Genomic DNA, 56,493 nt, shown 5'->3' on the forward strand with positions numbered 1-56,493 from the left:
CGGCCTCCTTGACGGCGGCGAGCGCGTCGATCAGGTGCGGATAGGCGGAGATCCGGGTGCCGGTGATGGGGAAGTTCTCCGTGGCGCGCAGCGTGTGAACACCCCAGTAGGCGTCTACGGGAACGTCCCGGTGGCCAAGCAGATCGTGTTCACTGCGGGTGACGGCGGTCATTCCGGAGCGGGCCTTCCTCGATGCGGTCCAGGCGTGGACGTGAGTGGGTGCGGCAACGGGCCGCGAGACCGGAAAACCGCGGGGACGTCCCAGGACCCTTGCTGGGGAAGTCCCCGCGGTTTCGACGCCGTCGGCATCGGCATCGCCATCGGCTCAGAGCAGCTTGTCCTTGGCCTTGTAGTAGGCGCCGCCGAACGGCAGGAACCAGGGGGTGCCGTTGTAGAAGGGAACGGGCACCTTCGGGAAGCCGAGGCCGCGCAAGGGGTTGGCCTCCGGCTTGCCGTCCATCATCTCGGCGATGGCGCGGCCCATGTAGGTGGCCATCTGGACGCCGTGACCGCAGTAACCCATGGAGTAGTACAGGCCGTTGACGTCGCCCGCGTGCGGGATACGGTCCCAGGAGAAGCCGACCATGCCGCCCCAGACGTAGTCGATCCGCGTCCCGGCCAGCTGCGGGAAGATCTCAGTCATCTCCCGCTTGAGGATGTCGCCGCTCTTGATGTCAGAGGCCGGATTGGAGGGGGCGAAGCGGGCCCGGCCGCCGAAGGCGAGGCGGTTGTCGGGGGTGAGGCGGACGTAGTGGCCGACGTTCTTGTGGGCGACCAGCAGGCGGCCGTTGGGGATGAGCTCCTTGGCGCGCTGCTCCCCCAGCGGCTCGGTGACGATGATGAAGCTGCCGACGTTGATCAGCCGCTTGCGGAACCACGGCATCGACTTGTCGGTGTAGGCGTCCGTCGCCGCCATGACCTGCTTGGCACGGATGGTGCCGTTCATGGTCTCCACCAGAAAGCCGCCGCCGGGGAGGCGGGTGAGGCCGGTGGCGGCGTTGCGCTCGTGGATCTCGGCGCCGGCACGCTCGGCGGCGTCTGCCAGGCCGCCGACGAACTTGCCCACGTGCAGGCCCGCGCTGAGCGGGTCGAGCAGGGCGCCGTGGTAGTAGTCCGTGCCGAGCTCAGCCCGCAGTTCGCTCTTGCTCAGGACGATCGTCTCGTGGCCGAAGTTGTCGGCCAGATCGCGCTGCTTGGCCCGCAGGCCATCGAAGTGCCCGGGCTTGCAGACCGCGCCGAGGCGCCCGGAGCGGTTGAAGTCGCAGTCGATGTTCTCGGTGCGGGTGAGCTCCTCGACGACGTCGACCGCCTCGCGGAAGGAGTCGTACAGCTCACGGGCCCGCTCCTGCCCGAAACGCTTGCGCGCCTCGGCGGGGCTGATGGTGATGCCCTGGGTGCACATGCTGCCGTTGCGCCCGGAGGCGCCCGAGCCCACCTTGTCCTTCTCGACCAGGACGACCCGGGCGCCCTTACGGGCGGCGTGGTAGGCGGTGGACAGGCCGGTGAGACCGCCGCCGATCACCACCACGTCCGCCGCGTCGGGCAGGTCCTTTCCGGAACGGTCGGGGAAGGCGGGGGCTGTGTCCAGCCAGTAGGGGATCTGCTTCATGGCATGCGTCCTCTGTGTTCTCGGTCTGTTACCGGTTGCGCCGTCGGTCAGCAGCCGAGCAGCTTCGGCAGGCCCGACAGGTCGGGCAGCTCGTCGTAGGGCTGGTAGTCGGCGCTGCCGGGGCGGCCGTAGCGGTTGATCCACACCCGGCGCTTCAGGCCGAGGTCGCGCGTCGGGATGTGGTCGTACTCCCAGCCCTGGGCGGTGTGGATGACCTGGGACGGCTTGACGCCCATGGTCGTGAAGGCGTGTTCGAAGGTCTGGCGGTCCGGCTTGTAGGCGCCGGCCTGCTGGGCGGTGATGACGTAGTCGAACTCGACGCCGATGTTCTCCACGTTACGCGCGATCAGGTTGTCGTCCGTGTTGGAGATGATCGCGATCTCGTACTTGGTCTTCAGGGCGCGCAGCGCGTCCGGGACTTCGGGGAAGGGGCCGAAGGTGGGCACGGCCTCGACGAGTGCGTCACCGTCGGACTCGCGGTACTCCAGGCCGTGCAGGCGCATGGCGTTGCGCAGGCTGGAGTGCAGGATCTCGTGGTACGGGCGGTAGGCCTCCAGGACGGCCTGGAAGCGCATGACGCGGAAGTCGTCGAGGAACTCGTCGACGTCCAGGTTGTCCAGGTCCAGCCGGTCTTCGAGGACCTTCAGGGTCGTGGGGCCGAGCTCGAAGTTGATCAGGGTCGCATAGGCGTCGAAGGTGACGATCTCTCGCATGGTGTTCAGCCTCAATTCGGATGACGAAGGGGATTCGGTGGCTTCAGACGACACGTTCGCCGGGGGTGACGATCGCGTCGAGTGCGGCCAGGTCGGCCGGGTCGGGGATCCAGTCGGCCGCCGCCGCGTTGGCGGTGACCTGTTCGGGGGTCATGGCGCCGCAGATGACCGAGCCGACGGCGGGGAGCGCGGCGAGTGCGCCCACGGCGACCTGGAGGAGGGTGAGTCCTCGTTCGGCGCCGTACGCGGTGAGCGCCTCGGCCCTGTCGAGGGCCGCGTCGGTGAGCCAGCCCTGCCGCCAGGACAACCGGCTGCCGGCCGGGGGCTGCTCACCGCGCCGGTACTTTCCGCTGAGCAGGCCGTTGGCCAGCGGGTAGTACGGCAGCAGGCCGACGCCGTTGTGCAGGCAGGCCGGGATCAGGTCCTGCTCCACGCCGCGGTCGAGCAGGTGGTAGCGGGCCTGGATCGACACGAAGGCGCCGGTGAGCTGCTCGGCCGGCAGGTTGGAGCAGCCGATGTGGCCGATCTTGCCCTCGTCGACCAGTTCACGGAGCGCGGCGACGGTCTCCTCCAGCGGAGTGACGCCGTCCGGCTCGTGGTACTGGTACAGATCGATCCGTTCGGTGCCCAGGCGGCGCAGCGACGCCTCGACGGCGTACCGGATGTAGGGGCGGGCTCCCCGCCGGCCGTAGAGGTCGGCCTCCTGACCCATCTGCATGCCGAACTTGGTGGCCAGGACGACCTCGTCGCGGTGCCCCTTGAGGGCGGCACCGAGGAGCCGTTCGCCGTCGCCGCGCCCACTGTCGCTCTCGCCGAACCCGCCGTACATGTCGGCGGTATCGAACAGGGTGATGCCCGCGTCGATGGCCGCGTGGACGACCGCCTTCGTGCCGTCCTCGTCCAGACGGGAGCCGAAGTTGTTGCCGCCGACACCGACCACGGAGACGGTCGGGCCGCGCTCGCCCAGCGTGCGATATCTCATGCCCGCCCCCCGAAGCCGATGCAGACGTTCTTGGTCTGCGTGTAGCTGTCGAGGGCCGCGAGACCCTTCTCCCGCCCCCAGCCGCTGTGCTTGTAGCCACCGAAGGGGAGTTCCACGCCGGTGCCGACGCCGGTGGCGTTGACGTAGACCTGGCCGGCCCGGATGCCCTCGGCCAGACGCATCGCCTTGTCGATGTCGCGGGTCCAGACGTAGGAAGCCAGGCCGTACGGGCTGTCGTTGGCGATGTCCAGTGCCTCGTCGGCGTCGTCGAACTCGATGACGGTGACGACGGGGCCGAAGATCTCCTCGCGGGCGCAACGGGCGTCGTTGGTCAGGCCGGTCAGGACGGTCGGCTCGATGTAGTAGCCGTCGGCCAGGGCCGGATCGGACGGCGCACCGCCGCCGGCCCGCGCCACCGCGCCCTCCTGCCGGGCCACTTCGAGGTAGCCCAGCACCCGGTCGCGCTGCCGGGCGGCGACCAGCGGACCGATGTCCGGGTCGGTGAGCCCCGGGCCGATGCGCAGCGAGGCGGCGTGGGCGACCAGCTTGTCGAGGAACTTCTCGGCGCCCCGCTGGAGCAGCAGCCGGGTGCCGGCCGAGCAGGTCTGGCCTGCGTTGCCGAAGGCAGAGGCCGCGACGGCTGTCAGCGCCAGGTCGAAGTCGGCGTCGGCGAAGACGACGACCGGGGACTTGCCACCCAGCTCGGTGACGGAGGGCACCACGTTGGCTGCGGCGGCCTGGGCGACCTTGATGCCCGTCGGCACCGAGCCGGTGAAGGTGACCTGGTCGATCCCGGGGTGCCCGGCGAGAGCCGCACCCGTCTCCCCGTCACCGGGGACGACGTTCAGAACGCCCGGCGGCAGACCGCACTCCAGCGCGATCCTGCCGATCTCCAGCGGCGTGAGCGGCGCCTCCGGCGACGGCTTGAGCACCACGGTGCAGCCGGCCGCCAGCGCCGGAGCGGAGCCCCTCGCGGTGTTCTGCAGCGGGTAGTTGAACGGGATGATCTGGCCGGAGACGCCGATCGGCTCGCGCACGGTGTAGTCGATCAGGCCGGGGCCGAGGGGGATCGTCGTGCCGCCGAGCTTGTCGGCGACGCCCGCGTAGAACTCGAAGTACCGGGCGGCGGCCTCGACATCGGCCTTGGCCTGGCGGAGCGGCTTGCCGACGTCCTGGCTCTCCAGGCGGGCCAGCCGTTCGCCCTGGTAGCGGATGGCCTCCGCGATCCGGTACAGGACCCGGCCTCGGTCGGCGGCCCGCATACGGGCCCATTCGGGAGAGGTGAGGGCCGAGCGTGCCGCTGCCACCGCCTGGTCCACGTCCGCCTTGCCGGCCAGCGCCACCGGGGCGATGACCGCACCGTCGGACGGGTCGAGGACCGTGAAGAAGCGTCCGTCGGCGGCGGGCACCTGCTTGCCGTCGATCAGCAGCTCGGTCAACCGCAGTTCGCCGGTCATGGCCGGATCTCTCCCTGCACCTCGCCGAAGATGACGACCTCGTCGCCGGGGCGGACGGTACGGATCCGGCGGACCCAGAGCACGATGCCGTCCTGCGGGGCGAGGACCTCCTCCAGCGTGTTGCCGTAGTGGTCGACGATGTGGGCGATCAGGTCGCCTTCCTTGCAGGTGTCCCCCGGCTCGGCGTGGCCGACGAAGAAGCCGCCGGCGTCGGAGCGGGCGAAAGTGCCGGAGACAGCGGTGTAGGTGTCCCGCAACTCCGCCGCACCGTCGATCATGCCGAGTTGCCGGAGGATGTTGCGGATGGAGTGCATGTGCAGGGCGACGTTCTCCTCGCGGTAGGTGCCGCCGCCGACCTCGATGGTGATGGCGGGCTTGCCCGCCGCGAGGGTGGGATGGCGCACCGTGCCGCCCCACTTGCCGCCCTTCCAGACCAGCTCGTGGCCGGCCGCGAGGGCCATCTCCGTCGCCAGTTCCTCGTAGCCGCCCTGAAGGATGACCAGCGGGGCGATCTCACCGAACGTGCCGCCGGTGTGCAGGTCGACCAGGGCGTCGATGGCGGGGACGACCTGTTCGACGAAGGTGGCGGCCAGGCGCAGCGAGTACGAGCCGTCCGCGTCACCGGGGAAGATGCGGTTGAGGTTGAGGTGGTCCAGGCCGCTGGTGCGGGCCGCCGCCTCGAAGGCCGGAGTGTTCATGCAGGGGATGGCGACGAGCGTGCCGCGCAGGGTGGCCGGGTCGATCTCGGCGACGACGCGGCGGACGGCCTCCTGGCCGTCGTACTCGTCGCCGTGCACGCCGGCGTCCACACACAGGACCGGGCCGTCCTGCGCGCCGTTGAGGACGATCAGTGGGATGCCGAGTTCCACACCGTAGCTGCTGGTGCCGACCGGGATGAGGCCCTGGGCGCGCTCGCCGGGGGCGACGGTCAGTGGACCGATGGAGTACATGTCGTTCCTTTCCGAAACATGGATCAGATGCGGGCGGACGCCTCGGCGAGGGTCTCCGCGAGGATGTCGGCGATACGGTCGAGAAGGGCCCGGTCGCTGATCAGCGGGGGCGCGATCTGGACCAGTGGCGCGGACCGGTTGTAGACGCGGGCGAGGAGGCCGGCCTCGCGCAGCCGGCGCGGGATCAGGTCGACGATCAGGTCGGCGCGGGCGGTGTCGCCGAAGCCGCCGTCCTCGTGGTCGCCGACGAGTTCGCAGGCGTAGAAGAACCCGGCGCCCCGGACGTCACCGACGATCGGCAGGTCCGCTAGGGATGCCATGCGGCCCGCCAAGTGGCCTTGGAGGTCACGGACGTTCTCCAGGATCCGGTCCCGCTCCATGATCTCCAGGTTGCGCAGGGCGATGGCCGCGCTCAGCGGGTGCCCGGCGAAGGTGTAGCCGTGGTTGAGGACCGCGCCGGGCCGGTTGATGACCTCGACGACACCCTGGCTGACCAGAGTTGCCCCCATGGGGGCGTAACCGGCGGTGATGCCCTTGGCGACGGTGACCATGTCCGGGCGGGCGCCGTAGCGGTCCCCGCCGAACCACTCCCCGAGCCGGCCGAATGCCGTGATCACCTCGTCGGCGACGAGCAGGAGGCCGTACCGGTCGGCCAGCGCCCGCAGACCCTGCCAGTAACCCTGGGGCGGGGTGATGCAGCCGCCCCGGTTCTGCACCGGCTCGGCGATGAGCATGGCGACGGTCTCCGGGCCCTCGGCCAGAATCGCGTCCTCCAGCTCGGCGAGCAGACGGGCCGTGTACAGGCCGTCGTCCGCGTATTCCGGTGCGAGACCGAAGCGGTTGGTGTTGGCCACGAACCGGGTGTCGATCGCCGGCGGGCCGTACGGCTCCGTCAGGCCGGGGTCGTCGGTCAGAGACAGGGTGCCGATGGTCAGCCCGTGGTAGGCGCCGCGCCGAGCGATGGCCTTGGTGCGGCCCGGTTCGCCGCGCAGCGCGTGGTAGCGGCGGGCGATCTTCCAGGCGGTCTCGACGGCTTCGGCGCCGCCGCTGGAGAAGAAGGTGTGCTCGATGTCCACGGGGGCGATCCGGGACAGCCGCTCGGCGAGTTCGATCGCCGTCGGGTGCGCGGAGGAGGTCCACAGCGGGCTGTAGCACAGCTCGCGCAGTTGCTTCTCCGCCGCCTCGGCGAACTCGGGGCCGTAGGAGTAGCCGAGCTGGCAGCAGTACAGCCCGGACAGGCCGTCGATGTAGCGCCTGCCGTCGGCGTCGTCGACGTACGGGCCCTCGCCCCGCCGGATGACGAGGAGGTTCTCGCCTTCCGGGCCGAGCGAGCCGTTGGGGGTCATGTTGAGCAGCAGGTGTCTGGCCGCGGTGGCGGACAGTTCACCGGCCGGGGTGCGGGTGCTGGTGGTCATGAGGTCTCACTCCCGGTGGACAGGCCCACCGCGGGCTCCGTCGGCAGCAGACCGTCCTGCTTTCCGCCACCGCCGAGTCGGCGCACGGCGGCGACCAGGACGAGGGCCAGGACGGCGATCGCGATGAGCACCGCGCTGATGGCCGTCACGGACGGGTCGACATCGAACTGAAGGACGTTGAACACCTGCACGGGCAGGGTCGTGGTGTCCACCGAGGACAGGAACTGCGAGATGAAGAACTCGTCGAAGCTGGTGATGAAGGAGAAGACCGCGGCGGCGATCATGCCGGGCATCGCCAGTGGGAGTGTGATGCGCCGGGCGACGGTGAGCCGGTTCGCGCCCATGCTGGCCGCCGCGTCCTCCAGCCGTTCGTCGATGCCCTTCAGTGTGGCCATGAGGATCATCACGGCGATCGGTGAGGCGAGCACGGTGTGGCCGAGGGCGATGGCGATCGGACTGCCGAGCATGGCGGCCGGCTCGAAGAGCAGGAACAGCCCGAGGGCGATGACCACTTGGGGGATCACCAGCGGGGCGAGGACCAGTCCGTACACCGCCGAGCGCAGCGGCAGGTTGCTGCGGACCAGTGCCGTGGCCGCCGTGATGCCCAGGAGGAGCGAGAACACGGTGGTCAGCGAGGCGATCAGGGCGCTCAGCGAGAGCGCGGCCGGCCACTTGCTGCCGTCGGCGAACAGCACCTTGTACCAGCCCAGCGTCCAGGAGTCCGGCGGGAAGGCGCCGAAGGCGTCCTTGCCGAAGGAGGTGACGACGATGAGGACGATGGGCAGGGCGAGGAACAGCAGGATCACCGTGGAGGCGACGGTCAGGAAGATCCGCCCGGCCAGTGTCGAGCGCAGCGCGATCATGAGATACCCCGATTCTTCGCGGCCTCGCTCACGGCCTTGACCAGCCGCAGCAGGAGCAGACCTCCGAAGGTGAGGAGGAGCAGGATGATGCCGAGCGCGGCAGCGCCGTTCCACTGGTTCTGCTTCATCACCTGCTCACTGATGAGCGAGGCGACCATGGTCTGCTTCGGACCACCCATGAGGGCGGGGGTCAGGTAGTAGCCGAGGCAGAGGATGAAGCACAGGATGCCCGCGTTGACCAGGCCGGGAGCGACCATCGGCAGGTAGACCCGGCGGAAGATCGTCAGCCGTCCCGCGCCCATGCTGGCCGCGGCGGCCGGGAGCCGGCGGTCGATGCCGCGCATCACCGCGTACAGCAGCAGCACGGTGTACGGCAGCATCACGGAGGTGGTGCCGATGACCACGCCTATCTCGTTGTAGAGCATCTGGAAGGGAGCGCCGGGGACCTTCAGGTCCGTCAGGGCGTTGTTCACCACGCCGTGTTCACCGAGCAGGATGATCCAGCCGTAGGTGCGCACCAGCGCGCTGATGAAGTGCGGCACGACGACGATGATCATCACCAGGCCGGCCCACAGTGGCTTGAGCCGGGAGACGGCGGCGGCCAGCAGGAACCCGATGACCAGGCTGAGCAGCGAGGTCTCGGCGGAGATCCGCAGGGTGGTGAAGAGGACCTCCAGGTTGGAGCCCCGGAGTGCGTCCGCGTACCAGTGCAGCGTCCATCCCCCCTCCTCCCCCTTGAGGCTGAGGAGCAGGGTGCTGAAGATGGGGTAGACGAACAGCACCAGCAGGTAGATGACGACGGGTGCGGCGTTCAGCAGCCCGAAGCGGGTGCGGCGCTCGGACAGCGCGCGGCGCAGCCGGTGCAGCCGTCCCGTGCGGGCGGCGGTGGTCGCGGGGCCCGGAGCCGGGGGCGCGGGGGCGAGGACGGATCCGGCCATGCTCACCCGCCCCCTTCCACCGCGAAGACGCTGACGTCGTCGGGGTGGGCCGTCAGGCTGACCTGCTCGCCGACGACCGGGGCCTTGCCGGCCGGGAGTTCCAGCCGTACGAGGCCGGTGTCGGCGTCGCCCGCCGGGCGAACGGTGACACGGACGAGCGTGCCGACGTAGGTGACTGTCTCGACGGTCCCGGTACAGAACCCGTCGCCCGGCGTACACAGCCCGAGCCGGCCGGGCTGGACCGCGGCCCGTACCCGTGCTCCCTCCACTCCCGACTGCGGGCGGGCCTTGAGCAGGCCTCCCGTGTCGAGCCGTACGAGGGTCTGTTCAGAGGTCTGCTGGTGGACGGTGCCGGGAAGGAAGTTGGCCGCCCCGAGAAAGTCGGCGACGAACGGGGTGCGCGGGCGCTCGAAGAGTTCACGCGGGGTGTCGAACTGGTCGATCCGCCCATCGCGCATCACCGCGATCCGGTCGGACAGAACGAGCGCCTCCTCCTGGTCGTGCGTCACATAGATGACGGTCAGGCCGAGTTCCTGCTGGATGCGCTTGATCTCGGTCTGGAGCTGGTCGCGCAGCTTCTTGTCGAGGGCGCCGAGGGGCTCGTCCATGAGGATCACCGGCGGCCGGTAGACCAGCGCCCGGCACAGCGCGACACGCTGCTGCTGCCCGCCGGACAGCTCGCGCGGCCGGCGGCGGGCCAAGGCGGAGAGTCCGGCGATCTCCAGGGTCTCGCCGACCCGGCGGCGCAGCTCCGCCTTGGGCACGCCCCGCAGTTGGAGCGGGAAGGCGACGTTCTCCCACACCGTCATGTGCGGGAAGAGCAGGTACTGCTGGAAGACGAAGCCGAGGCCGCGCTTCTGTGGGGCGAGGCGGGTCACGTCACGGCCGCCGACGACGATGCTGCCTGAGTCGGGCTCGCAGAACCCGGCGATCATCATCAGGGTGGTGGTCTTGCCGGAACCGGAGGACCCCAGGAAGGTGACGAACTCGCCGCCCGCGATCTCCATGGAGACCGTGTCGACAGCGGTCACGCCGCTGTACGTCTTGCGCAGTCCCGTGACAGAGAGGGGTTTTCCGGTGCCGGTCCCCGGCGACGGAGAGACCGAAGGGGACGCCGGAGACTGGGACTTCAGGTTCAGCTCAGGCATTGACCCACTCCTGCCAGCGCTTGGACACGGCGGCCTCGTTCTTGATCCACCACTCGACGTCGAGGTCGAAACCGGACTTCAGGTGATCGGGCGAGCTGGCCAGGTTGTCGGCGGCGGCCGGGGAGAGCTTCTTGTAGGCGGCGGGCACCACCGGGGCCATCGGGTAGACCTCGGCGTAGGCGGCCTGGATGTCGGGACGCAGCGCGAAGTCGACGAGTTGGTAGGCGGCGTCGGGGTTCGCCGCGCCCTTGGGGATGCAGAAGCCGTTGCTCTGCCGGCGGGCGCCGTTCCACTGATACGCCATCGGTGAGCCGCCCTTGATCAGGGCGTCGAGACGGCCGTGCCAGACGCTGGTGGCGACGACCTCCTCGCGGCCGAGCAGCAGGCCGGGGAGGGCACCGGTGTCCCAGTACTTGCGGACGGACCCCCGGATGTTGTCGAGGGACTTGAAGGCTCGTTCCACGTCGAGGGGGTACAGCTTGTCCAGGGGCACGCCGTCGGCGAGGAGGGCGAACTCCAACTCGGGCAGGTCGGCGTCCCGGGCCTGGAGAGCGCGACTGCCGGGGAACGCCTTGGTGTCCCAGAAGTCCGCCCAGCTCTCGGGCTTCTTGCCGTCGAAGGCGTCGGTGCGGTAGGCCATGACGCTGGCCCAGTAGTTCTTGCCGACGCCGTGGGTCATCATCAGGGAGTCGGCGATGCCCGTGTTCTTGGTGTTCTTCAGGCGGCCGTAGTCGAGTTCCTCGGTGGCGTCCTCGTCCTTGAAGCGCACGATGTCGGCCATGGAGGTGTCGATCAGGTCGAACTGCGGACGGCCCTGCTTGATCTGGGCGAGCAGCTGGGCGTACGCGATGTTCACCACCTTGATCTGGATGCCGGTCTCCTTGGTGAACGCGTCGTAGACCGCCGCCTGGTTGGCGTCACCGTACGTGCCACCGCTGTTGCGGACGACGAGCGTCTTGGAGCTCTTGCCACCGCTACCGGCGACGGACCGGCTGGTGCCGGTGCCGCAGGCGCTGAGGGCGGACGCGGCGGCGAGGCCCGCCGTGACTCCGCCGACTCCGCGCAGGAAGAGCCGGCGGTCTATCCGGGCGCCACGCGGCAGAGCCGCATATCGATTCGTCATCGTGTGCCTCCTGGGTGGTGCTGGACGTGGGAAGGGGGGCGGCTGGGGTGGGGTTCTACGGGCGGGGATCCGCCTCGTCGGGTGCGACGCCGACGCCGGGGGTCCGGAGGGTTTCAGTTCGCGTGGCCTGGTCGGGGTCCCAGGGGACGGCTATGGCGGCCAGTTCGTCGCCGTGGGCGACGGTGAGGCCGTGCATGCCGTAGAAGATCCGCCCGCCGGCGGGGGCGTGGACGGTGTGCTCCCGGCCGTCGGCCGGGTCGACGATGCGGCCGAGGACATCGCCTTCTGCCACTTCGCCGATGACGTCGCCGTCGAAGGAGAACTCCGGGTACCACAGGCCCGCGGCCTCGGCCGTGACACCGGCGGACCAGACCCATTCGCGGATCGGGGCCGGGGCGGAGCCGTCCTGGTCGAGGACGCCCAGGTGGCGCAGTGCTCCCAGCAGACCGTCGACGCGGCGGAGCGCCGTGGCCTCGTCCCGCTGCCCGAGTTCGCCCACCTCGACGAGTACCGCCGAGATGCCCCGGCGGGCGGCGGCCGCGTGGCTGTTGCCGCCGTCGGACTTCAGCCCGAGGATGACGTCCTCGATGCCGAAGGAGCCTGACAGTTCGGCCGTGGCCTTGTCGAGGTCCGGGTCACCGGTGAGTCGGTAGCCGACGAAGTCCCGCAGGACCTGGTCGATGCCGCCGCAGTGCAGGTCGACGTAGACGTCGGCGCCGTCGACGAGGTGGGTGAAGAGCCAGGCGGCCAGCCGCTCGGTGGGGCCGCCGTCCGGGTCGCCGGGGAAGACGCGGTTGATGTTCACGCCGTCGACCGGGGAGACGTTGAGCCGGCCCTCGTACACGGCGTTGGGGTTGGCGACGGGGCAGATGATCACCTGCCCGTGCACCTCGCGGGGGTCCAGCCTGTCCGCCAGTCGTACGGCGGCGTCGATGGGCGTGAACTCGCCGCCGTGCACGCCCGCCGTGATGACGACTCGGGGTCCGGGGCGGGAACCGTTGACCAGGGTCAGCGGGATGTCCGCGGTGAGGGTGCCGAGGTCGGCCTGGACGGTGCCGCGGGCCTTGGTGCCGGGCTGGGCCTCGAGGGAGCCGACGGTGAGGGTGGCGTCGTTCATGGTCATGCCTCCGTACGGCCGACGGTGGAGATGAAGTCGATGGGCTGGGGCGAGGTGCCGTCCAGCGCCAGGTCGGCGGCGATGTCGCCGAAGGCGGGCGAGAGCTTGAAGCCGTGGCCGGAGAAGCCGGCGAGCAGGATCACGTTCTCGGCGCCGGGCAGGGGGCCGACCAGGGGGCGGCTGCTCTCGGTGTAGCCCTCCATGTAGACGGAGAGCCGGGTGGGGTCCGGGTGCAGGTCCGGCATGTGACGCTCGATCAGCTCGGAGAAGATCTCCAGCTCTTCCGGCTGCACCGTCCTGTCCAGCTGGTTCGGGTCGCCCGCGGGCTGGTGCAGGGCGCGGGAGAGGCCGAGCTTGACGGAGATGCCGTCCGGGGAGGGCAGGCCGTAGCAGTGGGTGGGGGCCGTGCGGATGAACGCCGGGCGCTCCTCCCCGAACCAGGCCTCGGGGGTGGTGGGCACGTACCAGGCGCTGACCAGGCGGCGGACGTCCACCTCCCACGGCAGGTCGGGCAGCAGGTCGTTGACCCAGGGGCCGGGGGTGACGACGGCGGTGTCGAAGCGCTCGCTGCCGGAGTCGGTGCGGATCTCGACGCCGCCCGCGACGGGGACGATCTCGCGGACCGTGCTGTAGCGGTGGATCACCGCGCCCAGCTGCTCGGCGCGGCGGGCGGCGCTCTGGATGGTCAGCTCCGGGCGGATGAAACCGGCGCGGCGGTCGAGCACGGCCGCGTCGCCGTCCTCGATGCGGTACTGGGAGAAACGTTTCGCCAGAAGCTCGGCATCGAGCACCTCGTGGTCGAGGCCGTGCTCCTCGATGGACTGCAGGACGGTGGCCATCTGCTGGTGATCGGTCGGCCCCATCAGCAGGCAGCCGGTCAGCCGGCGCAGCTCACGGCCGGTCTCCTGCTGGAGCTGTTCCCACAGGGCGTCGGCGTGCTGGAGCAGCGGAACGTAGCGGGAGTCCTCGAAGTGCGCGCTGCGGAAGATCCGGGTCTCACCGCCGGCGGCACTGCGGTCGTGGCCGGGGGCGAACCGGTCGTAGCCGACGACCTCGGCGCCGCGGGCCGCCAGCCGCCAGGCGGCCTGGCTGCCCATCGTTCCGACGCCGACGACGGCGACGCGCTTCCTGGCAGCTGACACTGGGCTTTCCTTTCGTATCGCCGAGGCGCATGCTGAGCGCCCGGCGTGAGGCTGGTTGGTTCAAGGTGGTTTGGGCGGGGGCCAGGCCCTTTCCTCGGGTCCTCGGCTCACAGCCGCCGCGTCTCGCGGCGCCGGCCCACTTCTTCGGAATCTCCTCCGTTGGACCGTGCCACATTGTGGAACGCCGTGCTAGAATCTGGCACGAGAATGACAGCGGCTCGGAGGGGAGTCAAGAGGTGTCCAGCAGAAATTCCGCGGATTAACGGGGGGAAACCGGATGGAAATGAAGAGCGTCACCAGATCGCTGCGAGTCCTGGAAGCGGTCGCCCAGCATCAGCCGGTCTCCGTCGGAGAGTTGACGAAACTCTTCGGCCTCCCGAAGTCGACCGTGCAGCGCACCCTGGTCACCCTGGCCGAGGCGGGCTGGCTGCGCGCGAACCGCAAAGACACGACACGCTGGGAGATCGGCGCGCGGGTACTGGCCGTACGACCCGCCGCACTGCAGGGCTCCAGCCTGTTCGCCGCCGCCCGCGAACCCATGATCCGCCTCCGCGACACGGTGAACGAGACCATCCACCTGTCCGTGCCCGACGCACTGCACAGCATGGTCGTCGTCGACCGCGTCGACTGCGACCACCCCGTACGGACCTTCCACAACATCGGCGACACCTCACCACTGCACGCCACCGCCGTGGGGCGGGCGATCCTCGCCCGGCTTCCGAAGCAGGACGTCGAGGAACTCATCGCCCAGGGCCTGGAGCGCTTCAGCGACACGACCCCCGCCGACCCCCACGAGCTGCGCGCCGAACTGGACCGGATCCGCACCGACGGCTACGCGGTCAACCGGAACCAGTACCGGCCGGGCGTCTGCGCCCTCGCCGCACCCGTGCTCGACGAGAACGGGACACCGCTGGCCGCCGTGGCCATCTCGATGCCCGACTCCCGGTACGACGTGACTCGGGAGTCCGAATGGGGTGGCCTCGTCGCCGGCGCGGCAGAGGAAATCAGCGGACGCCTGCTGGGCGGCTGACGGAAGGCGGTGGACCGAGAGGCCCCCCGACCGGCGAGGGCCGGCTTGCACGCGTCGCAGCGTGCAAGCCGGCCCTCGCCGCATGTCAGGGCAGCCGTCACCCCGGGCCCGACGGGGGGGTGTCGGGCCCAGGACGGCCGCCGCGCGCGGCAAGGCGTGACGGGGGCAGGGGCGCTCCCGCCGCTCATCGCCGGGAAGGCCATGGGGCCCCATTCCCCTTCATGCCGTATTGTGGAACGCCATGCTAGAATGCGGCATGAATCGTGCCCGCGGCTCCGGGGAGGGAGTCAAAGGTGAGCGACCAAGCCACACGACTGACGGGGGCCCCGGATGGAAATGAAGAGCGTCACCAGGTCACTGCGCATCCTGGAGGCGGTCGCCAGGCATCAGCCGGTTACCGTCGGAGAGTTGACGAAACTCTTCGGCCTACCGAAGTCGACCGTGCAGCGCACCCTGGTCACCCTGGCCGAGGCGGGCTGGCTCCGGGCCAACCGCAGGGACACCACGCGCTGGGAGATCGGCGCCCGGGTACTGGCCGTACGACCCGCCGCCCTGCAGGGCTCCAGCCTGTTCGCCGCCGCCCGCGAACCCATGATCCGCCTGCGGGACACGGTGAACGAGACCATCCATCTCTCGGTGCCGGACGCGCTGCACAGCATGGTCGTCGTGGACCGCGTCGACTGCGACCATCCCGTACGGACCTTCCACACCATCGGCGACACGTCACCGCTGCACGCCACGGCCACCGGGCACGCGATCCTCGCCCATCTCCCGCGTCCCGAGGTCGACGAGTTCGCGACGGGCACGTTCGAGGGATACGGCGAGGAGACCATCACCGACGCCGGGGAGCTGCGCACGGAGCTCCGGCGGGTCAGGGAGCGTGGCTACGCCGTCAACCACAACCAGTACCTGCAGGGGGTCTGCGCCATCGCGGCGCCCGTCCTGGACGGTGACGGCGTCCCGCTGGCCGCCGTGGCCGTCTCCCTGCCGGACTCACGCTTCGAGCCCGGTCGGCTAGCGGAGCTGGGGCGACTGGTGACCGAGACGGCGGCGGAGATCACCGCGCGCCACCTGCGCTGAGGGCGCCTTCGGCCCGGCCCGCCCGCGGCGAGGCAGGGCCCTCCCCGTGCCCGGCCAGGAGGACAGAGCGGCCGGGCACGGCGTGGCCCGCGCGGTGCGCGAGGAGGCGTATGTCAGGGCAGGACCGCCGTCATCGCACAGGCACCGCGAGGTACTGGTACTCCAGGAACTCGTCGAGCCCTACCCGGCCGCCCTCGCGGCCGAGACCGGACTGCTTGACGCCGCCGAAGGGGGCGGCCGGGTTGGAGACGAGGCCGGTGTTGAGGCCGACCATGCCGACCTCCAGGCGTTCGCTGACCCGCAGGGCGCGGTCCAGGCCCTCGGTGAAGACGTAGCCGACGAGGCCCCAGGGGGTGTCGTTGGCCCGGCGGATCACCTCGTCCTCGTCGTCGAAGGTGAGGATCGCCGCGACCGGGCCGAAGATCTCCGTGTCCATCAGGCGGCTGTCGGAGGCGACGTCCGTGAGCACGGTCGGCGGGTAGAAGCAACCCGGCCCCTCGGGCGTCCGGCCGCCTACGAGCACCCGGGCGCCGCGCTCCACCGCGTCGGCCACCAGTTCCTCGACCTTGGCCCGTCCGACCCTGTCGATCAGCGGTCCGACGTCCACCCCGTCCCGGGTGCCGGGGCCCACGACCAGCGCGCCCATGCGCTCGGCCAGGCGCCGCCCGAACTCCTCCGCCTGGGAGCTGTGGACGAAGAAACGGTTGGCGGCGGTGCAGGCCTCGCCCATGTTGCGCATCTTGGCGACCATCGCAGCGTCGACGGCCTTGTCCAGGTCGGCGTCCTCGAAGACGATGAACGGCGCGTTCCCGCCCAGCTCCATCGAGGTCCGCACGACCGCTTCCGCGCTCTGGGCGAGCAGCAGGCGTCCGACGTTGGTGGAGCCGGTGAAGGAGAGCTTGCGGATCCGCCCGCCGCGCAGGAGCGGTTCGCACACCTCCCCCGCACGGGAGGTGGTGACGACGTTGAGCACGCCGTCCGGCAGCCCGGCCTCCTTGAGGATCGCGGCGAGAGCCAGACTGGACAGAGGGGTCTGCGGGGCAGGCTTGAGGATCATCGTGCAGCCGGCGGCGATCGCCGGTCCGATCTTGCGGGTGCCCATGGCCAGCGGGAAGTTCCACGGGGTGATCAGCAGACAGGGGCCGACCGGGCGGCGGGAGAGCAGCATGCGGTTGCGGCCGTCGGGCAGGACGCCGTGACCGCCCTCGATACGCACGGCCTCCTCGGAGAACCAGCGGAAGAACTCGGCCGCGTACGCCACCTCTCCCCTGGCCTCGGCCAGCGGCTTGCCCATCTCGGCCGTCATCAGGTGGGCCAGCTCGTCGGTGCGCTCGACGACGATCTCGTACGCCCGGCGCAGGATCTCGCTGCGGACCCGGGGCGCCGTACGGGCCCACTCCTCCTGCGCCTGGACGGCGGCCTCCTCGGCGCGCTGGGCGTCCTTGGCGCCGGCGTCGGCGACGTGCGCGATGATCTCGCCGGTCGCGGGGTCGTCGACGGGCATGGTGGCGCCGTCCACGGCGTCCGCCCAGGTCCCGCCGATGAACAACTGCGTGGGTGTGTCGGTCATGACGTCTCTCCTGGTTGAACGGCTTGATCGGCGGCAGGGTCGAGGAGTTCCGCGAGGTGCAGGGCGCGGATGCCCCGGTCACCTGCGAGGTGGTCGATCTGGGTGGCGCAGCTGAAACCGTCGGCCACCACGACCGTCGGCATGGCCCCGTCGATGGCGTCGAGGCGTGGCTTCAGAGCCAGGTCGGCGACGGCCATCGAGGTGTCGTAGTGCTGGGCCTCGAAGCCGAAGTTCCCGGCGAGTCCACAGCAGCCCTCGGCCTCGTCGACCTTCCGTACGCCGAGGCGGGCGAGCAGGTCGCGGGGGCGGCTGCCCTTGAAGGTGGCGTACTCGTGGCAGTGGGTCTGCAGGACGACGTCGGCCGGCAGCTCGGGGGGCGTCCAGTCGGGGGCGGCCAGGTCGGTCAGGGCGCCGGTGAAGGTGTGGACGCGGGCCGCGACGCGCTGGGCGGCGTCGGTGCCGAGGAGCTCGGGGACGTCGCGTTTGAGTGCGGCGGCGCAGCTGGGTTCGGCCACGATGATGGGCCGCTCGTCGCCGTTGTCGAGGTGGGCGACCGTACGGGCCATGATGCGGCGGGCGGTGGACAGCTGGCCGGTGCTGACCCAGGTCAGGCCGCAGCACAGGCCGTCCTCCGCCGTGCAGGGGATGCCCGCGTCGGCGAGCACGCGGCTCGCGGCGCCCGCCACCTCCGGACGAAACGCACGCGTGAAGCTGTCGATGAAGAGCACAGCCCTCGCTGATTCGCCGGCCTTCGCACCGCGCAGGACCCCGCGCAGTGCGCGCCGGGAGGCGAAGGCCGGGATCCGGCGTTTCGTGGTCACCCCTCCCAGCCGGGCGAGCAGCTTGCCGACCGGTCCGCGCAGCAGCGCGTTGACCGGGCGGGCGGCGAATCCGGCGAGGGCCGAGGTCAGCGGCAGCCAGCCCAGCGAGTAGTGGGAGCGGGGCCGGATCCTGCCCTTGTAGTGCTGGTGCAGGAACTCCGCCTTGTACGTGGCCATGTCGACGCCGACCGGGCAGTCACTGGAGCACGCCTTGCAGGACAGACACAGATCGAGGGCGTCCTTGACCTCGGTCGAGCGCCAGCCGTCCTGGATCGTCTCGCCGCGCAGCATCTCCTGGAGCATTCGCGCCCGGCCCCGGGTGGAGTCGTTCTCGTCTCCGGTGGCCCGGTAGCTGGGACACATCACCCCGCCCGCCGACGCGTCCGAGCGGCAGCGGCCGACACCCACGCAGCGGCGGGCGGCACCCGCGAAGCCGTCCTCGTCGTGCGGGAAGGAGAAGAGGCTCTCGACGGGCAGCACGTCGGAGGGTGTGTGCAGCGCCAGATCGGCGTCGAGCCGGGCCGGCGCCACGATGACGCCGGGATTCAGCAGCCCTTCGGGGTCGAATACATCCTTGAAGGCGGTGAAGGCCCGGATCATGCGGTGGCTGTACATGACCTCCAGCAGCTCACCGCGCGCCCGCCCGTCGCCGTGCTCGCCGGACAGGGTCCCGCCGTGCGCGACGACCAGGGCGGCCGCCTCGTGCAGGAAGCGGCGGGCGGCAGTGCGGCCCACGTCCGTCGCGAGGTCGAAGTCGATGCGCACATGGACGCACCCCGCGCCGAAGTGCCCGTACATCACGCCGGTGAGTACATGGGAGGCGAGCAGCTTGCGGAAGTCCCGCAAATAGCCGGCGAGGTTCTCGGGCGCGACCGCCGAGTCCTCCCATCCGGGCCAGGACTCCCCACCGTCGACGAGGCGGGCGGCCAGGCCGGCCCCGTCTTCGCGGACTCGCCACAAGGAGCGCCGTTCGGCCGCGCTCTCCACGACCCGCCCGCCGGTCATCCGGCCCTGTGCCTTGAGCTCGTCGAGGAGCTGGGCCGCGCGGGTGTTGACCGTGGCCTCGTCGTCGCCGTCGAGTTCGACGTACAGCCAGGCCCGCCCTTCGGGCAGTCCGGTCACGGAGTCCGGGCCGCGGCGGGCACGCATGGTGGCGACGATCGCCTCGTCCATGCCCTCCACGGCGGTGGGATTCCAGCGCAGGATCTCCGGCACGTCCTCGGCCGCGTCGACGACATCGTCGTAGCCGAGAGTGAGGAGCGTGGAAGCCTGTGCGGTCGCCACCAAGCGGACCGTCGCGGCGGTGACGACCGCACAGGAGCCCTCGGTGCCGACCAGGGCGCGGGCCATGTCGAAGCCGTGCTCGGGCAGCAGGTGGTGCAGTTGGTAGCCGGAGACCTGACGGGGAACGCGGCCCAGCTCGGTACGGATCGGCGCCAGGTTGTCCGCGATCAGACGGCGTACGTCCGCCTCGAGACGGGCGACGAGTCCGGCGTCCTGCGGGTCCGCCGCGTGCAGTCCGGTGCGCCCGGCGACGGCGCGCACGCCGTCGGCCGTCACGATCTCCAGCGCCTCGATGTGCGAGCTGGTACGCCCGTGCCGCACGGACCGGTTGCCGCACGCGTCGTTGCCGATCATGCCGCCGAGCGTGCAGCGGCTGTGCGAGGACGGGTCGGGGCCGAAGGAGAGCCCGTGCGGGGCGGTCGCGCTCTGCAGCGTGTCGAGGACGACCCCGGCTTCGACACGCGCGGTCCCGCCGGCCGGGTCGATGTCCAGGATCCGGTTCATGTACCGGGAGAAGTCCAGGACAACGCCCGGCCCGACCGCGTTGCCGGCCATGCTGGTGCCGCCGCCGCGCGCGGTGACCGGGATGCCCGTCTCCTTGCAGGCCCGCAGCACCGCGACCACGTCGTCGGCGCTGCGGGGGAAGACCACAGCCCGTGGGGGGACCCGGTAGTTGGAGGCGTCGTAGGCGTAGGGACCGGTGGAGCCCGGTCCGGTCTCCACCCGCAGGCCGGGAGCGGTCTCGGTGAGCCGCGCGACCAGTGGTTCCAGCGATTCCAGGGCCGTGGTGGTGTCCGTCATCGCCCTGCCGCTCCCGATGTGCCGGCCTCGACCGCGGTTTCCCACGCCTGAAGGCCCTCGTCCACCGCCGTCTCGTCGATGACCAGCGCCGGGATCATCCGTACGACCTGGTTCCAGGCGCCGCACAGCAGCAGGAGCAGGCCCTCGTCGATCGCGGCGCGCTGCACGCGGGCGGCGGTGTCGGGGTCGGGGCTGCCGTCCTCGGTGACGAACTCGGTGGCCAGCATCAGCCCCAGGCCGCGAACGTCACCGATGCCCGGCGTGCGGTCGGCCACCGCCTCAAGGCCGTGACGCAGCCGCTTGCCCATCGCGTCGGCGTTCTCGACGAGCTTCTCGTCGCGTACGACGTCGAGGGTGGCGACGGCCGCCGCGCAGGCCACGGCGTTCGCGCCGTACGTGCCGCCCTGCGAGCCCGGCCACGCCTTGGCCATCAGCTCCTCGGAAGCCGCGATGCCCGACAGCGGGAAGCCGCTGGCGAGGCCCTTGGCGGTGACGAGGATGTCCGGGGTGACACCGAAGTGGTCGTGGCCCCAGAAACGGCCGGTGCGGCCGACGCCGGTCTGCACCTCGTCGAGGATGAGGAGGAAGCCGTGCCGGTCGGCCCGCTCCCGCAGACCTTCCATGAACGCACGGGTGGCGGGGACGTAGCCGCCCTCACCGAGCACCGGCTCGACGATGATCGCGGCCGTGTCGGCGGGCGAGGAGATCGTCTGGAGCGTGTAGTCGAGCTCCTTCAGGGCGAAGCGGGTCGCGGTCTCCTCGTCCCAGCCGTAGCGGTAGGCCGAGGGGAAGGGGGTGACGACCACGCCGCTCATCAGCGGGGAGAACCCGGACCGGAAGCGGGTGCCGGACGTCGTCATGGAGGCGGCGGCCACCGTACGGCCGTGGAAGCCGCCGTGGCAGACGATGACGTTGGGGCGGCCGGTGGCCTGACGGGCCAGCCGCAGCGCGGACTCGACGGCCTCACTGCCGGAGTTGGTGAAGAACAGGCTGTCCAGCCCGGCCGGCAGCACTTCGCCCAGCTTCTCGACGAGCTGCCGCAGCGGCCGGTGCATGACGGTCGTGTACTGGCCGTGCACCAGCGTGCCCACCTGCTCCTGCGCCGCCGCCACGACCTTCGGGTGGCAGTGCCCGGTGCTGGTGACGCCGATACCGGCGGTGAAGTCGAGGTAGCGGCGGCCGTCCTCGCCGTAGAGGTGGACGCCCTCGCCCCGGACCGCCACCACGGGCGTGGCCTGGCGAAGGTGCGGCGACAGTGCGGTCATGTTCGTCTCCCGGCCTCGATGTTCGGACTGCTGCGGTATCCCGAGCATCTCCGCGGACCAGGGGTGCGCCAACGTGCGATCTGTCCGGCGGGGCCGCGACATCCGGACGTTATGTCAACCACCCCGGGCGTCTCGCTCGCACGGAAGCTCCGGACCGACCACCGAACAGCTCTTGCGCAGGTCAGTGCCGCTTGTCACAGTGTCCGGGCACGTAGGGAGGCACCATGAGCGAGAACGCCGGAACGTCCCCGCCGCCGGTCACCGAGGGCCTGGACACCCATACGACAGGCCGCCCGGTCACCGTGGCCGACGTCCTGGCCCTCCCCGTGCTGGCAACGGGGCAGCCTCAGGTCGTCACAGGCGCGGCCCATCTCGACCGGCTGGTCCGCTGGGTCCACATCACCGAACTGACGGACCCCGCCTCCTTCCTCAAGGGCGGCGAACTCGTCCTGACCACCGGCATGCCCCTGCCGGACGACGCCGCGGGCGTGCGCCGCTATGTGGACGAGCTCGCCGACATCGGAGCCGCGGCCCTGGTCATCGAGCTCGTACGGCGCTACCACCGCCCACCCGAGCCGCTCGTCCAAGCGTGTCGAACTCGCGGCCTCCCCCTGATCACCCTGGCCAGGGACGTCAACTTCCTGGAGGTCACCCAGGTCGTCCACGCCCTCATCCTCGGCAACCAAGCCGACGCCATGCGCCGGACCCAGCGCATCCATGAAGCGTTCACCGCCCTGACCCTGCGCGGCGCCGGTCCCGAGGATGTCGTGCGTTCGGCGGCGGAGATGAGCGGCCGCACGGTCGTCCTGGAGAACCTGGTGCACCAGGCATTGATCTGCGAGCCCTCCGGCACGACGGTGCAAGACGTGCTCACCGACTGGGAGCGTCGCTCCAGGGTGACCCCGTCGGGTGACCACTCCGAGGCACTCGGACCCGAGGCTTGGCTCGTGGTCCCCGTCGCATACCAGGGGGAACGCTGGGGCCGGGTCGTGATGCTCTCGGCGCCGCCCGGCGTGGGCTTCGGCCCCGAGGACGTCACGGTGCTGGAGAGAACGGCGATGGCTCTGACCATCGCGCGCCTCACCCATCCCACGACCTGGGAACGCACCGCCCACCGAAGCGCCCTGCGCGACCTCGCCGAACAGCGCCACCACTCCCCCGAGGACGCCCGGGCCCGGTTCACCGCGCTCGGCCTGCCCGCCGAGGACAGCCGCTTCCTCGCCGTCCTGGTGGCCGGCCGCACAGAAGAAGGCGCCGAGGCGGAGGGCTGGTTGTCCCACGAACTGCGAATTGCAGGGGTTACGGCACTCGTCGGCGAACTGGCTTCCGCCCGCCTCGGCGCCCTCTTGGTCCTGCGCCCTTCCCAGCCCTGGCGGCCCACCGTCGAGCGGCTGGCCCGCAGCCTCCTGGATCAATCCCCAGATGCCGTCGTCAGCGTCGGTTCGGAGGTCACGGATATCGCCGACACCGCTCGCTCCTTCCGTGAGGCAGCACGCGCGGCTGAGGCGGCCGTGCCCGGTGAACACCTCCCCGAGGGCAGATCATTCCACGAGCTCTCCGACATCGGCCTGCGTCAACTCCTGTACGCGCTCCGCGAAGACACCCGCGTCCAGGACTACGTGGAACGACAACTTGGCCGCCTCATCGACCACGACACCCGGCATTTCACCAACCTGCTGACAACCCTGCGCCATTACCTGGACGCAGCCGGCAACAAGACCACCGCCGCCCGCCGCGGCAATCTGTCTCGGGAGACCATCTACCAACGCCTGCGCACCATCGAGCGCCTGCTCGACTGTGACCTCGAATCCGGAGAACGACGAACAGAACTCCACGTCGCTCTCACGGCGCTTGACGTCCTGCGCACCCACTGAGGAGCTCTGCCGACCTGCACATCAACCCGCCTTGTCTGCCATCAGGCCAAGCGTTGGCAATTGGAACCAAGATCAATCTGTGCTCGCTTTCGAGAGTGCGGAATGTGGCGCTCTGTCGGCATTGCCATCGTTCGATGGCGTGACGTTGGGACATCGTCGCCGGTCAGGCGTTCGGGGTTCGCTTGAGTTGTGGCATGAGCATGCACAACAGTCTTGCGTGTGGGGGTAGTCGTCAGCCCAAGGCAGTCACTGACAGGTGGTCCCGGGATGCCCATACGACCAGAGGATCACTATCCCCCTCACCATCACCATCACCATCACCATCACCATCACCAGCGGGATGCTGTGTGATGCGTGGGGTTGCTCGTCCGGTTCCCCAGTGCCGACCGGCCCGAAGAACCGGCCGTCGGCGGTGAGGCGCTCGGCGCGGACCCGGTCGAGGATTCAGGCGAGGGAAATGACGACCGACTTGGTCCTCGTGTACGCCTGCAGCGCCTCCGGCCCGGATTCGCGTCCGTAGCCGGACTGCTTGACGCCGCCGAAGGGCATGGCGGGATCGAGCATGGCCCAGTCGTTGACCCAGACGATGCCGGCGTCCAGTCGCGCGGCGACCCGATGGGCGCGCGCCAGGTCGGAGGTCTGCAGACCGGCGGCGAGTCCGTACGGCGTGCTGTTCGCCAGCGCGATCGCCTCTTCCTCGGTGTCGAAGGGCTGAACCGTCAGCACCGGGCCGAAGATCTCCTCCTGGACGATGCGGGCGTCGTTGTCCAGGCCGGCGATGACGGTGGGCTTGTAGTAGTAACCGCCGTTGAGTTCCATGCGCTCACCGCCGACGACGATGCGGCCGCCGTCCTCGACGGCCGCTTTCACGAAGCGCTCGACGTTCTCCACGTGCCGCTCGCCGGCCATCGGCCCGACGACGGTGGCCGGGTCGAAGGGGTCGCCGACGGGGACGGCCGGAACCGCGTCGGCGAGGATGCCCAGCGTGGTGTCGTACAGGGACCGGTGGACCAGCAGCCGGGGTCCGCCCATGCAGAACTGTCCGGTGTTGAAGACGAAGGCCTTGATGATCGCGCCGATCGCCTTCCCGACGTCGGCGTCCTCGAAGACGATGTGCGGCGCGTTGCCACCCAACTCCATGGTGACCGGCTTGAGTTGCTCGCCGGCCGTGCTCGCCGCCAGGCGGCCGACCCTCGTCGACCCGGTGAAGGCGATCTTGTCGACGCCTGGGTGACGCACCAGTGCCTCTCCCAGGACGGGGCCGCTTCCGGTGACGACGTTCACCACTCCCGCGGGAACGCCGGCGTCGGCGAGGATCTCCGCCATCAGCAGCGCGCTGAGGGGGGTCTCGTCGGCCGGTTTGTGGACGATGGTGTTGCCCGCCGCCAGGGCGGGGGCGAACTTCGACGTGCTCAGGATCAACGGGAAGTTGAACGGGGTGATCGCTCCCACCACGCCGATGGGCTCCCTGCGGGTGTAGGCGTGGGCGGGTATGGGGAGCTGCCGCGTGGCCCCGTCGAGACTCCGCGCCAGCGCCGAGTAGTACTCGTACGTCTCGGCCACGGTCTCCACGTCCACCCCCCGGCTGAGCGAGATGGGCTTGCCGACGTCGAGGCCCTCCACGGCGGCGATCTCGTCCGCCCGTTCGCGCACCAGGTCGGCCACCCGATGCAGCACGCGGGCGCGCTCGCGGGCCGGTGTCCGGGGCCAGGGCCCCGTGTCGAAGGCCTCGCGGGCGGCGGCCACCGCGGCGGCGGCATCCGCCCCGTCGGCCTCCGCGACCGTGGTGACGACTCTGCCGGTGGACGGGTCGACGACGTCGCGCCGCTCCTTGGACTCCGCGTCCCGCCACTCTCCGCCGATGAACAGCCTGCCCGGTTCGATGTGCGGTCGCTGCACGCTCATGCCCGCTCGCCCTCCCGGTGCGGCGCGAAGCCGTCACCGTACTCACGCCGGTCGCGCCATTGCGGCCGGCAGGTTTTCGGATGATGGCCCAGCGGTGACGGCCTGGACAGAGAGCCGGGAGGCGAGTGCCGAAAGTAAGGACGGATGACGTATCCAGGGCGCGACGTTCGGCCTTGCCAGGTCGGCCTGTTGCCGAGTGGCCCGCCTCGACGGTCCGCGCTCGTGCTGCCCCGGCGGCTTTCGTCCGATGGACCGAGGAGAGTCAGGACATTCGTCGCTGGACCCAAATACTTGAACTATCAAGAATTAACCCAGGCGCCCAGCCGAACCGGCGGCCCGTCTTGGTTTCACAGGAAGGACGATCGATGACAAGTTCTCTCGCACGCAGGCAGGTTCTCGGCGCGGGCCTCGCTCTGGGGGCGACGGCCCTGATCAGTGGTACGGCACAGGCTGCCCCGGGCACCGCCAGATCTTGGCCCGGAGAATTCTCGCTGCCCAACGGCTGGGGGCCGGAGGGAGTCGCGATCGGTTCCGCGCCGTACGCGTACTTCGGATCGATCGCCACCGGCGGCGTGTACCGAGTGAACCTCACGAATGGCAAGGGCAAGGTGGTCCACCGCGGCCTGGGACGCATGACGGTCGGGCTGAAGGCTGACTCCTGGGGGCGGCTGTTCCTGGCGGGCGGCAGCAGTGGTGAACTGCGGGTCGTCGACGCCCACAGTGGTGCGCTGCTCGCCAACCACGTCGTCGCCGGAGAGAACAGTTTCGTCAACGACGTCCTGCTCACCCGCGACGCCGCCTGGTTCACCGAGTCGTTCAGCGCACAGCTCTTCAAGCTGCCGCTGGGCGGGAAGGGCCGCATCGGCGCCCCGGAGAGCCTCGCACTGAGCGGTGACTGGGTGCAGTCCGGTTTCACGTCCAACGGCATCTCGCTCACCCCCGACGGCAGCGCCCTGCTCGTCACCAACGCGGCCGCGGACGGCGGCTCACTGATGCGCGTCAACCCCCGCACCGGCGTAGCCCGCAAGGTCGACCTGGGTGACACCACACTGCCCAGCGGCGACGGGCTCGTACTCGTCGGCCGCACCCTCTACGTCGTCCAGCCCAACCCCAACCAGGTGGACGTGATCCGGCTCAACCGGTCGGGTACGCGGGGCACCGCGGTCGGGGTGATCAGGGATGACCGCTTCGACCTGCCCACTACGGCCGCCGCCTACCAGGGGCGGCTGTACCTTCCCAACTCCCGCTTCACCACCCCGGACCGGGATGAGAACACCCCTTACAACGCGGTGTCCGTGCCGCTGGTGTGACGTACGGCCGGAAAAGGGCTGGACCCCGCCCGCTTGAAGCGGGCGGGGTTCAGCCGTACGTGCCGTTTCTATCCGTGCGTCGTGATGGTGTGCGCTTCGGTGAAGGAGAGCAGGCCCTCGGGGCCCATCTCGCGTCCGATGCCGCTCTGGCGGAAGCCGCCGAAGGGAGCCCGGTCGTCGCACGCTACGGCGTTGGCGTGGTTGATCCAGGTGGTACCGGTACGCAGGCGTTCCGCGAAAGCGGCCGCGCGGGCGGGATCGCCGCTCCAGACCGAGGAGCACAGCCCCGACCAGTCGTTGTTGACCTGGTGCAGTACGGAGTCGACGTCGTCGAAGGGGAGGATCGGCAGGGCGGGGCCGAACTGTTCCTCGGTGACGATCCTCAGGCCCAGGGCCGGGTCGAGGACGAGCGTGGGGCGCAGGAAGTGGCCCTTGGAGGTGGCCGCACCGGGGGCCAGGGCACCCAGTTCGCGCACCTCGGCTCCGGCGCCGGCCGCCTCGGCAAGCATGGCGGCCACCTTGTCGCGCTGGGCAGCGCTGTTGAGGGGGCCCATGGTCGAGGCAGGATCGTCTCCGGGCCCCACCCGCTGGGTGTCGAGGGCGGAGGAGAGCGCGTCGACGAGTTCGTCGTAGCGGGAGCGGTGGACGTACACCCGCTTGACCGCCATGCAGACCTGGCCGCTCGTCAGGAACGCTCCCTGGAGCAGTCGCCCGATGTGCTCCTGGTCGAGGACGGCGTCGTCCAGGACGATCGCGGGGTCGTTGCCGCCGAGTTCGAGCGTCACCGAAGCGAGGTTCTGTGCGGCGGCGGCCATGACGTGCTTGCCGGCGGCCGTGCTGCCGGTGAAGACGATCTTCCGGACGCGGGGATCGGTGAGCAGCGGGGCGACCGCGTCGTTACTGCCCGTCACGACGTTCAGCACCCCGGCCGGGAGCCCTGCGGCGAACAGCTCCAGGGTGCGCACCATGGCCAGCGGCACAGTGGGCGGGGGCTTGACCACGGCCGTGTTCCCGGCGAGCAGCGCGTACGGCAGGCTCGCGCCGAGGATGGCGATCGGCCAGTTGAACGGCACGATGACGGTGACCACACCCATGGGGAGGCGGTGGATGTGCGAGGTCAGCGGCGGGCCGTCGAGGCGCCGTACCTGGTCGAGGGAGTCGACCAGGTCGATCGCCGCACGGGTGCGCGCGACGAAGACACCCATCTCCACCTGGCTCTCGAAGGAGATCTTGCCGTTCTCGCGGGTCATCAGGGCCGCCCGCTCGGCCTCGCTTCCGTCGAGCAGGGTGAGCGCCTCACTGATGATCTCCGCTCGCCGGCGGGCGGGCATCGCGGCCCAGGCGGGGAACGCCGCGTCCGCGGCCGCGACCGCCGCGCGGGCTTGCTCGGGGGTCGCCGCGGCTGCGTGGCCGACGACCAGGTCGGGAGCCGCGGGGTTGTGGACGGCGGTCCACTCCTCGGTCTCGACGGTCTTGCCGTCGATGAGCAGTCCGGTCCGGACCGGCGCCGCCCCGGTCCCCGCCGATGCTGAATGGATTCTTTCGGCCATGCGACTCTCCAGGAAAGATCAAGAAGCGCGGAAAGGAAGGACTGCGACGCCTGGCGGACAACCATCCGCATGACGGACAAGTCGGGGTCAGGGTCACTTTGGACGCTTGGCGGTGTCAACCCCTCGGCTGCGGAAGCCTCGCAGACACCGCTGTCCGCATCACGGACACGCGTTAGGCTGACCGGTCAGAGAGCCACCCGCACCGCAGCCGAGGAGTCACGTGCCACGCCAGGGAGCAGGACCGGATTTCATCGAGGCGCTGGCCCGGGGGCTGGAGGTCATCGCCGCATTCCGGCCGGGGCAGCCGCGGATGTCGCTGGCTCAAGTCGCCGGCGCCACCGGGCTCGCCCGGCCGACCGCCCGCAGGATTCTGCTGACTCTGGAGGAACTCGGCTATGTCCGCTCGAGCGAGACAGGGTTCGCGCTGACCCCCAGGGTGCTCGAACTCGGGGTCGCCTACGTACGCTCCATGGGCCTGTGGGATATCGCGCGGCCCCACATGGAGCGGCTGGTGGAGCGGACGAACGAGTCGTGTTCCGTGGCTCAGCTGGATGGATCGGACATCATCTACGTCTCCCGGGTGGCCGTACCGAAGCTGGTGACGTTGTCGGTGCAGATCGGAACGCGGTTCCCGGCACTGCAGACCTCCCTGGGAAAGGTACTGCTGGCGGCACTGCCGGCCGATGAGCTGGAAAAGGTGCTCGACGAACCCTCCCGCTCGGGGCTGACGCCGTGCTGGCATCCCGACCCCGGCGAACGCGACGCGGTCCTGCGCGAGGTGCGGGCTCGTGGGTGGGCGCTGACGGACCAGCAGCTGGCGCCCGGCATTCGGTCGGTCGCGGCCCCGTTGCGTGACGGCTCCGGCCAGGTCATCGCGGCGCTCAACGTCAACTGCCACGCGGCCGAGACATCGGTCGAGCGGCTTGTCGAGGAACATCTGCCGCTGCTGTTGCAGACGGCGGGAGACATCAGCGCGGATTTCGCCCGCGTCGCCGCCGTGCCGCAGACCTGAGCGGCCACTGCCCCCGGTACGGACCTGAGGGCCGTAAGAGAGGGGCCGCGTGCGCGTCATGCCTCCTCAAGGGCTTCCAGATCGAGGGGTGTGGGCCTGAAGTCCTGGAGCCGGTCCGCATAGGCGCCGGAGAACAGTTCTGCGACCGATCCGGCGGTCCAGCCGCCGGGCCGGAACCGCTCCTCGACCTCGCCGGGGTGCGTCCACAGGGCGATCCGGTCGCCTCCCGCGGCGACGGCCTGTCCGGTGACGTGGGCCGACTCCTTCGACGCCAGATACACGATCACCGGGGCGACGTCGTCCGGCGATCCCAGACCCTGCCGCCGCACGGCGTCGGGGACGGGCTCCCCCGCGTCGACCTTCGCCACGAGGTCACCGACCCGGGGCATGGTCGCCACCATGCGGGTCAGCGCGGTCGGCACGATGGCGTTGACGGTGACATCGATCTTCGCCAGCTCGACCGCCCAGGTGCGCGTCATCGCGACGATCGCGCCCTTGGACGCCGAGTACGCGGTCTGGCCGAAGCTGGCGCGCTGCCCAGCCGGTGATCCCACCAGGATGAGCCGGCCGCCCTCGCCCTGTTCGCGGAAGCGGGCCGCCGCCGCGCGACCGCAGGTGAACGTACCGCGCAGATGGCTGGTGACCACGAGGTCGAAGTCGTCGTCGGTGGTGTTGCGCAGGGTCCTGTCGCGCAGCGCGCCGGCGTTGGTGATCATCACGTCGAGCCGGCCGAACTCGTCGACCGCGCGCCGCACCAGCGCGTCTGCGAACTCGGCGCTGCCGACCGCCCCGACATGGGCGACGGCCGTTCCGCCCGCGGCCGTGATCAGGTCGACCGTCTCCGTGGCCACGTCGGCGTCCAGGTCGTTCACCACGACGGCGGCACCCGCCGCCGCCATGGCCCGGGCGTAGGCACGTCCCAGGCCTCGGCCCGCGCCTGTGACAATGGCGGCTTTGCCGTCGAGCATGCTGTCCTCCAGAACTGGGGCGGTAGGGCGACTCCCCTGAGCGTAGGAACGCCTGGGCCCGTGAGGATCCCGCTGATGACGGCACCCGCGGCCGACCTGTGTCCCGGCCCGTCCGGGACATCCGTCGCGGTCGGCAGGGCGGTCAGCCCTTCGGGGACACCAGTCCTTGCCGCACCGCGAGCAACGCGGCCTGGGTCCGGGAGGTGAGCCGGAGTTTGCGCAGGACGTTGCTCACGTGGGTGCGGGCGGTGCGCTCGCTGATCACCAACTCGTCGGCGATCTGCTGGTTCGACCGTCCTTCGGCGACCAGGACAAGGACGTCGCGTTCCCGACTGGTGAGCGAGGCGAGCCCGGTCGGCGGCGAAACGATCTCCTGGGTGAGTCCCCTGGCCACCGCGGGGTCGAGGAAGACCTCGCCCCGGGCGGCCGCGCGGATCGCGGCGACCACTTCGCCCGCTTCGGCGTCCTTGAGCAGGTAGCCGGAGGCACCCTGGGCGAGTGCCGCGTGGACGCGTTCCATCTCTCCGAAGCTGGTGAGCACCACGAGTCGGAGACCGGGGTGGCGCTGCTTGATCGCTCCGATCGCGGTCACCCCGTCCATCTTCGGCATGAGCAGGTCAATCAAGACCACGTCCGGCAGTTCCCGGTGGGCGGCCATCGCGTCGAGCCGGGTGAGTGCCTCCTGGCCGTCGGCGGCCTCCGCGGCGACTTCCATGTCGTCCAGGACCTCGAGGTAGGCGCGGATTCCGCGGCGTACGACGGCGTGGTCGTCGACGATCAGGACCCGGACCGGGCGGGGTTCTCCGCTTCTGGGAGCGAAACCGCCGATGGGATGCTCCGTGCTCCCTCCGCGTCCGGGGGCGACTCCGGCACTCGTACCGGAAGGGGTATGACGACCCGTACGGTCGTGCCACTCCTCTCGTCGGATCTGATCCTCATGGTGCCGCCCCATCGCTCTGTCCTTTCCCGCATGGTCGTCAGTCCGTAGCCGTGGTGTCCGGTGGCACCGGTCGCCTCGCCGTCCTCGTTCTCCGGTGCGGCCCGTCGCCCGCCGGATTCCGCGATTCCGCGTCCGTCGTCGCGGATGGCGGCGGTCAGTGTGTGGTCGTGTACGGCGAGGCGGATGGTGACGGTGGTGGCTTCCGCGTGCTTGACCACGTTGTGGATGGCTTCCGCGACGATCCGGTACATGTCCTCGGCCAGTTCCGGTTCGACCGTGCCCACTTGTGGTCCGAACTCCAGCCGGATGCTGAGGCCCGTCCGGTTCTCGGTGCTTTCGACAAGCGTGGTCACCGCGTCCTCAAGGCCGAGCCGGAGGGAGGAGGAGGCCGGACGCAGTTCGTGCACCATGGCCCGGAGGTCGGCGAGGACGGTTCGCGAGAGAGTCCCGACTTCGTCCGCGAAGGCGCGGACCACTTCCGCCGGCACCGCTTCGCCCCGCGCGCCCAGCACCCCGGCGGCGTTGGCCTGCATACCGATGGAGAACACCTGCTGGACGATCGAGTCGTGCAGGTCGCGGGCGAGGCGCTGACGCTCGTTGCGGCGGGCACCCTCGCGCTCACGCTGGAGCAGCGTGGCGTAGTCGACGGCGAGGGCAGCGTGTTCCGCCATGGCGGCGAGGAACTCCAGTGTCCGGCTACCGATCTCCTGCCCGGGGGCGAAGTAGGCGTTCAGTACCCCTTCGGGACGACCGCGCGCCATCAACGGCACGCTGACGAAGGAGTCCCAGTTCAGCTCGCCGAGATAGCCGTGCAGCGGTTCCCAGGCCGGGTCCTCGCGGATCTGGGCCCACCGGTGCGGGACGACGATCGGCTTGCGTTCCTTCAGGGCGTCCAGCATGGACAGCCGGGCGCCCCGGTCACGGCACTCCAGCAGACGGTCGAGGAACCCGTCCCAGTGGCGCAGCCCCGCGGAGCCCATCAGCCGCAGTTCCCGGCCGGTGCTGTCGAGGGTGAGGATCTGCACGCCGGCCAGGCCGTCCGCCTGGACGATCTGCTGGGCCACGGCGTCCAGGGTCGAGCCGAGCGAACCCTCCGAGGCCAGTGCGATCGACGTCCGGGCGATCGCCGCGATCCTGCGCTGCCGGTGCCATTCGTCGGTGACGTCGCGGAACGACACCACGGTGAACTTCGGGTCGGCCGGCAGACTGCGCGCCCGGTAGGCGAATTCACGTCGGGGTCCGCGGGCGGGCTCCCAGTGGGCCACCTGCTCGTCCGACCGGATCTCCAGCAGCCCCGCCCGGCACTCGGCGGCTCCCTCCACCAGGGTGAACGGGGACGGCGCCCCGAGCAGATCAGCCTCCGTGTCCACCTGGAGCAGCGCGGCCGCCGCCGGATTCAGCTGTACGAACCGGCCCACGCAGTCCAGAACGGCGAGGCCGTCCGGCGCGGCGGCGGCGATGTCGTCCCACCCTACGAGCGGCGACGCGGACATGACCGATCTCCTCAACATCGACGAGGAACCCGCCCCGTAGACCTGCTGTGCGATGCGGACGCGTTCGAAAACCGCGGCCCTGCGTCGTACGCGTCGGCCGACTGGGGGACGAAGGCGGATCGCGCCCGGCCACAGCATCGTAGCCCGGCGTGTTCGAGGTGGTCCTACGTCATTCGACCTGTTCATCGGCAGGTCGAAGCGCCGAGCCGGTTCAGTCATTGCTCGCGTTCCCCGCGGTGAGGGCGCCTGTCTAGGTTGAGGGGGAGCCCCGTGGATCGTTACTCCCCCGAAGGGTCCACGGGGCCGCACGAGCGGCTTGTTCGGCCGTGCGCTCGGCGCAAGCCATCGAGGACGAGGAGGTCCGAGACGTGAACGTGTCCATCGGCACGATCTGGGAGGCGGTCTGCCGCGCGCTGCCCGATACCGTCGCCATCACGGAGCCCGGTCGTGAGACCACGTACCGGGAGTTCGACGAGCGCGCGTCACGGCTGGCCGCCGCACTGGAATCGGCCGGAGTGGGCGAGGGAGACACCGTGGCCTGCTACCTGTACAACGGGGCCACCTACCTGGAGACGGTCTTCGCCGCCTTCAAGCTCGGTGCGGTACCGGTGAACGCCAACTACCGCTACACCGGCGAGGAACTTTCCGAACTCCTGACCGACGCCGACGCCGCCGCGGTCGTCTTCAGCGGCTCCCTGGCCGACCGGGTCACGCATGCGGCGAAGCATGTGCGCACGCTGAAGCTGCTGGTGAGGGTGGGCGAGCCGCCCACCGACGGTCCGGGCGGGCCCGCCGTGCCCGAACTGGAGGAGCTGCTGGCGGCGTACTCGCCGCGCGAGCCGCAGCGACGGCCCGGAACGGACCAGCTGTTCATGTACACCGGCGGCACCACGGGCAAGCCGAAGGGAGTCATATGGCAGCTGAGCGACCTGCTGCGCGCCCATGTGGTCCCGTTCTACCACCCGCTCGGGGTCACCGAACTCCCCGCGAGCCTCGACGAGGCCGTGGCCATCGCCGTCAAGGCACGCCGCGAAGGCCGCGCGCCGACCACCATGCCCGTCGTACCTCTGATGCACGCCACTGGGCTGTTCAACACCATGGGCGCCCTGATGACAGGAGGCCGGGTGGTCACCGCGCGATCGGGCGGACTCGATCCGGAACATGTCTGGCACATGATCGCCGAGCAGCGGGTCGACACGGCCATCATGGCGGGCAACGCCGTGTGCCGCCCGCTCGTCGACGAACTCCTGCGGGGTGAAAAGGCCGGGACACCGCACGCCCTGCGCTCGTTGCGCAGGGTGATCAGCTCCGGCACCGCGCTCAGCGATCCCCTCAAGAGGGCGCTGCACGAACGTGCCGACGTCACGATCACCGAAGCCATCGCATCGAGCGAAGGGGGACCTTTCGCCTTCGCGATCACCTCCTCGGTAGAGGATCTGCCCTCGCGTTTCCGCCCCGTTCCTGCGACGCGGGTGATCGGCTTCGATGACCGCTTCATCGAACCCGGCAGCGACGAGACGGGCGTCCTCGCTTACTGCGGGCCCATGCCGCTCGGCTACTACAAGGACACCGACAAGAGCGCGAAGGCGTACCGCACCATCGAGGGGGTCCGGTACGCGATCCCCGGCGACCTGGCTCGACTTGAGGCCGACGGCGCGATCCGGTTCCTCGGACGTGGCTCGGGCGTGATCAACACGGGCGGGGAGAAGGTGCACCCGCAGGAGGTGGAGAACGTTCTGCTGGCGCACCCCGATGTGACGGACTGTGCCGTCGTCGGTGTCCCCGACGAGACCTGGGGCGAGCGTGTGGCGGCCGTCGTGGCGGTCCAGCCGGGCAGCACCGTCACCGGTGACGAACTGCGCGACCTGATCCGGCAGAGCCTCGCCGGGTACAAGGTGCCGCGTTCCATCGTCCTCACGGACAGACTGGCGCGGACCCCGACCGGCAAGCTCGAAGCCGCCTGGGCCAGGAAGACGGCCCAGGAAGCCGACGCGGGCGACGGTATCTGACCGTGGCTTCCGCCTCAGCTCGCGCGGTGACGGCGTGCTTCGAGCGTCCGGAGGGCCTCCACAACACTGGCGACATGGTCCCGCATGGCCGCTTCGGCCGCCGTCGGGTCCTTGGCGACGATCGCCTCGATCTCGGCGTCCAGGGTCGAGCCGAGCGAACCCTCCGAGGGGCCGCTCCTTGGAGGCCACTGCAGGCAAGTCCCGATAAGCCACACCCAGCCCTCCCGGGCCGCCCAACAACTTACGGAGTCCTGATGACCTCCCACACCCCCACTCCGTCCGAAGGGGCGCTGCTGGTGATCAGCGCGCACGCGGGCGACTTCGTCTGGCGGGCCGGCGGCGCCATCGCCCTGGCCGCCGACCGCGGTCAGCGCGCGAAGGTGCTGTGCCTGAGCTTCGGCGAGCGCGGCGAGTCCGCCCGTGCCTGGCGGGACGGCCTGCGCCTGGACGAGATCAAGGAACTGCGCCGCACCGAGGCCACGAACGCCGCGGCCGCCCTGGGCGCGGAGATCGAGTTCCTGGACGCCGGGGACTACCCGCTGCCGGAGACAACGGAGTTGGTGGACCGCATCGTGCGCGTGTACCGGGAGGTGGACCCCGCGGTGGTACTCACCCACACGCTCGCCGACCCCTACAACGGCGACCACCCGGCTGCCGCCCGCATGGCGCTCCAGGCACGTGTGCTCGCCCAGGCGGTCGGCTACGACGCCCCCGGTGAACCGCTCGGCGCTCCCCCGGTGTTCTTCTTCGAGCCGCACCAGCCGGAGCAGTGCGACTTCAAGCCGAACGTCCTGCTGGACATCACCCCGGTCTTCGACAGGAAGCGCAAGGCCATGGAGTGCCTGGCCGCCCAGCAGCACATGTGGGACTACTACACCGACCTCGCCAGGCGGCGCGGCGTGCAGCTGAAGCGGAACGCCGGACCCAACCTCGGTCTCGCGCACGGGACCATGGGAGAGGCGTACGTGCGGCTCTACCCGCAGACGACGGGTGTTCTGGCGTGACGGCGCGGGACAGGCCGGGTGACCGTGGGGCCACGCACATCTGGGTTCCCTTCCGCGACACCTCCCTCTACGTGCAGTTCGCGGACGAACCCGACGGGGCGAACGGAACGGCCCCCACGTACGACCGCCGGAGCCTGTTGGCCGAAGCCGTGGCCGAGGACGCGCTGACGCGCGACGACCGTTACGGCGCAGCGATGTGGCGCACCGACGTCCGCCGGCTGCACGCCGTCGTGGAAGCCCTCTGGAACGAGGACGACCGCCAGGTACGGATCCATCTCGACCAGACGCCCCGGCCCGATGGGCCTGCCGGGATACCCGGCCCGCGCGACGGATGACGTAGTCCGGGCCACGACCATGCGCCGCCCCGGTCCGGTCATTCGAGCGATGACCTGGGCGTTCTCCGGTGGCTAGCGTCGGTTGTGGCGCCGCCGACCGCGGCCGGAGCGATCCCTGCCGACCGTACCGAGGAGATGACGAACGTGACGAGCCCCTCAGCCGCCGCCCCGGACACGCACCCCCTCGGTTCCGCCGGGACCGGAACGCGTGCCGCGGCCCTGCGCGGCACCGAGTTCGAAGGCACCGTCACCGTATCGGCCCGGCAGACGGTGGCTGACGGTGTCGTGTCGCTGGAGGTCGCCCCGAGCGCCGGCGAATCGCTGCCGCCCTGGCAGCCGGGCGCGCACATCGACGTCGTCCTGCCCACGGGCGTCACCCGGCAGTACTCACTCTGCGGCCCGGCGGGAGACACGGCCCGCTGGCGCGTCGCGGTGCTCCGGGAGCCCGACGGACGCGGCGGATCGCAGTGGATCCACGACCACCTCGCGGAGGGCGGCGAACTCCGGGTGCGCGGCCCGCGCAACAACTTCCCGTTGCGGCCGGCGGCCCGGTACCTGTTCGTCGGCGGCGGCATCGGCATCACCCCCCTGCTCCCGATGATCGCCGAGGCCGAAGCCGCAGGGGCCGAGTGGTCCCTGCTCTACGGGGGCCGCACCCGCGCGTCCATGGCGTTCCTGCCCGAACTGGAGGGCTACGGCGAGCGCCTGACCGTACGGCCACAGGACCAGTACGGTCTGCTCGACCTCGCCGGTTTCCTCGGCGCCCCCGACCCGACCGCCCTGGTGTACTGCTGCGGCCCCGCAGGGCTCATCGACGCGGTCGAGGCCTACTGCGCCGACTGGCCGACCGGTGCGCTGAACGTCGAGCGGTTCGCCGCGGCGGCCGTGCGGCAGCCCGCCGGTGATGAGGCCGAGCAGCCGATCGAGGTGGAACTGCGGGCGTCCGGGATGACGCTGACCGTGCCGCCCGGGCTGTCGGTCCTCAAGGCCGTGGAACAGGCGGGCGTCCCTGTCCTGTCGTCCTGTGAGGAAGGCATCTGCGGCTCGTGCGAGACCGCCGTCCTGGAGGGCGAGGTCGACCACCGCGACTCACTGCTCACCGAGGAGGAGCGGGCCGCCAACGACACGATGCTGATCTGTGTCTCTCGCGCGCGGAGCGGCCGCCTCGTCCTGGACCTCTGATACCGCGTCAACTCGGTCCGGACAACGCACCGTCGTAGCCGTCGGACCCAATATGCCTCACCCCCACTGTCCCCTGCCCGAGCCGGTACGTCCAACGCCGAAGGAAGGACCCGAGATGACACTGACACAGCACGTGCGCAACGGCTGGTACCTGGGAGCCTGGTCCGACGAGATCGGCCGAACCCTCAAGCAGCGCTGGATCACCGACATCCCGGTCTGCTTCTACCGGCTGCCCGACCAGACCGTCACGGCCGTCGAGGACCGCTGCCCCCACCGCAAGTACCCGCTGTCGCTGGGCCACCTCGACGACGACGGAACCCTCCAGTGCGACTACCACGGCTACCGCTTCGACGGCCAGGGCGTGTGCGTCGGGGTCGCCGAGCAGGCCGACAAGCCCAGGGCGGCACTGCGCCGCTTCCCCCTGATCGAGCGGGACGGCGCCATATGGATCTGGCCCGGAGACCCCGAACTGGCCGACGAGAGCCTGCTGCCCGACACCTCGTGGCTGACCGACCCGAGCTGGACCCACGTGCACGGCGTCGTCCCGCTGAAGGCCCGGCACCTGCTGCTCCTGGAGAACCTGCTCGACCTCACCCACGAGACGTTCCTGCACCCGACCAGCATCGGCAACGCCGCCGTCGCCGCGACCCCGATCGACGTGACCGTGGACGGCGACCGGGTCGGCTTCAGCCGCCGCATGACCGGCATCGAGGCCCCTCCGTTCTACGAGAAGTCCTGCGGACTGACCTCTCCGGTGGACCGCTGGCAGGACGGCGACTTCTACCCGCCGGGCATCTTCGTCCTCAACATCCGCGTCGCGGCCACCGGCACCGAGGAGCCGGACGGCTTCCACATGAAGGTGCTGTACGGGATGACGCCGGGACGCGGCAACGAGACGCACGACTTCTACGCGCTCGGCCGCGACTACCTCATCGACGACGAGGAGCTCACGAGGTTCCAGCACGAGCAGCAACTGGCCGTGATGCAGGAGGACGTCGACGCCCTGGAGGCGCAGGAGATCATGTACGCCACCGACCCGGGCGGCGCCGCCGAGTCCAGCATCAAGTCCGACCTCGCCGCACTCCGCGGACGCCGGGCGGTGGCGAAGATGCTCACCCGCGAACAGCAGGCCGGCGGCACGCGGCCCCGGGCGTCCGCATGAGCGGCCGCCACGTCTTCGTACTGCTCCACGGAGCCTGGCACGGCGGCTGGGTGTGGCAGCGTGTCGCCCCGCTGCTGCGCGCGGCCGGACACGAGGTGCACACCCCCACGTTGAGCGGGGTGAGTGACCGCGCCCATCTGCTGAGTCCGCAGATCGGTCTCGGCACGCACGTCGAGGACGTGGTGGCGCTGATCGAGGCCCATGACGCCCGGGATGTCGTGCTGGTCGGCCACAGTTACGCGGGCCAGGTCGTCACCGGCGTCGCGGACCGGATCCCGGACCGGCTGGCCAAGCGGGTCCACCTTGACGCCTTCGTCGGCGACGACGGTGACGCGGCGATCGATCTGCTGCCCGACACCATCGCCGGGCACTACCGGGAGTCCGTGGCCGGGCCCGGGTTCGGCTGGCTCATCCCGGTGCGCTCGCTGAGCGTGCTCGGCGTCGAGGACCAGGCGGACCTCGACTGGCTCGGCCCCCGGCTGACCCCCCACCCGTGGCTGACCTACACCGAGCCACTGCGGCTGACCGGCAAAGCCGACCAGGTCCCCGGTGCCTTCGTCGAGTGCACCGACTGGATGCGGGTGTTCACCCCGCATGCCGAGCGTGCCGCCGCCCGCGGCTGGCCGGTCCACGAGATCGCCACCGGACACGAAGCCATGGTCACAGCCCCCGGCCGACTCGCCGAACTGCTGCTGGAGATCGCGGCAGCCTGACCCCGTGAAGGGACACCCCCGTGGAATTCCTCGTCCGCACCGAGAACAAGCTGTCCCCGGACACCCCCGACGACGTACGCGAGGAGCTGCGCACGAGGGAACGTGAAAGGGCTGTGCAACTCCGGGAGGCGGGAGTCCTGAAGCGGCTGTGGCGAGTGCCGGGCCGCAACGCGACCATCGGCCTGTACGAGGCGGCCGACCCGGCACAGCTGCATGACGCGCTGGTCTCCCTGCCGATGTGGAAGTGGATGGACGTCACCGTCGAGGCACTCGCCACCCATCCGCAGGAGAAGGCGCCATGACCGGCCCGGAAGGCCGGAAGCCTCGGGTCGCGGTGGTCACGGGCGCCGCCGGTGGCCTGGGGCTCGCCATCGCCCGCAGACTGGCCGGGGACGGTTTCACGGTCGCGTCCCTCGACATCGACGAACCCGACGACACCGGCTCGATCCCGGCGGCCGGGCCTGGCGTTGCGACGTCGGGGACCCGGCCGCTACCCGCCAGGCCGTACACGAGATCGCCGAGGAGTACGACGGGGTCGACGTCCTCGTCAACAACGCCGGTCTGCTCTCCGGCCGGGCGCCGCTCCTGGAGACGCCCCCGGAGGACATGCATCGTTTCTTCGCTGTCAACGCCGTCGGCCCGCTGCTGATGGTGCAGGCGTGCGTGCCCTGGCTGAGGGACAGCCCGTACCGCGGGCGGGTGATCAATGTCGCGTCCCGCACCGTCTTCACAGGGTCGCCGGGCCAGATCGCCTACGTCGCCAGCAAGGGTGCGCTCATCGGCATGACCCGGGTGATGGCGCGCGAACTGGGCGAGCACCGGATCACGGTCAACGCGGTGGCACCCGCGCAGGTCGCGACGCCGGGCACCCGGGCGCACTCCGACGACGAGGTGTTCGGCGCGACCATGCGCCAACAGGCGATCAGGGAATTCGTGACCCCGGAGCACTTCGCGGGCCTGATCTCCTATCTCGCCTCGCCCGACGCGGCCATGGTCACCGGCCAGACGCTCGTCTGCGGCGGCGGCGGCCTCCTGCACTGACCGGCAACGACATCGGAGAGGAGAAGAACAGCATGTCCGGCACCACACCCCGGGTCCCCGGCACCTATGTCTTCGACGCGGCGGAGAACCGCCGCGGCCGAGCGCTGAACCGGCTCTGCGGGTCCCTCAAGGACGCCGAGAACCGGGAGAGGTTCACAGCCGACGAAGCCGCGTACTGCGAGACGTACGGGCTCACGGCCCAGCAGCGGGACGCCGTCCTGCGGCGGGACTGGAACCGGATGATGGAGCTGGGCGGCTCCATCTTCTACATCTTCAAGCTCGCCATGGTCGACCAGAAATCCATGCAGTACCTCGGCGGGGTCTTCACCGGCATGACCACCGAGGAGTTCACGCAGGCGCTGAAAGCGGGAGGGCGGAACTTTGGCTGAAGTGACATGGGGTCTGGCCACCTCGCACGTACCGTCGATCGGTGCGGCCATGGACCACGGGAAGACGCAAGACCCGTACTGGAAAACGCTGTTCGACGGATACACGCCGGCGCGGGAGTGGATGGCCCGGCACACCCCCGACATCGCGGTCGTCATCTACAACGACCACGCCAACGCCGTCGACATGACCGTCACCCCCGCCTTCGCGCTCGGGGCGGCCGAGTCGTACCGGGTGGCCGACGAGGGATGGGGCAGCCGCCCGGTACCCGCTGTCACGGGCGCTCCCGAGTTCTCCGACCACCTCGTCAAGAGCCTGATCGACGCCTCCTTCGACCTCACCGTCTACCAGGAACTCGACGTCGACCACGGCCTGACCGTTCCCCTGTCGGTGTACTGCCCCAACCCCGGCGAACGCTGGCCCTGCGCGGTGGTCCCCCTCCTGGTCAACGTCATCCAGTACCCGCAGCCGACCGCCGCCCGCTGCCTGGCCCTCGGCCGCGCGCTCGGCGAGGCCATCCGCTCGTTCCCCGAGAACCTCAAGGTGGCCGTCTTCGGTACCGGCGGCATGTCCCACCAACTCGCCGGCGCCCGCGCGGGACTGATCAACCAGGACTTCGACCGGATGTTCCTGAACGCGATCGAGCACGACCCGGAGAAACTGGCCGCGCTGACGCGCGAGGAGTACATCCGCGAGGCCGGTTCCGAGGGCATCGAGCTGATCATGTGGCTGATCATGCGCGGCGCGCTGGGACCCCGGATCCGCCGTGTGTACGAGGCCTACCACGTACCGGCGTCCAACACGGCCGCCGGGATGGTGCTGTTCGAGAACCTGAGCCGGTGATATGCCGTCAGCCCAGCTGGGCTGGCGCCACGCGTCAGCCGGAGCGGTAGCGGAGCCCGTCGAGCAGGAGGTCGAGCATGCGGCCCGCGCGGTCGCGCAGCCCCTTGTCGCTCGTGATCAGCAGGACACCCCCGAGACTGAACCCGACATCGAGCGGGTCCACGTCCGAGCGCAGAACTCCCACTTCGGCCCCGGCGTGCAGGAGTGTGCTGATGGCCGTGCTGATCCGGTCGAGACTCTCGGCGAACGGATCCTCGTCGCCGGAGGCGATGACGGCCTTCAGTGCGTCCGCCATGCCCTGCTTGGTGACCAGGTAGTCGATGAACAGGTCCATCCACCTCCGCATGGCCTGGTCGGGCGGGAGCTGTGCGAGCAGTTCCGTGACGCTGTCGCAGACCCGGGCGAGTTCGTTGCGGTAGGCGGCCTCGACCAGGGCCTCGCGGGTGGGGAAGTGCCGGTAGAGCGTGCCGATGCCCACGCCGGCGTCCTTGGCGATGGCCTCGAGGGACGCGTCGGTGCCGGTCTCGGAGAACGCGCGCCCCGCGGCTTCGAGCAGGCGTTCCCGGTTGCGTCGCGCGTCAGCACGCAGTCCGCGTGTGGTGGCGGTCACAGCTTTCCTTCCTTCTGGACAACCGGAGGGCCCTCCGCTTAAGGTCTGGAGTAATCGGAGGCACCTCCGGTTTCGAGAGTAGCAAACAGGGAGCATGGCGAGAATGGCCACGAGGACAGGCATCACCAGTCCGTTCACCAGCCGGTCCACGGCTGCCGACGTCATCGCGGGCATCGATCTCACGGGCCGCCGCGCCGTCGTCACCGGGGCGGCGTCCGGCATCGGCGTGGAGACCGCCCGAGCGCTGGCCGGCGCCGGCGCGGAGGTCACGCTGGCCGTGCGGGACACCGCCGCCGGCGATCGCACCGCGAAGGACATCCGGGCCGCCACCGGCTCCGAAGGCGTACGGGTCGCCGTGCTGGACCTGACCGATCCGGCGTCCGTCCGCGCGTTCACCGCCGCCTGGCACGGCCCGCTGCACATCCTCGTCAACAACGCCGGGGTCATGGCGGCCCCGGAGAGCCGCACACCCCAGGGCTGGGAGTTGCAGTTCGCCACCAACCACCTGGGGCACTTCGCCCTGACCACCGGGCTGCACGAGGCACTCGCGGCGGCCGGCGATGCCCGGGTGGTGTCGGTGAGTTCCAGCGGGCACCTGTTCTCACCCGTCGTCTTCGACGACCTCCACTTCACCGAGCGGCCCTACGACCCGTGGCTGGCGTACGGCCAGTCCAAGACCGCGAACGTACTGTTCGCGGTCGAGGCCGGCCGGCGATGGGCCGCCGACGGCATCACGGTCAACGCGCTGATGCCCGGAGGGATCCAGACCAACCTGGGACGCTACATGGACGACGCCCGGATGGGCCTGTTCATGACCCACCTGCGAGCCCTCCTCGGCGAAGGGACGCCCCTGCCCGAGATGTCCTTCAAATCGGTCGAACAGGGCGCCGCGACCTCCGTCCTGCTGGCCACCTCACCCTTGCTCGACGGCATCAGCGGCCGGTACTTCGAGGACTGCAACGAGGCACCACTGCACCAGCCGGGCACCAACACCGGGGTCGCGCCGCACGCCCTGGATCCGGAGGCGGCCGAGCGACTCTGGCAGGTCTCCGAGCAGCTCCTGGACTGACCCCATCCCGCTCGCCGCCCACGGCTGAGCCCCCGCACGCCCGTAGCGGCCCCTCACGACCCAGGGCGACCCGCGACCAAATACTTGAAACTTCAGTTGAATTACGAAAACATATAGGAGACACCATGGCAGGCAGCATCCGCAGGCACTGGAAGCGCTGGCTCATCGCCGGTGTGGCCACCGTCGCCGTGCTGTGCACGGCGGGCCCCTACATCTACATCAACTACGTCCAGGACAAGCCACCGGCCGCCCTCTCGCTCGACGACCCGCCAGGCTCGAACTCCTCCGGCAGTTCCTCGGGTTCCGGGGAGCAGGCCGGGGAGGATGTCGAGGGTGCCTGGCGGGTGGGCAGCGGTTCGCAGGCCGGCTACCGGGTCGACGAAGTCCTCTTCGGCCAGAACGTCACGGCGGTGGGCCGTACGGAAAAGGTCACCGGAGAGCTGGAGATCGCAGGCAACCGGGCGGTCAGCGGATCCTTCACCGTCGACCTCGCTTCGGTGAAGAGCGACTCCGACCAGCGCGACGGCCAGTTCCGAGGCCGGGTCATGAACACCGAGCGCTACCCGGAGGCCACGTTCGAGCTCACCGAGCCCGTCGACTTCGGCTCTGCTCCGGCGGTGGGCGAGCAGGTCAGCGCCAAGGCCACAGGCGAGCTGACCGTCCACGGTGAGACCAACTCGGTCTCCTTCGAGCTCGACGCCCAGCGCACCGCCGACGGCTTCCGGGTCAACGGCTCCATCCCGGTCACCTTCGCCGACTACGGCATCGAGGCACCCGACTTCGGCGGGATCAAGGTGGAGGACGAGGGAAACATCGAGTTCCTCCTCGCCTTCGACCGCGCCTGAGCCCACACGGGCACCCTCGCCCCTTACTCCCGATCCCCCACCGGACACCCGCCGACGCGTTCACCGGCGTCCGCACATCATTGGAGACCCCCCATGTCGAACAGCACCAGCCGACTGCCCCGTAAGGCCATAGCCACCCTCCTGGCCGCGGCGACCGTAGGAGCTGTGGCCGGCCTCGCTCCTGCCGCCACGGCCACCGCCACCGCCTCCGCGCCGTCCCACAGCGGCCTGGGCTTCGGCCTCGACGCCCAGTACACAAGCCCCGCCACGCAGGAGCGCAACAAGCGCGTCGCCGTCCACGTCCTCACCCAGCTCTTCGAGGAGGGCAACCTCAAGGTCGCCGACCGGTACATCAGCGAGGACTACATCCAGCACAACCCCGCCGCCCCCAACGGCCGGGAAGCGATCAAGAACTTCATCCGCGACTGGACCGCGCGCTTCCCGGACCACCAGTACAACGTCAAGCGGGTCCTCGCCCAGGGCAACCTGGTCCTGGTGCACTCCAACCCCGTCTACGAGCCCGGCACCCGTGGCACGGCCGTGGTCGACATCTTCCGCTTCGACCCCAGGAGCGGCATGATCGCCGAGCACTGGGACACGGTCCAGGACGTGCCGGCGACCACCGTCAACGGCAACGACATGTTCGGCACGGTCAGCAACCCGCACACGAACCAGCCCAGCGGCCCGCGCTGGAGCACGTCTCTCAGCGAGAAGATCGCCACCAGTTACTTCGACACCCTCCTCGTCGACAAGAACCCCGACGCCGTCAGGTACCTCGCGCCGGAGTACTACCAGCACAACCCGACCATCCCCAGCGGCTCGGCCGGCCTGCGTGAGCAGTTCACCAATTTCTTCCGCCAGTTCCCGAACCTGATCGTGGAACGCAAGCGCGTCATCGCCGACAGGGACTACGTCGCCATCCACGCCCACTACCGCCTCAGCCCCGAGGACCGCGGTCAGTCGGTCGTGGACATCTTCCGGGTCGCGAAGCAGAAGAACGGCGAGCTCAAGATCATCGAGCACTGGGACGCCGTGCAGGACGTCCCGGCCACCTCCGCCAACGACAACACGATGTTCTGACCTCTCCGGGTCCTCGCGATCCCTCGCGGCGCCTCGGCCCGTTACCGGTCGGTGACGGGCCACGCATTTCCCGGGTGCGGACAGCAGTCCGATCGACCCAACCCAAGCCTGGCTCCGACGCAGCCACCCAAGGGCTTGATTTACGAGTCAACCATGCGCCAGTGTGTCCGCTGTACGGACTCATGTCCGTACAGCGGTCGAGGCCGGAACGAATCGAGGAGGATTCCATGGCCTTCGTGACGGAGGACAACCTCAGCGACCTGGCGGTGAAGCGGTGGGCCACGGCGCACTCGCCCCGGCTCGCCGAGCTGATGACAGCGTTGGTGCGGCACCTCCACGCGTACGCCCGCGAGGTCGGGCTGACGGAGGAGGAGTGGGCGACTGCCGTCGAATGGCTCACGGCGACCGGCCGGATCAGTGACGACAAGCGTCAGGAGTTCATCCTCGCCTCCGACGTCCTGGGGCTCAGCACGCTCGTCGTCCAGCTGAACCACCACTTCTCGGCGGACGCCACTCCGGCGACGGTGCTCGGTCCCTTCCACATCGACGGCTCTCCGACGGCCGGTTTCGGAGCCGACATGTCGGACGGCATCCCGGGCACCTCGCTGTTCATCACCGGCCGGGTCCTCGACCTCGACGGCACGCCTCTGCCCGATGTCCTCCTGGACGTGTGGCAGGCCGACGCCGACGGCGCCTACGAGGCGCAGCTGCCGGAGATCGACGAGGCCCGGCTGCGCGCGCTGTACCGGACGCGGGCGGACGGCACGTACTGCGTGCGCACCATCGCGCCACGCGGCTACGCGATTCCGATGGACGGTCCGGTCGGTGACCTGATCGGCAGGACCGACATCAGCCACTTCCGTCCCGCGCACATCCACTTCCTGATCGACCACCCCGGCCACGAGAAGCTCATCACCCATCTGTTCCGGGAGGGTTCCGAATTCCTCGACACCGATGTCGTGTTCGGCACCAAGGACGAGCTGATCGTGCGCTTCACCGAGGAACCGGCAGGCTCCTCCCCTGACGGCGCCACCATCGACGAGCCGTACCTGCGCGCCGAGTTCGATTTCGTGCTCCAGCCCCGGACGACGGACGAGCCGCAGCCGTGAATCTCGGGCTGCTCCTGCTGCGGCTGCTGCTCGCCGCGCTGCTGTTCGGCCACGGCACCCAGAAACTGTTCGGCTGGTTCGGCGGTGCCGGGCGGGCCGGGACCGCCGCCGTCTTCGACCAGTGGGGCTTCGTGCCCGGCCGGCGGATGGTGCTCGTCGCCGGGGCGGCCGAACTCGCCGGAGCGGTCTCGGTCGCGGCCGGGCTGCTGACTCCCGGCGGCTGCGCGGTGATCGTCGGCACCATGGCGGTCGCGGCGGCGGCGACCGCGCCGAACGGCTTCTGGGCCCAGAAGGGCGGCTGCGAAGTGCCCTTCTCCTACGGCGCGGTGGCCGCGGTGCTCGCCTTCACCGGCCCCGGCGCCTGGTCACTCGACCACGCCCTCGGGCTGACGGAACTCGACGGCTACGCATGGGGATGCGCGGCACCGGCCCTTGGCCTGGCCACCGCGGCCGTACCACTGACCGTCCGCTCCCGTGTTCTGCGGGCCCGGACCACAGACTCCACAACGAGGTGACCACATGACGATCGAACAACCACGCCGAGAAGACTTCACCCCCCAACGCCCCGTCCTGTTCCGCGACGCGACCGTCCTGTCCATGGACCCCGCGATCGGCCTGCTCGACCGCGGCGACGTGCTGGTCCGCGGCGAGCTGATCGAGCAGGTCGGAAGGGACCTCCCGGCACCGGACGACGCGGTGGTGGTGGACTGCGCCGGCGGCATCCTCATGCCCGGCATGGTCGACACCCACCGGCACATGTGGCAGACGGCGCTGCGCGGACTCGGCGCCGACTGGACCCTGTCGCAGTATTTCGTCTTCTACTACCTCAACTGGGGCAAGATCTTCCGTCCCGAGGACATCCACGCCGGCAACCTGCTGTCCGGCATCGAGGCCATCGACGCGGGTGTGACCACCACGGTGGACTGGTCGCACGGGTTGCAGACGCCCGAGCACGGGGACGCGGCCGTCGAATCGCTGCGCGCGGTGCCGGGCCGCTTCGTACTGGCCTACGGCAACCTGCTCGGCGCCCCCTGGGAGTGGGCCCGCTCGAAGGAATTCCGGTCCTTCGTCGACCGCCACTTCTCCGGGCGGGACGACATGCTGGGCCTGCAGCTCGCCTTCGACGTCACCGGTGACGACGCCTTCCCCGAGAAGGCGGCGTTCGAGGCGGCCCGCGAGCTCGGGCTGCCGGTCACCACCCACGCGGGCGTCTGGGGCGCGACGAACGACAACGGCATACGTCTGATGTGGGACCACGGGTTCATGACGCCCGACGTCACCTATGTGCACTCGGCGACGCTCAGCGAGGACTCGTACCACCGGATCGCCGCCTCGGGCGGCACGGTCTCGGTGTCGGCGGAGAGCGAGCACAACGCCGGCCAGGGCTACCCTCCCACCTGGCGGCTGCGGCGCCACGGCATCCCCGTGTCACTGTCGATGGACACCAGCGTGTGGTTCAGCGCCGATCTGTTCTCGGCGATGCGCGCCACCCTGTCGGCCGACCGCACGCGCGAGCACATGGCGGCCCACGCGGCCGGGGAGACGGTGGTGCACCACAGCCTGCGGGCCCGGGACGTCGTGGAGTGGGCCACGATCGGCGGCGCCGGAGTGCTCGGCCTCAGCGACACCATCGGCTCGTTGACGCCGGGCAAGAAGGCCGACCTCGTCCTGCTCAAGAACGACCGGTCCCCGGCGATGTACCCGATCCTGCACCCCTACGGGCACGTGGTCTACCAGGCCACCCGCGCCGACGTGCACACCGTGCTGGTCAACGGAACCGTGGTGAAGTACGCGCACGAACTGGTCGGCGTCGACCTGGAGCGGGCCCGCGCCGCCGTCGCCGCGACCGTGGACTACGCGCGGACCACCATGGGCGAGGACGCGTGGCGGGAGGCGGTGGAGCCGCAGATCCCGACAACCGAGGTGATCTCCAACCCCTACACCTACAGCGAGTACCGCGGCGAAGGCGTCGCCGTGCGGAACGAGGGGGCGTAGCCCATGAGCAGCGGTTCAGGCGGCTCACGCGGACCGCTCGACGGGCTGCTCGTGGCGGACTTCTCCCGCATCCTCGCCGGCCCTTACGCGACGATGCTGCTCGCCGATCTCGGGGCCGACGTGGTGAAGGTCGAGGGTCCTCAAGGGGACGACACCCGCACGTGGACGCCGCCGGTGCGCGACGGTGTGTCGACCTACTACCTGGGGATCAACCGCGGGAAGCGGTCGCTCGCGCTCGACTTCCGCGACGAGGCGGACGCGCGGCTGGCGAGGGAGCTCGCACGGCGCGCGGACGTGGTGATCGAGAACTTCAAGCCGGGCGGACTGGCACGGTACGGCCTCGACCACGCCTCGGTGAGCGCCGGGAACCCGGGCGTGGTGTACGCGTCGATCAGCGGTTTCGGAGCCGGACCCGGCCGGAACGTACCCGGCTACGACCTGATGGTGCAGGCGATCTCCGGGCTGATGAGCCTGACCGGTGATCCGGACGGGCCGCCGTACCGGGCGGGGATCTCGGTCTTCGACGTGATGGCGGGCAACCACGCCACCATCGGTATCCTCGCCGCGCTGCGCCACCGCGACGCCACCGGCCGGGGCCAGCTCGTCGAGGTGAACCTGCTGTCGTCGGCGCTGACCGGGCTGGTCAACCACAGTTCCTCCTACGTCGCCGGCGACACCGTGCCCTATCGGATGGGCAACGCGCACCCCAGCGTCTTCCCCTACGAACCGCTGCCGACGGCCGACCAGGACCTGATCGTCACCGCGGCCAACGACGGGCAGTTCCGCAAGCTGTGCGAAGTACTCGGGATCCCCGAGACCGCCGACGATCCCCGCTTCCGGCACAACGCCGACCGTACCGAGCGACGGGAGGAACTCCGGCCCCTCCTGCTCGAACGGCTCAAGACGAGGACCGCCCTGGAGTGGTTCGAGCTGCTCGTCGACGCCGGGGTCCCCTGCGGACCGATCAACACCATCGACGGCGGATTCGCGATGGCCGAACGCTTCGGACTCGACCCGGTCGTCGAGGTCGGGGAGGGTGACCGGGCCGTACCCACGACACGGCACCCGATCCGCTTCTCCGAGACGCCCGCCGCCTACCGCCTGCCCCCGCCCGAGTTGGACGAGCACGGGGCCGAACTGCGCAAGTGGCTGCAGGACTTGCTGGAGGACGACGATGCCTGAGTACCCGACCGCGCTCGGCGCGTCCTCCCTGGACAAGATCACCCTGCTCGGCCAGGACCTCGCGGCCGATGTGATGGGCGAGGTGGGATTCGGCGAGCTGGCGTTCTGGCTGGCCACGCAGCGCCGCCCCACCTCCGGGGAGACACGGGTGTTCGAGGCCGTGCTCGCCGCTCTGGCCGACCACGGCTTCACCCCGACCGCGATCACGACCAGGCTGACGTACCTGTCGGCGCCCGACTCGGTCCAGGGCGCCCTCGCCGCCGGGCTCCTGGGCGGCGGCTCACGCTTCCTCGGCGTGACCGAGGACTGCGGCAGGTTCCTCCACGACGCCCTGTCGACAGCTCGGGGTGGCCCCCCGACCGACGAGGCAGGCTGGGACGAACTGGCCCTCGCCTCCGTGCGCTCGGCGCGAGCGGAGGGCAGGGTGATCCCCGGTCTCGGGCACCACGTTCACAAAGAGGGCGACCCCCGCACACCGAGGCTGTTCCACATCGCCGCCGAGGAAGAGCTGGTCGGTCCGCACCTGTCGCTCTTCGCGGCCATCGGCCGAATCCACCCTCAAGTTCTGGGCAGAACACTGCCGTTGAACGGCGCCGGCGTCTGCGGAGCCGCGCTCGCCGACCTCGGCCTCCCGCTGGAACTGCTGCGCGCCTTCGCCCTCCTCGCCCGCACGGCCGGCCTCATCGGCCAGCTCGCCGAGGAGATCCGCAACCCCGTCGCGAACGACATCTTCCTCTCGGTGGACCTCAACAACCGCGCCGTACCGCCGCACCCTGCCGACGGAGGCGAAGCATCAGCAAGCGGCTGATCAGGAAGGGACTGATGCCGTACGACGGTAGCGGCCGGGCGCGATGCCCTGTTCCCGGGAGAACGCCCGCGAGAAGGCGAACTCGGAGCGGTATCCGACGGTTTGCGCGATGTCGCCGACCGGATTGTCGGTGTCGCGCAGCAGGCGGGCGGCCAGGTCGATCCGCACGCGAGAGAGGTAGGCCAGCGGGGTGCGGCCCACCACCTCCTTGAACTGGCGGGCGAAGGCCGGGCGGGACATCGTGACGGTGCGGGCCAGGCTCTCCACCGTCCAGTCGCGGTGCGGCTCTTCGTGCATCCGTGACAGGGCGGTCCCGATGCGCGGGTCGCGCAGGGCGGTCAGCCAGGACGGTCCCGTCTCGGTGGCGGTGTCGGCCCGTTCGATCCAGGCGCGGATCGCGAGCACGAAGAGCACCTCGGTCAGGCGGGTGGCCACTGCCCGGGAGCCGGGCTGCCCGCCCGCCGTCTCGGTGGCGAGGATCCGCATGACATCCTGCAACTGGGGGTCGGCGCTCATGCCGGGCACATGGACGACCTCCGGCAGCGCCGACAGCACCGGATGCCCGTCGGTGTTGCCGGCGTAGTGGAACTTGCCGCACACCACCCGCACGACGGGCCAGGCCCGGCCGAGGTCGACCACACCCTCCCCGCCCGGGCTCCCACACCCACGATCTGTTCGTCGCTCTCACCTATGCCACGGCCGCCACCCGGTCCCGGCGGGTGGGCACCGGCATCTGTCTGGTGCCCCAGCGCGACCCGATCGTCACCGCCAAAGCGGTGGCCAGCCTGGACGCCTTGTCGGGCGGACGTGTGCTGTTCGGAGTGGGCGCCGGATGGATCAGCGAGGAGATCGCCCACCACGGCACCGATCCGGGGCGCCGCTGGAGTGTCATGGCCGAGCGGGTGAAGGCGATGCGCCGGATCTGGGAGGACGACGTCGCCGAGTTCCACGGGGAGCACGTGCGCTTCGGACCCCTGTGGTCCTGGCCCAAGCCCCACCGGCCGTCCGGCCCGCCGATGCTGGTGGGCGGTTCCGAGCCCCTCGTGGCGAGCCGGGTGCTCGACTTCGGCGACGAGTGGATGCCGCACGCCGGCATGCCCGTGGCCGAACTGGCCGAGCGCGTCGCGAAGTTGCGTGCCGCGGGACGGGCGGCCGGACGCGCCGACGACGTGCCGGTGACCGTCGTCGGGGCCGAGCCGGAGCCCGCGCACCTGGCGGAGTTGCGGGACATCGGCGTGAACCGGGCGGTGCTCTACGCGCCCCCGGCCGACGCCGAGGCCGTACACCGCTTCCTGGACCAGGTGGCTCCGCTGACCGCCGCGTTCTCCAACTGACCGGACACCACGAGACCTTCTCGAAGAGTCCTTCGGCGCCCTTGCCCACCGGAGCAACCGATCGGTCGGCCTTCCCGTCCCGTCGCTTGCGGTCAGGCCGGAGGCACCACGGGCAGGATGATGCGGGAGGTCCGGGCGGGGTCGTGGAAGACCTGCTGCCGGGCCACTCGGGCCGTGGTCGCGCTCTCCTCGGGCTCGCCGGTGTTGAGGTTGCGGTCCCAACGGGGGAAGTTGCTGGAGGTGACCTGGAGCCGTATCCGGTGCCCCGCCCGGAAGGCGATGCTGGTCGACCACAGGTCCACGACGTGCTCGGCCGCCTCGCCCGGCGCCGACGCGCGCACCCGCACGATGCCGTCGGCCACATTGCGGGAGACACCCGTCTCGTCGACGTCGCACAGGCGTGCCACCCAGTCGGTCGAGGGCCCGTCCGTGGCGGTGAAAAGCACAGCCCGCACCCGGCCGGTCACCTCGACGTCTTCGGTGAGCGGTTCGGTGGTGAAGACCAGGACGTCCTCGCGCGCCTCCACGGCCGTCTGGTCGAGCGGCCCGGGACGGAACTCGTCAGACAGCAGGAGCGCTCCGCCGGTGGTGGGCACCGGGTTCATGGGATCGTAGGTGAACTCGTCGGGCTGCTCGGCGGTGGACGGCGGCTCAAGCGTCAGGCGTCCGTCCGCACGCAGGTGAAAGTGGGTGTCCACGGCCCGCGACAGGGGCCATTCCGTCTCCTCGCGCCACTGGTTGATGCCCATGACGAACAGCAGCACCTTGCCGGTGTCCGGCTCCAGAGCCTCGCCGTCGCCGATCGTGCGCTGGTACCAGTCGAGTTGCAGGTCGTGCAGGCGTCCGCGCATGCCCATGAAGGCGGAGTTCGCGGCGAACCCGAAGTTGACGTCGCCGACCACGTGCTGCTGGTTGGCGTGGCTCCACGGGCCCATGATCAGCGTGGCGGACCGGCCGGCGCTGCGCATGGCGGCGAAGTTGTCGAGCGTGCCCTGGGCGAAGATGTCGTACCAGCCGCCGACCTGGAAGGTGGGCAGGTCCACCTCGTCGTGCCGGCCTGCGACCCGGCAGGACGTCGCCCAGCCGGGCTCCCGCCGGGACCGCTCGTAGCCCAGCTCGGGCAAGTCGTGCCGGGCGAACGCGGGGAACCGCCCAGCGGGCAGTTCCCCGTAGCCGCCGTCTGCCAGGCCGTCGAGATCCTGCACGAGCCTGCCGAGACTGCCCACGAGCGCGGCGGGGTCGGTGCTGTGCCGGCGCATCAGCGCGTCGGCACCCATCATGAGGGTCCAGGGCGCGGTGATCCCGAGCTCGATCGCACCGCCGCGCGTCCACAGCCCGTCGTCCGGATCGGACCACGTGACCATCGGCGCGATCGCCTTCAGCTCCGGCGGCTTCGACAACGCCGCCATCCACTGCGTGTTGCCGAAATAGCTGGCGCCGATCATGCCGACCGAGCCGCTCGCGCCGGGCAGAGCAGCGGCCCACCGCACGGTGTCGTAACCGTCGCTCTCCTCATGTGTCCACGGCTCCCACTCCCCCTCCGAAGCGAACCGGCCACGCGTGTCCTGGACGACCACCATGAAGCCCCGCCGGGCCGCCGCCAGCGGATCGAGCACGACACCGACCATGGGCGTCTGCTTGCCGTACGGCAGCCGGCTCAGCAGCACCGGCCACGGCCCCGTACCGCCGGGCCGGTAGACATCGGCGCGCAGCACCGTGCCGTCACGCATCTGAGCCGGAACATCGAACTCGATCTGGATCTCCGCCATGTACGGCTCCTTCTCGCCACGACACTCTCACGTGACATGGTCGAACCTGGCCCTCTCACGCACTACCCCCGAACGAGGGTGTCCACGGCGCTCTCGGGGCGGTCACGCCACCGCGTTCAGCAGGTCGGCCAGCAGGTCGGGCCGTTCCAAGGCGATGAAGTGGCCCGCTCCCGGCACCTGCGTGAAATCGGCAGCCGGCAGCAGCTCCTTGTCGGCCTGCCGGTCCGAGGGCCGGGACCAGTCGTTCTCCCCGTAGACGAGGTGGACGGGTGCCTTGACCTCGGAGTAGCGCGAGCGGGCGGCGATGAGACTGGGCAAGCTCTGGTACACGGCCCTGGCGACGGTCGAGTAGCCGGGGCGGCGGCCCACCTGGAGGAGTTCGTCGAGGTAGTCCGCCCGCAGCGCGGTCTTGTCGACCAGCCCGCCCTGCAGGATCCTGCGGACGGCGGCCTTGGGCTCCACCCCGGCGACCACCGGGCCTACCCCCGGAGTGAGAACACCGCCGACCACCACACGGGCGAGAAGACTGGACCGGGCGATCCCGCCGGGGAAGTCGTACGTGTTCACCGCGACGACGCGCCGTACCCGCTCGGGCAGATCGGCCGCGGTGGTCAGGGCGAGCACCGCTCCCATGGACTCCCCGACCAGGGTCACGTCGTGGAGGTCGAGTTCGGTGAGGAGCCGCTTGACGCCCGCGCGCATGGCCGGCTCGTCGTACGACGCACCGGGCACGATCTCGGAGTAGCCCATCCCCGGCAGGTCGAGGGCGTACACGGTGTACTGGTCCGAGAGCAGGGGGATGAGGGAGCGGAAGTGCTCGGCCTGCGTGCGCACGGTGTGCAGCAGGACCACGGGAGCACCGGTGCCCGCCTTGAGGTAACGCAGTGTTCCCTCACGGTTGTGACGTCCTGTGCGCGGGGCGATGGTGTGGCTGGTGGTCCCCGGGATGTGAATCGTGGGACGTGACTCTGGGCTGGGCATCTCGCTGGCTTCCCTCTGTGTGAACTGCTGTGGACGGGTGATTCGGACAGGGCCCGCCCGAAGGGGGCGTGACCACCGACCAGGCCTTGGATTCATTGAGAAACCGACCGGTTTCCATCATCGTAAACCGATCGGTTTCCTAGCGCAAGACCGAGGTTGCCATCCGCAGGTGCAGGGCTACGCCGTCGTGGCCGGCCGCCGTGGCCGAGGTGATGCGGCGAAGCGGTCCGGGCCGGCTGGATGAGGCTCTGGGGAACCGCGCACCTGCTGTTGGGTGCCGATGTCGACGAGACGACGGTCTTCCTGGCGCGCGGCACGCCCGTCAACACCCCTACGGCCACCGGGCTCCCCTCCGATTGCGGGGAATCAGGGGCGGGGAGCCATCAGCCCGGGGAGCGCACGGTCACAGCGCCCGCCCGGAAGGGGATGCGTCAGCGCATGCCTGCCGCATCGAGCAAGGTGGTCACCGTGGGCGTGACGAGCCCGGTCAGCTTGTCGGCTCCGATCCCCGCGCGGGCACTGGCGCCGTCGAAGACAAGGCTGAGCTGCCGGGCCAGCAGGTCGGGATGACTTGCCCCGCCCTGTTCGGCCTCGAAACGGAAGAAGGCCGTCAGGTTCTCCTTGACGCGGTGGGCCACCTGGCTTGCAGGGTGGCTCTGGTCTTTGAGCTCGATCTGAGCAGCCAGGTACCGACAGCCTTGGAAGTCGGGCGCACCCGCCTGCTCCTCCAGCTGGTCGAAGACGTGCAGGATCCGCTCGCGGCGTGAACGGCCGTCGTCCGCCGCCGGCAGGAGGCCGGCCGCGAAGGCGGAGGCGCGTTCCCCCAGGCTCGCCGCCAGCAGTTCATCCTTGCTCTCGAACAGCTGATACAGGGAACGCTTCGACACCCCCGCCGCCTTGCACAGCGCCTCGACGCCGATGCCGACACCTTCTCGGTAAGTGAGCGTGGCCGCCGCCTCCAGCAGCCGCTCTCTGGTACTGGACTTCACTACGGTGGTCATACCGCGAGGTTAACTCGACGTGGACACAATGAAAACCGATCGGTTTACGGCAGTTTACCGGGGCGCCCTTCGCGCCGCCCACGGCCGGGCGGGCATGTGAGTACGGTTTCCGCTACGCCGGGGCGACGGTCTTTTGCGAGGGCGTTAAGTCCGTTTCTGGTAGCGGCCTCGTCCGGGCTGGGTGAGGAAGCCTTGGCGAGTGAGGCGTCCGAGGCGAGCGCGGGTGACGTTGACCGATGCCTCGCCGGTGGGCATGTCAAGGAGTTCGCGCAGCTCTCGGGCTCGGAACTCCCGGTCGGGGTGCTGGTTGAAGGCGCTCACGATGGCCTGGACTCGTCCGCTAAGTCACTGGGGGTACGGCTCTCGTTCCATGCCCGCATCTCGGCATGCACATGCCCAGCAGATGGCCTGCCCGACGACCAGTACCTCGATCGAGCGATCACGAACCGAGGAAGATCGGACTAAACGTCCACTCAGATCTCCTGGGGCTTGTAGGAGCTGGGTTCGCGCAGGGCGACGCGACCTAGGAGATCGACGGTTTTGGTGACGCCCTCGACGGGGGCCACAAGAACGTCCTCGTGCTCGATGCTCAGGACGTCGTCGTAGCCGGCTCGACGCAGGGCGAGGCAGAAAGCGCGCCAGAACGCGTCGTCGTGGCCGTAGCCGAGGGTGACGTAGTTCCAAGAGCGTTCCTTGGCGGCCATGACCGGCAGCGTCTCCAGCCTGCTGGTCAGCGCCTGGCGGGAGGGTTCCAGCCGGGTGTCCTTGGCGTGTACGTGGTAGATCGCCTCGCCCAGGGCCTCGATGGCGGCGAGCGGGTCGGCGCCCATCCACATCAGGTGGCTGGGGTCGAAGTTGGCCCCGACCACGGGCCCGACTTCCTCCCGCAGGCGCAGGAGGGTGGGGACGTTGTAGACCGCCTGGTGGGCGTGCATCTCCAGAGCGAGCTTGGGTACGCCCTGGTCACGGGAGTGGGCGACGAGGTCTCGCCAGTACGGGAGTACGACCTCGGTCCATTGCCAGTCGAGGATCTGTGTGGTCTCCGGCGGCCAGGAGACCGTGATCCAGTTGGGATTGGCGTCGCCCGGCCCGCCCGGCAGCCCGGACATCATCACCACGCGGTCGACGCCGAGCAGCGGGGCGAGAGCGATCGTCCTGCGCGCGACCTGGTCGTGCTCGCGGCCGCTGGGCCCGGGGTGCAGGGGGTTGCCTGAGCAGGTGAGGGCGCTGATCGTGAGCCCTCGGTCGGCGAGCTTGGCCAGCAGTTCGCGGCGCGCGCCGTCGCTGTCGAGAAGCCGGTCGATGTCGATGTGCGGGGCGGTGGACCAGGCACCGGTGGCGAACTCCACGTGGTCCAGGCCGAGTTCGGCGGCCAGGTCCAGGGTCTCGTCGAGCGTGAGCTGCCCGACGCTGTCGGTGTTCAGACCGATTTTCATGATGCGTCCCGTCTGCGGTGTGGTCGGGCGGTGAGGGGTCGTTCCCCGCTGGTTCGGTGTGCCGGCGGTAGGGGTCAGATGTAGAGGGCTGGGCGGTCGGCGAGTTCCACCTCGACGCGGCGGCCCTCGGTCTGGGCGCGGATGCCCGCCTCGCAGACCGCGGCCACGGCGTAGCCGTCCCAGGCGCTGGGGCCGGTGACCTCGCCGCGCCGGGTGGCGTCGACCCATGCCTGGACCT

General features: G+C 70.2%; 49 protein-coding genes and 4 pseudogenes (1 of these 53 only partly in view). 25 read left to right on the forward strand and 28 right to left on the reverse strand.

What is annotated here, in order from left to right:
* The 13 genes and pseudogenes from aspA to solA form a co-directional block, all read right to left on the reverse strand.
* Nucleotides 1-172 (reverse strand): annotated as a pseudogene (gene aspA, locus ACWBNA_RS26020) (aspartate ammonia-lyase); the annotation flags it as partial.
* A gap of 153 nt (nt 173-325) precedes the next feature.
* A complete protein-coding gene (locus ACWBNA_RS26025; protein WP_482706937.1) occupies nt 326-1,609 on the reverse strand; it encodes an NAD(P)/FAD-dependent oxidoreductase in 1,284 nt (427 codons plus the stop codon).
* 47 nt (nt 1,610-1,656) lie between these two features.
* Nucleotides 1,657-2,322, reverse strand: a complete 666-nt coding sequence (locus ACWBNA_RS26030) for a haloacid dehalogenase type II (protein ID WP_482706938.1) — start codon at nt 2,320-2,322, stop codon at nt 1,657-1,659.
* A gap of 43 nt (nt 2,323-2,365) precedes the next feature.
* Nucleotides 2,366-3,304 carry an aldo/keto reductase gene (locus ACWBNA_RS26035; protein ID WP_482706939.1) on the reverse strand — a complete coding sequence of 313 codons (939 nt, stop codon included), beginning with the start codon at nt 3,302-3,304 and terminating at the stop codon, nt 2,366-2,368.
* A complete protein-coding gene (locus tag ACWBNA_RS26040) occupies nt 3,301-4,761 on the reverse strand; it encodes an aldehyde dehydrogenase family protein (RefSeq protein ID WP_482706940.1) in 1,461 nt (486 codons plus the stop codon). The genes ACWBNA_RS26035 and ACWBNA_RS26040 overlap by 4 nt, the downstream gene beginning before the upstream one ends.
* Nucleotides 4,758-5,711 carry a succinylglutamate desuccinylase/aspartoacylase family protein gene (locus ACWBNA_RS26045; RefSeq protein WP_482706941.1) on the reverse strand — a complete coding sequence of 318 codons (954 nt, stop codon included), beginning with the start codon at nt 5,709-5,711 and terminating at the stop codon, nt 4,758-4,760. Before ACWBNA_RS26045 ends, ACWBNA_RS26040 begins: the two co-directional genes overlap by 4 nt.
* 23 nt (nt 5,712-5,734) lie before the next feature.
* Nucleotides 5,735-7,126, reverse strand: a complete 1,392-nt coding sequence (locus tag ACWBNA_RS26050) for an aminotransferase class III-fold pyridoxal phosphate-dependent enzyme (protein WP_482706942.1) — start codon at nt 7,124-7,126, stop codon at nt 5,735-5,737.
* Nucleotides 7,123-7,989, reverse strand: a complete 867-nt coding sequence (locus tag ACWBNA_RS26055; protein ID WP_398407432.1) for an ABC transporter permease — start codon at nt 7,987-7,989, stop codon at nt 7,123-7,125. Before ACWBNA_RS26055 ends, ACWBNA_RS26050 begins: the two co-directional genes overlap by 4 nt.
* Entirely contained in the window at nt 7,986-8,927 is a 942-nt protein-coding gene (locus ACWBNA_RS26060) for an ABC transporter permease (protein WP_482706943.1), read from the reverse strand. The genes ACWBNA_RS26055 and ACWBNA_RS26060 overlap by 4 nt, the downstream gene beginning before the upstream one ends.
* Nucleotides 8,928-8,929: 2 nt before the next feature.
* Nucleotides 8,930-10,075: an ABC transporter ATP-binding protein gene (locus ACWBNA_RS26065; protein WP_482706944.1), complete on the reverse strand. Its 1,146-nt coding sequence runs from the start codon at nt 10,073-10,075 to the stop codon at nt 8,930-8,932.
* On the reverse strand, nt 10,068-11,198 hold the full coding sequence (locus ACWBNA_RS26070) for an ABC transporter substrate-binding protein (RefSeq protein ID WP_482706945.1): 1,131 nt from the start codon (nt 11,196-11,198) through the stop codon (nt 10,068-10,070). The genes ACWBNA_RS26065 and ACWBNA_RS26070 overlap by 8 nt, the downstream gene beginning before the upstream one ends.
* A 55-nt stretch (nt 11,199-11,253) precedes the next feature.
* Nucleotides 11,254-12,315: a M14 family metallopeptidase gene (locus tag ACWBNA_RS26075; protein ID WP_482706946.1), complete on the reverse strand. Its 1,062-nt coding sequence runs from the start codon at nt 12,313-12,315 to the stop codon at nt 11,254-11,256.
* Between the two features lie 2 nt (nt 12,316-12,317).
* Nucleotides 12,318-13,457 carry an N-methyl-L-tryptophan oxidase gene (gene solA / locus ACWBNA_RS26080; protein ID WP_482706947.1) on the reverse strand — a complete coding sequence of 380 codons (1,140 nt, stop codon included), beginning with the start codon at nt 13,455-13,457 and terminating at the stop codon, nt 12,318-12,320.
* Between the two features lie 283 nt (nt 13,458-13,740).
* Between solA and ACWBNA_RS26085 the strand changes: the two genes are divergently transcribed.
* Together ACWBNA_RS26085 and ACWBNA_RS26090 are read left to right on the forward strand one after the other, a co-directional pair.
* Entirely contained in the window at nt 13,741-14,487 is a 747-nt protein-coding gene (locus tag ACWBNA_RS26085; protein WP_482707071.1) for an IclR family transcriptional regulator, read from the forward strand.
* 336 nt (nt 14,488-14,823) lie between these two features.
* Nucleotides 14,824-15,567, forward strand: a complete 744-nt coding sequence (locus tag ACWBNA_RS26090) for an IclR family transcriptional regulator (RefSeq protein ID WP_482707072.1) — start codon at nt 14,824-14,826, stop codon at nt 15,565-15,567.
* Nucleotides 15,568-15,697: 130 nt separating this feature from the next.
* Here the strand turns inward: ACWBNA_RS26090 and ACWBNA_RS26095 are convergent, their stop codons facing one another.
* The 3 genes from ACWBNA_RS26095 to ACWBNA_RS26105 are packed head-to-tail and all read right to left on the reverse strand — an operon-like array spanning nt 15,698 to nt 21,308.
* Nucleotides 15,698-17,137: an NAD-dependent succinate-semialdehyde dehydrogenase gene (locus ACWBNA_RS26095; protein ID WP_482706948.1), complete on the reverse strand. Its 1,440-nt coding sequence runs from the start codon at nt 17,135-17,137 to the stop codon at nt 15,698-15,700.
* Nucleotides 17,134-20,043 carry an FAD-binding and (Fe-S)-binding domain-containing protein gene (locus ACWBNA_RS26100; protein WP_482706949.1) on the reverse strand — a complete coding sequence of 970 codons (2,910 nt, stop codon included), beginning with the start codon at nt 20,041-20,043 and terminating at the stop codon, nt 17,134-17,136. The genes ACWBNA_RS26095 and ACWBNA_RS26100 overlap by 4 nt, the downstream gene beginning before the upstream one ends.
* Nucleotides 20,040-21,308, reverse strand: coding sequence for an aspartate aminotransferase family protein (locus ACWBNA_RS26105; RefSeq protein ID WP_482706950.1), 1,269 nt, complete (start codon nt 21,306-21,308; stop codon nt 20,040-20,042). Before ACWBNA_RS26105 ends, ACWBNA_RS26100 begins: the two co-directional genes overlap by 4 nt.
* 224 nt (nt 21,309-21,532) lie before the next feature.
* On the opposite strand from ACWBNA_RS26105, the gene ACWBNA_RS26110 reads away from it, so the two are divergent.
* Nucleotides 21,533-23,182, forward strand: coding sequence for a PucR family transcriptional regulator (locus ACWBNA_RS26110; RefSeq protein ID WP_482706951.1), 1,650 nt, complete (start codon nt 21,533-21,535; stop codon nt 23,180-23,182).
* 444 nt (nt 23,183-23,626) lie between these two features.
* Here ACWBNA_RS26110 and ACWBNA_RS26115 read toward each other — a convergent pair whose 3' ends face one another.
* Entirely contained in the window at nt 23,627-25,087 is a 1,461-nt protein-coding gene (locus ACWBNA_RS26115; RefSeq protein ID WP_482706952.1) for an aldehyde dehydrogenase family protein, read from the reverse strand.
* 365 nt (nt 25,088-25,452) lie between these two features.
* On the opposite strand from ACWBNA_RS26115, the gene ACWBNA_RS26120 reads away from it, so the two are divergent.
* Entirely contained in the window at nt 25,453-26,397 is a 945-nt protein-coding gene (locus ACWBNA_RS26120; protein WP_482706953.1) for an NHL repeat-containing protein, read from the forward strand.
* A gap of 68 nt (nt 26,398-26,465) precedes the next feature.
* Here the strand turns inward: ACWBNA_RS26120 and ACWBNA_RS26125 are convergent, their stop codons facing one another.
* Nucleotides 26,466-27,947, reverse strand: a complete 1,482-nt coding sequence (locus tag ACWBNA_RS26125) for an aldehyde dehydrogenase family protein (RefSeq protein ID WP_482706954.1) — start codon at nt 27,945-27,947, stop codon at nt 26,466-26,468.
* 220 nt (nt 27,948-28,167) lie between these two features.
* On the opposite strand from ACWBNA_RS26125, the gene ACWBNA_RS26130 reads away from it, so the two are divergent.
* Entirely contained in the window at nt 28,168-28,959 is a 792-nt protein-coding gene (locus ACWBNA_RS26130) for an IclR family transcriptional regulator domain-containing protein (RefSeq protein ID WP_482706955.1), read from the forward strand.
* Nucleotides 28,960-29,015: 56 nt separating this feature from the next.
* Here the strand turns inward: ACWBNA_RS26130 and ACWBNA_RS26135 are convergent, their stop codons facing one another.
* The 3 genes from ACWBNA_RS26135 to ACWBNA_RS26145 form a co-directional block, all read right to left on the reverse strand.
* Nucleotides 29,016-29,927 carry an SDR family NAD(P)-dependent oxidoreductase gene (locus tag ACWBNA_RS26135; protein WP_482706956.1) on the reverse strand — a complete coding sequence of 304 codons (912 nt, stop codon included), beginning with the start codon at nt 29,925-29,927 and terminating at the stop codon, nt 29,016-29,018.
* A 142-nt stretch (nt 29,928-30,069) separates the two neighbouring features.
* Complete coding sequence (locus tag ACWBNA_RS26140; protein ID WP_482707073.1) at nt 30,070-30,756, reverse strand: response regulator; 687 nt, start codon at nt 30,754-30,756, stop codon at nt 30,070-30,072.
* Nucleotides 30,705-32,360, reverse strand: a complete 1,656-nt coding sequence (locus ACWBNA_RS26145; RefSeq protein ID WP_482706957.1) for a sensor histidine kinase — start codon at nt 32,358-32,360, stop codon at nt 30,705-30,707. The genes ACWBNA_RS26140 and ACWBNA_RS26145 overlap by 52 nt, the downstream gene beginning before the upstream one ends.
* Before the next feature lie 368 nt (nt 32,361-32,728).
* Here ACWBNA_RS26145 and ACWBNA_RS26150 point away from each other — a divergent pair, with 368 nt between their 5' ends.
* From ACWBNA_RS26150 to ACWBNA_RS26200, 11 genes and pseudogenes are all read left to right on the forward strand, one after another.
* The gene (locus tag ACWBNA_RS26150) at nt 32,729-34,369 is read left to right on the forward strand and encodes an AMP-binding protein (protein WP_482706958.1); all 1,641 of its coding nucleotides are present in this window, start codon (nt 32,729-32,731) and stop codon (nt 34,367-34,369) included.
* 254 nt (nt 34,370-34,623) lie between these two features.
* Nucleotides 34,624-35,373: a PIG-L deacetylase family protein gene (locus tag ACWBNA_RS26155; RefSeq protein ID WP_482706959.1), complete on the forward strand. Its 750-nt coding sequence runs from the start codon at nt 34,624-34,626 to the stop codon at nt 35,371-35,373.
* Nucleotides 35,370-35,708: a hypothetical protein gene (locus ACWBNA_RS26160; protein ID WP_482706960.1), complete on the forward strand. Its 339-nt coding sequence runs from the start codon at nt 35,370-35,372 to the stop codon at nt 35,706-35,708. Before ACWBNA_RS26155 ends, ACWBNA_RS26160 begins: the two co-directional genes overlap by 4 nt.
* 144 nt (nt 35,709-35,852) lie before the next feature.
* Nucleotides 35,853-36,890 carry a PDR/VanB family oxidoreductase gene (locus ACWBNA_RS26165; RefSeq protein ID WP_482706961.1) on the forward strand — a complete coding sequence of 346 codons (1,038 nt, stop codon included), beginning with the start codon at nt 35,853-35,855 and terminating at the stop codon, nt 36,888-36,890.
* A 115-nt stretch (nt 36,891-37,005) separates the two neighbouring features.
* Nucleotides 37,006-38,052 (forward strand): Rieske 2Fe-2S domain-containing protein, encoded by a 1,047-nt coding sequence (locus ACWBNA_RS26170; protein ID WP_482706962.1) that lies wholly within the window; start codon nt 37,006-37,008, stop codon nt 38,050-38,052.
* The gene (locus tag ACWBNA_RS26175) at nt 38,049-38,765 is read left to right on the forward strand and encodes an alpha/beta fold hydrolase (RefSeq protein WP_482706963.1); all 717 of its coding nucleotides are present in this window, start codon (nt 38,049-38,051) and stop codon (nt 38,763-38,765) included. The genes ACWBNA_RS26170 and ACWBNA_RS26175 overlap by 4 nt, the downstream gene beginning before the upstream one ends.
* 20 nt (nt 38,766-38,785) lie before the next feature.
* Nucleotides 38,786-39,067 carry a muconolactone Delta-isomerase family protein gene (locus ACWBNA_RS26180; protein WP_482706964.1) on the forward strand — a complete coding sequence of 94 codons (282 nt, stop codon included), beginning with the start codon at nt 38,786-38,788 and terminating at the stop codon, nt 39,065-39,067.
* Nucleotides 39,064-39,144: pseudogene (locus ACWBNA_RS26185) on the forward strand (SDR family NAD(P)-dependent oxidoreductase); the annotation flags it as partial. The gene ACWBNA_RS26180 and the pseudogene ACWBNA_RS26185, both read left to right, overlap by 4 nt.
* Before the next feature lie 128 nt (nt 39,145-39,272).
* Nucleotides 39,273-39,806: pseudogene (locus ACWBNA_RS26190) on the forward strand (SDR family NAD(P)-dependent oxidoreductase); the annotation flags it as partial.
* 32 nt (nt 39,807-39,838) lie between these two features.
* Complete coding sequence (gene ligA, locus ACWBNA_RS26195) at nt 39,839-40,195, forward strand: protocatechuate 4,5-dioxygenase subunit alpha (RefSeq protein WP_482706965.1); 357 nt, start codon at nt 39,839-39,841, stop codon at nt 40,193-40,195.
* A gap of 1 nt (nt 40,196) precedes the next feature.
* Nucleotides 40,197-41,036 carry a class III extradiol dioxygenase subunit beta gene (locus tag ACWBNA_RS26200; protein WP_482707074.1) on the forward strand — a complete coding sequence of 280 codons (840 nt, stop codon included), beginning with the start codon at nt 40,197-40,199 and terminating at the stop codon, nt 41,034-41,036.
* A gap of 34 nt (nt 41,037-41,070) precedes the next feature.
* Here ACWBNA_RS26200 and ACWBNA_RS26205 read toward each other — a convergent pair whose 3' ends face one another.
* On the reverse strand, nt 41,071-41,646 hold the full coding sequence (locus ACWBNA_RS26205) for a TetR/AcrR family transcriptional regulator (protein WP_482706966.1): 576 nt from the start codon (nt 41,644-41,646) through the stop codon (nt 41,071-41,073).
* A 103-nt stretch (nt 41,647-41,749) separates the two neighbouring features.
* Between ACWBNA_RS26205 and ACWBNA_RS26210 the strand changes: the two genes are divergently transcribed.
* The 8 genes from ACWBNA_RS26210 (at nt 41,750) to ACWBNA_RS26245 (ending at nt 49,734) form a co-directional block, all read left to right on the forward strand.
* The gene (locus ACWBNA_RS26210; protein ID WP_482706967.1) at nt 41,750-42,715 is read left to right on the forward strand and encodes an SDR family NAD(P)-dependent oxidoreductase; all 966 of its coding nucleotides are present in this window, start codon (nt 41,750-41,752) and stop codon (nt 42,713-42,715) included.
* 125 nt (nt 42,716-42,840) lie between these two features.
* Nucleotides 42,841-43,560, forward strand: a complete 720-nt coding sequence (locus tag ACWBNA_RS26215; protein WP_482706968.1) for a YceI family protein — start codon at nt 42,841-42,843, stop codon at nt 43,558-43,560.
* 93 nt (nt 43,561-43,653) lie between these two features.
* On the forward strand, nt 43,654-44,640 hold the full coding sequence (locus tag ACWBNA_RS26220) for a nuclear transport factor 2 family protein (RefSeq protein WP_482706969.1): 987 nt from the start codon (nt 43,654-43,656) through the stop codon (nt 44,638-44,640).
* 227 nt (nt 44,641-44,867) lie between these two features.
* Complete coding sequence (locus ACWBNA_RS26225; protein ID WP_482706970.1) at nt 44,868-45,749, forward strand: dioxygenase family protein; 882 nt, start codon at nt 44,868-44,870, stop codon at nt 45,747-45,749.
* Nucleotides 45,746-46,264, forward strand: a complete 519-nt coding sequence (locus ACWBNA_RS26230; RefSeq protein WP_482706971.1) for a DoxX family protein — start codon at nt 45,746-45,748, stop codon at nt 46,262-46,264. The genes ACWBNA_RS26225 and ACWBNA_RS26230 overlap by 4 nt, the downstream gene beginning before the upstream one ends.
* 4 nt (nt 46,265-46,268) lie before the next feature.
* Complete coding sequence (locus ACWBNA_RS26235) at nt 46,269-47,744, forward strand: amidohydrolase family protein (RefSeq protein ID WP_482706972.1); 1,476 nt, start codon at nt 46,269-46,271, stop codon at nt 47,742-47,744.
* Between the two features lie 3 nt (nt 47,745-47,747).
* The gene (locus ACWBNA_RS26240) at nt 47,748-48,926 is read left to right on the forward strand and encodes a CaiB/BaiF CoA transferase family protein (protein ID WP_482706973.1); all 1,179 of its coding nucleotides are present in this window, start codon (nt 47,748-47,750) and stop codon (nt 48,924-48,926) included.
* Nucleotides 48,919-49,734: a citryl-CoA lyase gene (locus ACWBNA_RS26245; protein ID WP_482706974.1), complete on the forward strand. Its 816-nt coding sequence runs from the start codon at nt 48,919-48,921 to the stop codon at nt 49,732-49,734. Before ACWBNA_RS26240 ends, ACWBNA_RS26245 begins: the two co-directional genes overlap by 8 nt.
* Here ACWBNA_RS26245 and ACWBNA_RS26250 read toward each other — a convergent pair whose 3' ends face one another.
* A complete protein-coding gene (locus ACWBNA_RS26250; protein ID WP_482706975.1) occupies nt 49,735-50,373 on the reverse strand; it encodes an AraC family transcriptional regulator in 639 nt (212 codons plus the stop codon).
* Nucleotides 50,374-50,402: 29 nt separating this feature from the next.
* On the opposite strand from ACWBNA_RS26250, the pseudogene ACWBNA_RS26255 reads away from it, so the two are divergent.
* Nucleotides 50,403-51,068: pseudogene (locus ACWBNA_RS26255) on the forward strand (TIGR03619 family F420-dependent LLM class oxidoreductase); the annotation flags it as partial.
* 92 nt (nt 51,069-51,160) lie between these two features.
* On the opposite strand, the gene ACWBNA_RS26260 reads toward ACWBNA_RS26255, so the two are convergent.
* The 5 genes from ACWBNA_RS26260 to ACWBNA_RS26280 form a co-directional block, all read right to left on the reverse strand.
* Nucleotides 51,161-52,837, reverse strand: a complete 1,677-nt coding sequence (locus tag ACWBNA_RS26260) for a CocE/NonD family hydrolase (RefSeq protein WP_482706976.1) — start codon at nt 52,835-52,837, stop codon at nt 51,161-51,163.
* A 102-nt stretch (nt 52,838-52,939) separates the two neighbouring features.
* Nucleotides 52,940-53,818, reverse strand: coding sequence for an alpha/beta fold hydrolase (locus tag ACWBNA_RS26265; RefSeq protein ID WP_482706977.1), 879 nt, complete (start codon nt 53,816-53,818; stop codon nt 52,940-52,942).
* 431 nt (nt 53,819-54,249) lie between these two features.
* Nucleotides 54,250-54,819, reverse strand: a complete 570-nt coding sequence (locus ACWBNA_RS26270) for a TetR/AcrR family transcriptional regulator (RefSeq protein ID WP_482706978.1) — start codon at nt 54,817-54,819, stop codon at nt 54,250-54,252.
* Between the two features lie 473 nt (nt 54,820-55,292).
* A complete protein-coding gene (locus ACWBNA_RS26275) occupies nt 55,293-56,255 on the reverse strand; it encodes a sugar phosphate isomerase/epimerase family protein (RefSeq protein ID WP_482706979.1) in 963 nt (320 codons plus the stop codon).
* A 74-nt stretch (nt 56,256-56,329) separates the two neighbouring features.
* Nucleotides 56,330-56,493 carry the end of a Gfo/Idh/MocA family protein gene (locus tag ACWBNA_RS26280; protein WP_482706980.1) on the reverse strand. It continues 856 nt past the right edge of the window, so 164 of the gene's 1,020 nt are visible here — the last part of the coding sequence; its start codon lies off the right edge, out of view; it ends in the stop codon at nt 56,330-56,332.

The sequence above is a fragment of the Streptomyces sp. Q2 genome (assembly GCF_056820935.1).

Bases quoted from the DNA above. Each gene is read 5' to 3' on its own strand.
- ACWBNA_RS26260 (WP_482706976.1), bottom strand. From the start codon at position 52,837: ATGGCGGAGATCCAGATCGAGTTCGATGTTCCGGCTCAGATGCGTGAC.
- ACWBNA_RS26175 (WP_482706963.1), top strand. From the start codon at position 38,049: ATGAGCGGCCGCCACGTCTTCGTACTGCTCCACGGAGCCTGGCACGGC.
- ACWBNA_RS26065 (WP_482706944.1), bottom strand. From the start codon at position 10,075: ATGCCTGAGCTGAACCTGAAGTCCCAGTCTCCGGCGTCCCCTTCGGTC.
- ACWBNA_RS26045 (WP_482706941.1), bottom strand. From the start codon at position 5,711: ATGTACTCCATCGGTCCACTGACCGTCGCCCCCGGCGAGCGCGCCCAG.
- ACWBNA_RS26115 (WP_482706952.1), bottom strand. From the start codon at position 25,087: ATGAGCGTGCAGCGACCGCACATCGAACCGGGCAGGCTGTTCATCGGC.
- ACWBNA_RS26225 (WP_482706970.1), top strand. From the start codon at position 44,868: ATGGCCTTCGTGACGGAGGACAACCTCAGCGACCTGGCGGTGAAGCGG.
- ACWBNA_RS26155 (WP_482706959.1), top strand. From the start codon at position 34,624: ATGACCTCCCACACCCCCACTCCGTCCGAAGGGGCGCTGCTGGTGATC.
- ACWBNA_RS26095 (WP_482706948.1), bottom strand. From the start codon at position 17,137: ATGACCGACACACCCACGCAGTTGTTCATCGGCGGGACCTGGGCGGAC.
- ACWBNA_RS26060 (WP_482706943.1), bottom strand. From the start codon at position 8,927: ATGGCCGGATCCGTCCTCGCCCCCGCGCCCCCGGCTCCGGGCCCCGCG.
- ACWBNA_RS26100 (WP_482706949.1), bottom strand. From the start codon at position 20,043: ATGACGGACACCACCACGGCCCTGGAATCGCTGGAACCACTGGTCGCG.
- ACWBNA_RS26035 (WP_482706939.1), bottom strand. From the start codon at position 3,304: ATGAGATATCGCACGCTGGGCGAGCGCGGCCCGACCGTCTCCGTGGTC.
- ACWBNA_RS26235 (WP_482706972.1), top strand. From the start codon at position 46,269: ATGACGATCGAACAACCACGCCGAGAAGACTTCACCCCCCAACGCCCC.
- ACWBNA_RS26240 (WP_482706973.1), top strand. From the start codon at position 47,748: ATGAGCAGCGGTTCAGGCGGCTCACGCGGACCGCTCGACGGGCTGCTC.
- ACWBNA_RS26245 (WP_482706974.1), top strand. From the start codon at position 48,919: ATGCCTGAGTACCCGACCGCGCTCGGCGCGTCCTCCCTGGACAAGATC.
- ACWBNA_RS26270 (WP_482706978.1), bottom strand. From the start codon at position 54,819: ATGACCACCGTAGTGAAGTCCAGTACCAGAGAGCGGCTGCTGGAGGCG.
- ACWBNA_RS26170 (WP_482706962.1), top strand. From the start codon at position 37,006: ATGACACTGACACAGCACGTGCGCAACGGCTGGTACCTGGGAGCCTGG.
- ACWBNA_RS26050 (WP_482706942.1), bottom strand. From the start codon at position 7,126: ATGACCACCAGCACCCGCACCCCGGCCGGTGAACTGTCCGCCACCGCG.
- ACWBNA_RS26210 (WP_482706967.1), top strand. From the start codon at position 41,750: ATGGCCACGAGGACAGGCATCACCAGTCCGTTCACCAGCCGGTCCACG.
- ACWBNA_RS26120 (WP_482706953.1), top strand. From the start codon at position 25,453: ATGACAAGTTCTCTCGCACGCAGGCAGGTTCTCGGCGCGGGCCTCGCT.
- ACWBNA_RS26220 (WP_482706969.1), top strand. From the start codon at position 43,654: ATGTCGAACAGCACCAGCCGACTGCCCCGTAAGGCCATAGCCACCCTC.
- ACWBNA_RS26090 (WP_482707072.1), top strand. From the start codon at position 14,824: ATGAAGAGCGTCACCAGGTCACTGCGCATCCTGGAGGCGGTCGCCAGG.
- ACWBNA_RS26085 (WP_482707071.1), top strand. From the start codon at position 13,741: ATGAAGAGCGTCACCAGATCGCTGCGAGTCCTGGAAGCGGTCGCCCAG.
- ACWBNA_RS26125 (WP_482706954.1), bottom strand. From the start codon at position 27,947: ATGGCCGAAAGAATCCATTCAGCATCGGCGGGGACCGGGGCGGCGCCG.
- ACWBNA_RS26215 (WP_482706968.1), top strand. From the start codon at position 42,841: ATGGCAGGCAGCATCCGCAGGCACTGGAAGCGCTGGCTCATCGCCGGT.
- ACWBNA_RS26040 (WP_482706940.1), bottom strand. From the start codon at position 4,761: ATGACCGGCGAACTGCGGTTGACCGAGCTGCTGATCGACGGCAAGCAG.
- ACWBNA_RS26075 (WP_482706946.1), bottom strand. From the start codon at position 12,315: ATGAACGACGCCACCCTCACCGTCGGCTCCCTCGAGGCCCAGCCCGGC.
- ACWBNA_RS26025 (WP_482706937.1), bottom strand. From the start codon at position 1,609: ATGAAGCAGATCCCCTACTGGCTGGACACAGCCCCCGCCTTCCCCGAC.
- ACWBNA_RS26135 (WP_482706956.1), bottom strand. From the start codon at position 29,927: ATGCTCGACGGCAAAGCCGCCATTGTCACAGGCGCGGGCCGAGGCCTG.
- ligA (WP_482706965.1), top strand. From the start codon at position 39,839: ATGTCCGGCACCACACCCCGGGTCCCCGGCACCTATGTCTTCGACGCG.
- ACWBNA_RS26070 (WP_482706945.1), bottom strand. From the start codon at position 11,198: ATGACGAATCGATATGCGGCTCTGCCGCGTGGCGCCCGGATAGACCGC.
- ACWBNA_RS26265 (WP_482706977.1), bottom strand. From the start codon at position 53,818: ATGCCCAGCCCAGAGTCACGTCCCACGATTCACATCCCGGGGACCACC.
- ACWBNA_RS26055 (WP_398407432.1), bottom strand. From the start codon at position 7,989: ATGATCGCGCTGCGCTCGACACTGGCCGGGCGGATCTTCCTGACCGTC.
- ACWBNA_RS26105 (WP_482706950.1), bottom strand. From the start codon at position 21,308: ATGACCGCACTGTCGCCGCACCTTCGCCAGGCCACGCCCGTGGTGGCG.
- ACWBNA_RS26275 (WP_482706979.1), bottom strand. From the start codon at position 56,255: ATGAAAATCGGTCTGAACACCGACAGCGTCGGGCAGCTCACGCTCGAC.
- ACWBNA_RS26110 (WP_482706951.1), top strand. From the start codon at position 21,533: ATGAGCGAGAACGCCGGAACGTCCCCGCCGCCGGTCACCGAGGGCCTG.
- ACWBNA_RS26145 (WP_482706957.1), bottom strand. From the start codon at position 32,360: ATGTCCGCGTCGCCGCTCGTAGGGTGGGACGACATCGCCGCCGCCGCG.
- ACWBNA_RS26030 (WP_482706938.1), bottom strand. From the start codon at position 2,322: ATGCGAGAGATCGTCACCTTCGACGCCTATGCGACCCTGATCAACTTC.